Genomic DNA, 57,671 nt, shown 5'->3' on the forward strand with positions numbered 1-57,671 from the left:
ACTTCACGGCCATGGCGAATCAATAAGGGAACGCCGGCGAGAAACAACCATCCCAGCCAAGCTTGGAAGGTGAGCGCGGCAAACAGCGAATAGCAAACCACGGCGCTGGCAAGCAAAATCACATGATACTGGCGACCGCGATGTGGGCCTAACCGTACCACAAGCGTATGTTTGCCACAGGCGCGATCGTTATCAATGTCGCGTAGGTTATTGATGTTGAGCACTCCCACTGCGAGTAAGCCGCATGCGGTGGCGGGGAGGATAACTAGCGAGTCAATGTGTCCAACTTGTAAATAGTAGGTCCCAGCGACACCGAGCCAACCGAAAAACATCAACACGGAGAGATCCCCCAGCCCACGATAGCCATAGGGTTTATTGCCCACGGTGTAGGTAATGGCCGCCACAATGGCCATGACACCGAGTAGCAGAAAACTGACGATATCAGTGGGTTGTTGGCAGGCAATGGCAATTAAACTGCCACCACTGATGAGCGTGAGTAGCACGTTGAGGATGAGCGCACGCCGCATGGTAGCGATACTCACGTGTCCTGACTGAATAGCGCGCATCGGGCCTAGGCGCGCGGCGTTATCTGTCCCTTTCACCGCATCGCCATAATCATTGGCGAGGTTAGACAAGATCTGCAGTAATAACGCGGTGACCAAGGCCATGGCGCTAATCGACCAAGAAAGACGCCCTTGTGAGGCGGCGACCGCGCTGCCACATAAAATAGAGGTAATGGCAAGGGGCAAGGTCTTGGGCCGAGCGGCATCAAGCCAAATAGCCAAAGTGGATTGAGTCATACAGACACTCTCGACGAACAGACAATATCGCCATTATCGCTTAAGCGTGTAAGTGGGCAACGGGCAGGGTGGGGAAATTCGACTTCCGTTTGCGTCAGCGCAAACTTTTATGCAAAAAAGGGCAGCGTTTGCTGCCCTTGATATCGGTATGGATTAGAGAATAAAGCGGCTGAGATCTTCGTCATCCACCAACTCTTCGAGGTGGCTACGCACGTACTCGGCATCCACTGTTACGCTTTGACCGGCGCGCTCGCTGGCTTCGTACGAGACGTCTTCCATCAAACGCTCCATCAGTGTATGCAGACGACGAGCACCGATGTTTTCCGTTTTCTCGTTCACTCGCCAAGCGGCAGAGGCGAGCTCATCGATACCGCTTTCTTCAAACGCCAGATCAATCTCTTCGGTTTTCAGCAAGGCAGTATATTGCTGGGTGAGCGAGGCGTTTGGTTCAGTGAGGATACGCTTAAAGTCATGAGTTGATAGGGCTTCAAGCTCAACACGGATTGGCAGACRGCCTTGCAGCTCTGGGATCAGATCAGACGGACGTGACACTTGGAATGCGCCTGAGGCGATAAACAGGATATGATCAGTTTTGATCATGCCGTGTTTGGTCGAGACCGTACTGCCTTCCACTAACGGCAATAGATCACGTTGCACCCCTTCGCGCGATACGTCACCGCCGCTGGTGTTACCGGATTTACAAATCTTATCGATTTCATCAATAAAGACGATGCCATTGTTTTCCACCGCATGAATGGCTTGCTCTTTGATGTCATCATGATTGACCAGCTTGGCTGCTTCCTCTTCGGTCAACACCTTCATCGCGTCTTTGATTTTCATCTTGCGCTTTTTGGTGGTGTTGCCTGCCAAGTTTTGGAACATGCCTTGTAGCTGGTTGGTCATTTCTTCCATGCCGGGAGGCGACATAATCTCAACGCCCATTTGTGGAGCGGCAACGTCGACTTCTACTTCTTTATCGTCAAGTTTGCCTTCACGCAGCTTTTTGCGGAAGTTTTGACGGGTTGAAGAGTCTTCCTGACTGGCTTCATTTTGCCCCCAAGCGTCACGGGCTGGTGGCAGCAAGATATCGAGAATACGCTCTTCCGCTTGCTCTTCAGCACGGAATTTCACTTTCTCCATCGCTTGCTGTTGGGTCATGTTCATCGCCACATCCGCGAGATCGCGAATAATGGTTTCCACCTCTTTACCCACATAACCGACTTCGGTGAACTTGGTCGCTTCGACTTTTATGAAAGGCGCATTGGCAAGGCGCGCCAGACGGCGAGCAATCTCGGTTTTACCCACACCCGTCGGGCCAATCATAAGGATGTTTTTCGGCGTGACTTCCGCACGCAGATCTTCTGGCAGCTGCATACGGCGCCAGCGGTTACGCAGTGCGATCGCCACCGCACGTTTGGCTTTATCTTGGCCGATAATATGGCGGTCAAGCTCATGCACAATTTCGCGTGGAGTCATTTCAGACATGACAAATCCTGTTATTTACTCTCGAGTTCTTCGATGGTGTGATGCTGGTTGGTGAACACACAAATATCACCAGCGATCGCGAGGGCTTTTTCGGCAATTTCTCGGGCGCCTAGCTCTGTATTTTCGAGCATGGCGACAGCGGCGGCTTGCGCAAAGTTGCCACCCGAGCCAATCGCAATGAGATCACGCTCAGGCTCGACCACATCGCCGTTACCAGTGATGATCAGTGACGCGGTTTCATCCGCCACCGCCAACAAGGCTTCGAGCCGGCGTAGGGCGCGATCGGTACGCCATTCTTTGGCGAGTTCAACCGCCGCTTTGGTGAGATGGCCTTGATGCAATTCGAGCTTGCGTTCAAAGCGCTCAAATAGGGTGAAGGCATCCGCCGTACCGCCAGCAAAACCAGCTAATACTTGGCCGTTATATAAACGGCGAACTTTGCGTGCATTGCCTTTCATGACAGTGTTACCAAGGGAGACTTGGCCATCGCCAGCAATGACCACTTTACCTTCGCGGCGAACGGAGACGATTGTAGTCACGGGAACCTCTTTGTTTGTTTCTGGTGCACCAGATGGGTGATTACCTTAAGAGTTTGGGCCGCGGACGAGGGTTTTCAAGGGGAGTGGTAATATTTCCTCGCGCTGTCTTGCCACCGATGCCTTACCGGTCCGACTAAAAAACGGACCGGTAGAGCAGGACAAACGGATTATTCCCAATACCAGATGGCGCAGGGTTCGATACCCGCACGACGTAGCATGTTGCGATCTCGCTCAGCTTGGCGTTTACGTGGGTAAGGGCCGAGCACCACACGGTACCAAGCGCCTTTTTCGCCTTGGCTGACTTTGATTTGGCTTTCAAGGCCTTGAAACGCAATCATCGCTTTACGCTCACTGGCTTGTTCGCGGCTGCGGTACGCGCCACATTGCATCAGGTAAGGACGGGTTGATTGAGGAATTTCTTTCGCTTCAACCTCCACCTTTTTGCTTTCCAGCTCTTCGATGTAGCTCCATTTTTCTTTGGGCTTTTCAGGCAAGGTGCTTTTCGGCTGAGGCTTCGCCGGCGCAGTGGGTTGCTGAGGTTGCGCTGGCGCCGGCGTATCGGTTTGGCTCAAAAGGTATAAACCATAGCCAAACGCGCCCACGAGCGCGATCGCAAGCAGTGCCCATTTGAGTGGGAAACCTTTACGAGCCGGTGGTTGGCGACGGGAGTTTTTTTTGCGTGGCGCTTTGCCACGTTTGACGTAATCACGAGTTGCCACAGCAAATAATCAAATCAAGAAGCCAGTAAAGCGCTCATGTTACTGGCTTCAACCCGTGCTGACTAGTCTTACTATCGAGACGGGGGCGCGACACTCTCACGGATCACCAATTTGGCATCCAGTAAGCGAGAGCCGGCGTTCACATCTCGTCCGCGTAAGATACTGAGTAACATCAGCATTGCTTGACGACCAATGTCATAGCGAGGCTGTGATACCGTGGTAAGCGGTGGATCACAGTACTCAGCGAATTGAATGTCATCAAAGCCGACAATAGAAATATCTTGCGGCACACGCATGCCCAAGCGTTTTGCCTGCTGCATGGCACCCACTGCCATCACATCACAATGACAGAATACGGCGGTGGGGGGCTCAGGCAGGGATAACAGGCTTGTCATGGCGCGAGCTCCAGATGCAAAACTGAAATCCCCAGTCACACTGTAGGCGGGGTTAACCGTGATCCCAGCTCGGCGCAGTGCTTGCTGGTAGCCTTGGGTGCGGAACTGTGTCAGTGCCGTATGGGTTGCGCCGGTAATGTTGGCAATACGGGTATGCCCCACTTGGGTCAGGTAGTTGACTGCCTCGAATGCTGCGGTGAGGTTATCGATATGCACGGTGGGCAACTCGAGCTCTGGCGCATATTCACAGGCCATCACCAAAGGGGGAAGATTCTTTTGCTCTGGCTTGCTGACATCAAATGGGACATCCGTGCCCAAGAGCAGCATGCCGTCGGCTTGCTTGGTAAAGACTAAATTCACAAAGGAGTTTTCACGGTTTTGCTGCTGGGCGCTGTCGCCAAGCAAGACCAAGTAGCCGTGTTCCATCGCCGCTTCTTCGATACCGCGAATGATCTCACTAAAGTAGGGATCGCAGATATCCGGAATGATCGCGACAATGGTCTTAGACTCATTGCGGCGAAGATTGCGCGCGAGTGAATTGGGGGAGTAGCCAGCTTCAACCACGGCCTGTTCGACCTTCTTACGCGTGGATGCAGACACCTTTTCAGGGTTCATCAGTGCGCGTGAGACCGTGGCAGTAGATACACCGGCAATGTGGGCAACGTCCTTCATTGTCGCCATAATGACAGTCCTCTTGTTGTCTGAGTTAGTCAGATCAGTAAGTTATTCACTCCTCTGACCTGTCTAGGATGCGTCAATTTGCGAAGGTATTCTACCTAGGCTTGGCCCATATAAATACGAACAAGCTAACACTTATTGCAAAGAAATCGTGATATACGTCGCTTTAATGCAAGGGAATGTTAAGAAAGGTCTTGCGGCTCAACATCTAATGACCATCTAACTTTGCGTGACAAGGGCAATTGTTGGATGACGGGCAAGGCAACGGTGAGCCATTGTTGCATCACTTTTCGTGACGGTGCCTGGATCAGCAGTTGCCAGCGATAACGCCCTGCGCGTCGCGCCATCGGCGCAGGCATCGGCCCCATAATGTGTACCTCATCATATTGAATGGGTGAGGCGGCCAAGGTTTGTCGGACTTGCTGTAAAAATTGCTGCACGCTGTTGTCCTCATGCCCTTCGGCACGAAACAGGCTTAAGAAGGTATAAGGGGGCAGCCACGCTTGGCGACGTTCTGCCAATGCAGAGTCAGCAAACGCCTGATAACCCTTGTGGATCAGCGCTTGAATGAGACTGTGCTCAGGGTGGTGGGTTTGCAAAATCACCGTACCGGGTTTGCTGGCGCGGCCAGCTCGCCCGGCGACTTGTACCATCAACTGCGCGAGACGCTCTGGGGCACGGAAGTCATTACTGAACAAGGCGCCATCCACATCGACAAGCGCCACTAAGGTGACATTGGGAAAGTGGTGACCCTTCGCAAGCATTTGGGTGCCGAGTAGGATTTGATACTCACCTTTTTCGATGCCGGCGAGATAGCTCTCTAGGCTGCCTTTGCGTCGGGTATTGTCGCGATCGATACGGACCGTATTGTAGTCGGGAAACAGTTCGCCCAGCTGGGCTTCGAGTTGCTCGGTCCCCACGCCCACACTGATCAGCTGTGTCGAACCACAATCCCCACATTGGGGCGGCACGCGTTTTTGATGCCCGCAATGGTGGCAGCGTAACTCTTGATGCTGTTGGTGGAGGGTGTAGTAGGCATCACAGCGTTGACAACTGGCGAGCCAGCCACATTCGTGACACATCATTGCAGGCGCATAACCACGGCGGTTTAAAAACAACATCACCTGATTTCCCTGCTGAAGATGCTGACGCATTTCGGCAATTAAGGGCGCCGATAAGCCCGCCTCAAGATGGTGGCCTTTGATGTCGAGCACCCCTTGGCGGGCGGTGACTGCATTGCCCGGACGTTGGGTTAAGCGTAAGTATTGGTATTTTCCCGTTTGTGCATTGTGTAGCGTTTCCAACGACGGTGTTGCCGAACCGAGCACTACAGGTATCTTTTCCTCATGACCGCGCATTACCGCCAGATCGCGTGCATGGTAGCGAAAGCTGTCTTGCTGCTTATATGAGGGGTCGTGCTCTTCATCAATAATGATGATGCCAAGGTTCGCCATCGGGGTGAAAAGTGCTGAGCGTGTTCCAATCACAATTGCGGCTTGATTGTCGCGAGCTGCCAGCCATGCGCTAAGTCGCTCTGTATCATTGAGCCCCGAATGCATCACGGTAACCGGGACGTTAAAGCGGCGTTCGAATCGGCGGATGGTCTGTGGGGTGAGGCCAATTTCGGGCACCAATATTAACGCCTGCTCGCCACGCGCTAAAACCGGCTCTAAGACGTTTAAATACACTTCGGTTTTGCCCGAGCCGGTAATACCTTCTAAAAGCACACAGGCAAAGCCATCGCTGGCGTTGATGGTGGCAACGGCCATGGCTTGTTCATGGTTCAGTGAGGGCTTGTCTTCACTGATGGCAAAATGCCGTGCCCAAGCTTTGCCTTCAAGCGGCGGGGTGTAAGGCGCGATCCAGCCTTTGTCCACCAAGGTATTAATCACAGCGGGGGTAATGTCTTGCTCCACGAGGTCGGCATGCGGGGTAGGGCCGTGAGTGAGCAGGGTTAACACACGCGCTTGCTTTGGCGCGCGGGTAAGCCCGGTCACCGGTTGATTCTGTCCGGCTTCGGTCAATTGCCACCATTTTTGCTGCTTGAGCGCTGCGGGTCGACCTTTGCGCAGTAGCGTCGGCATCACGGCGCCCATCGCATCGCCAAGTGGATGATGATAAAAGCGACTTGCCCATTGCAACAGGTGATAGACGGCGGGAGTCCAAAGTGGCGCGTCATCCAATACCTCAGTGATCGCCTTGACTTGATGGGCGGCAACACTAGGAGTGGTGGTGATGGCAGTGACAATGCCGACCTTATGCTGGCGACCAAAAGGCACCTTCACACGTGCTCCCACCACAGGGACGTGTTCGGTGATCCGGTAATCAAAAGTTTTCGCCAGCGGGACCGGTAAGGCCACTTGTGCAAACTGTTCCATCACAACATCTTATCGGCTAACAAGACGCTCAGTGTAACGGCTTGACCCAGGTAGGCAAAGCCTTGTTGTTGGATACGAGGTGATGGGCGACTGCACAAAAAAGTTGCGAAATCGAGGTCGCTTGATTAGAATTGCGCGCCTTAGAAAATGTTTGTTAACGACGTGTGGTGCCCGGCTTAGGATCGGGAGAGCGACACGGCCTTCACTATGAGGTTATCCCTATGAAAGCTGGTATCCATCCAGAGTACAAAGCTGTCACTGCTAAGTGTTCTTGCGGTAACGAATTCGCGTTCAACACCACTCTTGGTAAAGACATCAACCTAGACGTGTGTGACAAATGTCACCCATTCTACACTGGTAAGCAACGTATCGTTGACACCGGTGGCCGTGTTGACCGCTTTAAGAAGCGTTTCGGTGCCCTTAGCAGCAAAAAATAAGCCGCTAATAGCCGAATGCGAAAAAGGGGTGCGAAAGCGCCCCTTTTTTGATCCCGTCGTCACCTTTTTCACGTCTAGAGGTCGGAGGTTAACGTTCGGGGCCGTTTTAGACTGGTGGACCTTTAGCCACTGCGTTAACATCGTTTATCTTGCTCGAATCTACCCTGTGGTTTGAGTATAGCGTTGCTGATATCAGTAGCCTTCCCAGCTGATATTGGTGCATCCCTTCACGATAATAACTAGGAACACTACATGTCGGACGATAAACGCCAGCAAGCGCTGGATTATCATGCATACCCTACTCCCGGAAAAATCTCTGTTGAATTGAGCAAGCCTGCTGACTCGGCGGCGGATCTGGCGTTGGCATACAGCCCAGGCGTTGCAGAGCCGGTCCGTGAAATCGCTCAAAACCCAGACGCTGTGTATCAATACACCGCAAAGGGCAACATGGTTGCGGTGATCTCAAACGGTACCGCCATTTTGGGATTGGGTAACTTAGGGCCAATGGCCTCAAAGCCCGTCATGGAAGGTAAAGCTTTATTGTTCAAGCGTTTTGCTGGCTTGGACTCGATCGACATTGAAGTCAAACACCGTACTATCGATGAATTCGTGGATACCGTTGCGAACATCGCGGATACCTTTGGGGGCATTAACCTTGAAGACATCAAAGCGCCGGATTGCTTTGAAATTGAAAAACAGCTGATTGAACGTTGTGAAGTGCCTGTTTTTCACGATGATCAGCACGGTACCGCGATTGTTACCGCGGCGGGTATGCTGAATGCTCTTGAGCTGCAAGGCAAAGATATTCGTGAAGCCACCATTGTGTGCCTTGGTGCTGGTGCAGCGGCTGTTGCCTGCATGGAGCTATTGATCAAATGTGGCGCGCAACGCGAAAAAATCTACATGCTGGATCGCAAAGGCGTGATCCACACCCGTCGTGACGACATCAATAAGTACAAGCAATTGTTTGCCAACAATACCGACAAACGTACCCTCGAAGATGTGATTGAGGGTGCTGATTTGTTTGTGGGTGTGTCAGGGCCAGACTTGCTCTCGCCAGAGGCACTAAAACTGATGGCCGATAAGCCGGTTGTTTTTGCCTGCTCGAACCCAGACCCTGAAATTAATCCAGAGGTCGCGCATCAAGTCCGTGATGATTTGATCATGGGAACAGGGCGCTCGGATTATCCAAACCAAGTCAACAACGTACTCTGCTTCCCGTTTATTTTCCGTGGAGCGTTGGATGTGCGTGCCAGTGAAATTAATGATGCAATGAAACTGGCGGCCGTTGAGGCGATCCGTGGTTTGGCGAAAGAGCCTGTCCCACAATCGGTATTGGACGCGGCAGGTGTTGATGCGCTGCATTTTGGCCCAGGCTACATTATTCCTAAGCCAATGGATGCACGCTTATTGCCACGCGTGGCTCGCGCGGTGGCACTTGCAGCGGTTGAAACTGGCGTCGCCCGTATCGAGATGCCAGACAACTATATGCTCGACAAGGCGTAACATGCTCGACAAGGCATAATGCGTGAGCGTTAGGAAAAACGTGCTCTCATAAAACCTGAAAAGGTTGTGCCGAGCACCGATGATGACAAAAAACCCGCCAATCGGCGGGTTTTTTTAGTATTCGCTATCGTCGAACTCGATACCTAGTTCTTTCATGATCTGACGCGCTTCAGCGGGAATGCTGTCAGGCTTGTCTTTGCGAATATCGTCATCGGTTGGCAATGGCTGGCCGGTATAAGCATGCAAAAATGCTTCACACAGCAGCTCACTGTTGGTCGCGTGACGCAGGTTATTAACCTGACGGCGTGTCCGCTCGTCAGTGAGAATTTTTAAAACTTTAAGTGGGATAGAAACGGTGATTTTTTTCACCTGCTCCTTTTTCTTACCATGCTCGGCATACGGATTAATGTAATCGCCGTTCCACTGCGCCATGTCTCACCTATCTTGATTATTGAATACCCAGAATGATGCTGCGGAGATTCTAGCTATATTAACCGCCACATGCAAAGCTGTATAGACGTCTAGAAGTGTTGACGTCTCAAAAAGTGCAGGGTAAGGTGAGGATAACAACGCTGGCTCGCGCACCACATCGCAAGGATGAACCATGACCCGAAAAAAAACTGACACCATCGCTGTAAGAACTGGCATTGGCACCGACATGCAACATCATGCGGTGGTTCCCCCTTTATATCTCTCGACCAATTATCGCTTTCCCGCGTTGGGGGATGTGCCCACCTATGACTATGCACGCGGAGGGAATCCGACCCGCGCCCAGCTAGAGCAAGCATTGACTGACTTAGAAGGCGGCGCGGGAGCCGTGGTAACCAACTGCGGGATGGCCGCGATTAATTTGGTGTTATCGCTATTGAATGCGGGTGACAAAATTGTGGCCCCGCATGACTGTTATGGTGGCACGTATCGCTTGCTTGAGTCCCGAGCCAAGCAGGGAATTTGGCAGGTTAAATTTGTCGACCAATCCGATCCAGACGCCTTGGCGAGCGCCTTGGCAGAATCACCGACGTTGGTGCTGGTGGAAACCCCATCTAACCCCCTGCTGCGCGTGGTCGATATTGCCGATATTTGCCAACAAGCGCATCAAGTCGGTGCTTGGGTGGTGGTCGACAACACTTTTTTATCTCCCGCCTTACAGCAACCACTTGCGCTAGGGGCCGACATGGTGGTGCATTCGACCACCAAATTTATTAATGGGCATTCTGATATTGTCGGTGGCGCGGTTATTGCAGCAACCAGTGAACTTGCCGAAACCTTAGCGTGGTGGGGCAACTGTATAGGAGCCACGGGCAACGCGTTTGACAGTTATATGACATTGCGAGGGTTGCGTACCTTAGGCGCACGGGTTAAACAACACCAGCAAAACACGCAAGCGGTACTCGCCTATTTGCAAACGGTTCCTGCTGTGCGCCAACTCTATTATCCGGGACTCACGACCCATCCGGGTCACGAAATTGCTGCCCGTCAGCAATCAGGCTTTGGTAGTATGCTGAGCTTGGAATTGGATACCGACAGTGACGGGGTGGCGCGCTTTATCGCAGGCCTTTCGCTATTTGCTTTAGCAGAGTCGTTAGGCGGTGTAGAAAGCTTGGTCACACACCCAGGCTCCATGACACATCGGGCGATGAGTGATGCGGCGCAAGCGGAAGCGGGTATCGCACCGACCTTGCTGCGCTTTTCAATCGGATTGGAAGATGCGGATGATCTCATCGCTGATTTGGCCCACGCTTTTGCGGCATTGGCCGCGTAACCTGAACAACGTTACGGCGCTGTTCCTTGCTTTACCCTGATATTTGGTTAGACAAAGAGAGACCTTGTCATGCATGCGCAATTGACGGAGACGTCCCCTGAAGCACAACGACAACTTCATAAATTTGGCGGCAGCAGCTTAGCGTCGCCCGCCTGCTATCGTCGGGTTGTCGATGTATTGACCGCCCACGCGGGCCGCCAAGATTTGATTGTGGTCTCCGCGGCAGGCAAAACCACCAACCAATTAATTGCTTATCTGGCTCAGCTCAACAAAGACGGTCGCCTCGCCCATGAAACGCTACAGACCTTGCGCGGCTTTCAGCAAGATTTAATTGAAAATCTTATTGATGGTGAAGACAAGCAGCGCCTTGTCGATGCCTTGTATGCTGACATCGCCACGATTGCGACCTTGGGTGAGGGCGCGCTGACTGACGCAGATAAGGCGCGTATTCAAGGGTTTGGCGAGGTATGGTCGGCCCGCTTACTGGCGAGCTTGCTCAGCCAGCACCAGCAACCCGCTGTGATGTTGGACTCACGTCTGTGTCTACGTGCAGAGCGAGCAGCGCAGCCAGAAGTTGATCGGGGAGCGTCATGGCCATTGCTGAACAACCAGTTATCCCAATATGCCCACACCCAAGTGGTGATCACGGGCTTTATGGCACAAAACCAAGCGGGAGAAACCGTGCTGCTTGGCCGCAATGGCTCCGACTACTCGGCAACCATTTTGGGCGCCTTGGCCGGGGTGAGTCGGGTGACGATTTGGAGTGACGTGGCTGGGGTGTACAGTGCCGACCCGCGTCATGTCGATAATGCCTGTTTATTACCTTTGATTCGATTGGATGAGGCGGCTGAGCTGGCACGTCTTGCTGCCCCTGTGCTCCATAGCCGCACCTTACAGCCGGTGGCGCAAAGTGCCACCGATCTTACCTTACGTTGTACCCATGCACCTGACAGTGGCTCAACCCGTATCGAACGTGTGCTCGCCACTGGGCGTGGCGCAAAGATCATTACGGCGCTAGATGATGTCTGCCTGTTGCAGTTTGATGTCGCACGCGGCCTCGACTTTCAGGCGTTTAAGCAGGAGCTAAGCCGCACCCTGACTCAGCTCAAGCTGCAACCTCTGGCTGTCGATTACCGTGATGACCAGCATCGCATTCAATTGGCATTCAGTGCAGAAGTGATCGATACCGTGATGGCACAGATTCAGGACGCGGGCTTGTCTGCGGAATTGCGTTTGCGTGAGGGCTTTAGCATGGTGGCGGCGGTGGGGGCCGGTGTGGTCAATAACCCCGTCCATTGCCACGGCTTTTACCAACAGCTGAAAGCACACCCTGTCGAGTTTATGAGTGAGTCGGCGTCTGGGCTTAGCTTGGTTGCGATTTTGCGTCAAATGCAGACCCAAGCCTTGGTGGCGGGGATGCACGATGCCCTGTTTCAGGCTCAGCGGCGCATCGGTTTGGTGTTAGTGGGAAAAGGCAACATTGGTACCCGCTGGCTCAGCCTCTTTGCCGAGCAAAAAACAGCGTTGGAGAAGCGCCATGGTAAAGGGGTCTCATTGATCTCTGTGGTGGATAGTCGCAACCAATGGCTGGATTTTGCCAGTATCGATCCTAGCCGTGTGTTAGACGGATTCGATGAAAAAAGCGAGCCCTATTTTGATGACGAGTGGCTTACCCGCCTGCTCAATCATCCCTATGACGATGTGATTGTGCTGGACGTCACTGCCAGTGCATCACTCGCGTATTTGTATCCACGTCTTGCCGAACATGGCTTTCATTTGATCTCGGCGAATAAAGAAGCGGGAGCGGCACCGGCAGAGCAATATCATGCTATTCAGCAGGCCTTTGCCAAAACCGGACGGCATTGGCTTTACAACGCGACCGTCGGGGCAGGGTTGCCGATTAACTACGCGGTGCAAGATTTACAGGAAAGTGGCGATCAGATCCTAGCCTTATCCGGCATTTTCTCTGGCACACTCTCGTGGCTATTTTTACAATTTAGCGGCGAGATTCCGTTTAGCGTGTTGCTTGAGCAGGCTTGGCAGCAAGGATTAACCGAGCCTGATCCGCGTGAAGATCTCTCCGGCGCGGATGTGGTGCGCAAGCTGGTGATATTAGCGCGTGAGGCCGGTATGGCGTTAGAGCCGGAGCAAGTGAAAGTGGAGTCGTTAGTGCCTGAGACGCTGCAAGCACTTTCTTTGGACGGTTTTTTAGATAACGCCAGCCAAATGGATGAGGTGCTGCATGAACGTTTAATGAAAGCACAACGAGACCGCTCGGTGCTACGTTATGTGGCGCGTTTAGACGGCCAAGGTAAAGCGCAAGTCAGTTTAGAAACCCTGCCGGTTGAACACCCGCTGGCGCATCTGCTGCCGTGTGACAATGTATTTGCGATTGAAAGCCAATGGTATCGCGAAAACCCATTAGTCATTCGTGGCCCTGGCGCGGGGCGTGATGTCACTGCAGGCGCGATTCAATCCGATCTTAACCGTTTGATTGGACGTCTCCACTAGCTGGCGCATTTGTATCCCACGTTTACTAGGCTGCTCAATGATGCGTTGAGCAGCCTTTTTTCTGCCACGCATCAACGGCTTTTCCACCATACTGATCTCGACGGCCTGATTCATAACGTTATGAGTTTTTTTCATTAATGTATCGTTGACATTCTCGCCGGATAACGCCAATCTTTAGACATATGGACGTCTAAACGTATAAACAAAAACACACATCATCGCACACACTATATTGGTTGCAGGGAGAGGGTATGAGCTACACGCACGCGGGCCACATTGATGCACTGAATCAGAACATTGCTGACCTAAATGGCGACATTAACGTCTCATTTGAGTTTTTTCCGCCGAGTACCCCAACCATGGAGGAGACACTTTGGAACTCCGTGCATCGCTTAAAAGCGCTCAAACCTAAATTTATGTCAGTGACCTACGGCGCCAATTCAGGCGAGCGCGATCGTACCCACGACATTGTGAAAAGCATTCATGAACAAACGGGTATCGCCGCGGCGCCACATTTGACCTGCATTGACGCCAGTGAAAACGAGCTGCGTCATATTGCCCGCGACTATTGGCAAAACGGCATACGTGACATTGTGGCGTTGCGTGGTGACTTGCCCTCGCCAGAGAAAAAGCCCGATATGTATGCGGTTGATTTGGTGCGCTTGCTCAAAGAAGAGCATGATTTTGATATTTCGGTCGCCGCTTATCCCGAAGTGCACCCAGAAGCGAAAAGCGCGCAGGCGGATTTAATTAACCTCAAGCGCAAAGTGGATGCGGGGGCCAGCCGGGCGATTACACAGTTTTTCTTCGATGTCGAAAGCTACCTGCGCTTTCGTGACCGTTGTGTGGCGACGGGCATTGATGTCGAAATTGTGCCGGGGATTTTGCCGGTCTCCAACTTTAAGCAGGCGTCGCGCTTTGCCAAGATGACTAATGTGCGCGTGCCGCAATGGATGCACAAACAATACCAAGGTCTAGAGGATGATCCTGTTACGCGTCAGATGGTTGGGGCCTCGATTGCTATCGATATGGTGCGTGTCCTGAGTCGGGAAGGGGTGAAAGATTTCCATTTCTACACCTTGAATCGTGCCGAGCTTACTTATGCCTTGTGCCATACCTTGGGCGTACGTCCACTTGCGGCGGTCTCATAAAAAAAACGCCCACAATGGGGCGTTTTGAGGTTGCGTGTTGTGTGGTTTGCAATTTATGCCGAGCAAGGTTCGCGAGGGGCTAGCATAGCCAATTCGTCGCGTACCTCTTGTGCCCAAGCCAGCCAAGCGCGGCGTTGATGAATGGTACGACGCAAGGCTAAACGCAGCAGGCGCTGCTGATTGGTGAGCGGGTTGGCTTGACCAAATTCGCGTTGCTCAATCATGGCGTAATGGTTGAGGAGTTGCTGCGATTCGGCAATTAACTGATTAACATGACCTAGCATAGGGGACGGGTCGAGCACCTCGCAGCTTAACAGGCGTGCGACATACTCATCCCGCTCGGGGGCAAGTCTTGGCTCACTGAGTAGCCAAGATTGCAACATGTCAGTGCCGATCGGCGTAATGGCATACACCTTGCGATCGGGCTTACCCATCTGTGGCTCCAAGCGGCAGCTCACCGCCCCTTTTTCTGCGAGCTTGGTAAGCTCGCGATACACTTGCTGATGGCTGGCTTTCCATACATAGCTAATGCTAGTGGAAAACGCCTTGGTAATATCGTAACCCGTGGCCTCGCAGTTGCTTAGCACCGTCAGTATTACATGGGGTAGTGACATCTCTTCTATCCACAATTAGTCGTACAACAATAGGTCGGCCCGGAATGCGATAACCTTCTTTGGGTTATTTCGCCAAACTCAAGGCCTGCTCAAGGTCGGCAATGATGTCATCAATATGCTCAATGCCGACACAAAGACGGATCATTTCTGGTGTGACGCCGGCCGCGGCCTGCTCCTGCTCGTTTAACTGACGATGAGTGGTCGAAGCAGGATGACACGCGAGCGACTTGGCATCGCCAATGTTCACCAGACGTTTAAATAAATTCAGTGCATCGTAAAAGCGCACACCCTCATCAAAGCCACCTTTCAATCCAAACGACAACAGTGACGCGGGCAATCCACCGCGGATCAGCGTTTGGGCACGCGAATAATGCGGATGCGTTTCAAGGCCGGCATAGTTCACCCACGCCACGGCGGGGTGATTGGCTAGGTAATCGGCCACGGCTTTGGCGTTCTCGCAATGGCGCTCCATACGCAGGCTCAAGGTTTCTAACCCTTGCATCAACATAAAAGCGTTCATCGGCGAGAGGGCCGCGCCACTGTTACGTAACGGCACTGTACGTGCGCGGGCAATAAACGCGGCTGGACCAAAGGTCTCACTATAAACCACGCCGTGATAGGCCGGCTCCGGTTGTGAGAATTGCGGGAAGCGGGCTTGATGTGCCACCCAGTCAAAGGTGCCGCCATCGACAATCATACCGCCAAGGGTAGTGCCATGACCGCCAATGTACTTGGTGAGTGAGTGCACCACGATATCGGCACCATGCTCAATCGGTTTGCACAGAACAGGCGTGGCCACGGTATTATCGACGACCAAGGGGACCCCATGCGCGTGAGCGACCTTGGCAAAACCGGGGATATCCGCGATATTGCCGGCAGGGTTACCAATTGACTCGCAATATACCGCTTTGGTGTTGTCATCAATCAGCGCCTCAATGGCACTGGCGTCGTCACTCGCGGCAAAACGCACCTCAATGCCTTGCTCAGGGAGCATGTGGGCAAACAAGGTATAGGTGCCACCGTAAAGCTGTGGTGTGGCGACGATGTTATCACCGGCCTTGGCGAGGGTTTGAATCGCATAGGTGATGGCCGCCGCGCCGGCACTGACGCAAAGCCCCGCAATACCGCCTTCTAGTGCCGCCACGCGTTGTTCCAACACGTCGTTGGTCGGGTTCATTATCCGTGAGTAGATATTGCCCGGTACATCAAGATTGAACAGGTCAGCACCATGTTGGGCATTATCAAACTCGTAAGCGACGGTTTGATAAATGGGCGTTGCCACCGATTTGGTGGTGGGGTCGGTCTGGTAGCCGTGATGAATCGAGAGGGTTTCGTCTTTCATGGCAATTCCTTTGCGTTGTTGGGTCGCGTCAGTGCGGCCTTCAATAGTAATAATATTATCAATGCAACAGCAAGCATTAGCTGTGGCTTTGCATAAAAAAGTCTATGGTCAGTCTTTCCTCTGCGTCGTCTTTGTGCAAAAACAAAAAAGCCGCACCCTAGGGTACGGCTCTACTATCAAGGATTAACCGGTATTGCGCAGCCCCGCGGCAATTCCCGCAATGGAAATCATCAAGGCATCGTCGAGTGACTGATCGCCTTGTTCCGATTGCCGTGTACGGTATAAAAGCTCGGCTTGCAGCATATTGAGCGGCTCGACATAAATATTACGTAAGCGAATCGCTTCAGCGCCCCACGGGTTTTGCTCCATCAGGTTATCGCTATTTTCTACTGCCAGCACAACCTGAATATCTTGGCGTAATTGCTCACGTAAGGATTCACCTAGCGGCCAGAGGCTTTCATCGACCAAGCGCTGATCATAGTACTTGGCAATGTCTAGGTTGGTTTTGGTAAACACCATTTCCAGCATGCCGAGACGGGTAGAGAAAAACGGCCATTCGCGACACATTTCTTCCAGTTGAGCTTTATGGCCTTTTGCAATAGCGTGATCGATAGCCTGTCCCGCCCCCAGCCAAGCCGGCAGCAATAAACGGTTTTGACTCCAGGCGAAAATCCAAGGAATTGCCCTTAAGCTTTCCACACCACCGTTGGGGTTACGTTTGGAAGGGCGCGATCCCAGTGGCAGTTTGCCTAACTCAAGCTCAGGCGTGGTGGAGCGGAAGTAAGGCACAAATTGCTCATGGCCGCGTACCACATCACGGTAGGCTTGGCATGAGATGTCACTTAAGGTGTCCATCAGCTGACGCCATTCCTGCTTAGGCTCCGGCGGTGGCAGCAAGTTCGCTTCCAAAATCGCGCTGGTGTATAGGTTTAAGCTGTTGACGGCAACGTCGGGTAGCCCCAACTTAAAGCGGATCATCTCGCCTTGTTCGGTCACCCGCAAACCGCCTTTTAAGCTGCGCGGAGGTTGTGAGAGCAATGCCGCATGCGCGGGTGCACCACCGCGACCTACGGTGCCACCACGACCGTGGAACAGTACCAAGTCGACGCCTTGGTCATCGCATAAATTGACTAGCGCTTCCATGGCGCGATATTGCGCCCAACCGGCGGCCATGACTCCAGCGTCTTTGGCGGAATCCGAGTAACCGATCATCACCATTTGGAAGTTCTGGGTAAAGCCTCGGTACCAATCAATGGCCAGCAGCTCACCAATCACTGCCTCGGCATTGTTCAGATCGTCCAAGGTTTCGAATAACGGGCACACGTCCATACGGAATGGACAACCGGCCTCTTGCAGCAATAGGTGGACAGCCAGCACGTCGGAAGCGGTGCGAGCCATCGAAATGACATAGGCGCCCAAGGCTTCACGCGGCTGCTCGGCAATCACTCGACAGGTGTCGAWCACCTCTTGGACGTCAGGCGACGGTGACCAATCACGTGGCAACAACGGACGCTTAGACGCCAGCTCGCGGGTTAAGAAGGCTTGCTTGTCTTGCTCGCTCCATTGGCCGTAATCGCCCATCCCCAAATAACGGGTCACTTCTGAGAGCACATCGGCATGGCGGGTACTTTCTTGGCGAATATCGAGTTTGATCAGGTGCACGCCAAAGCATTGCACGCAGCGGAGTAAGTCAAGCAATTTGCCGTCGGCAATAATGCCCATGCCACATTGATGGAGCGACTGGTAACACGCCAATAATGGTTGCCACAATTGCTGGGTGTCGGTCAGGATCCCTTGTGAGGAGGCACGTTCGCCTTTCAGTTTGGCGTCCAAATAGCTCAAAGTGTGGGTTAGCTGACTGCGCAAGGTTTTGAGGATGGCGCGATACGGTTCGTGCGCCTCGCCGGCCATCTCACGCACGGTGTCATCACACTGTGTCATCGACAGTTCACTGATCAAATCTTGCACATCGCGCAAATACAAATCCGCTGCTTTCCAGCGTGATAACAGCATCACTTCACGGGTAACCTCACTGGTAACATAAGGATTACCGTCGCGGTCGCCGCCCATCCACGAGGAAATTTGTACCGGTTTGGCATCAATGGGCAAGTTAATGTCGAGGTGGCTTTCAAGCTGCTGATCAAACTGGCGTAAAAACGCGGGCACTGCTTGCCACAGTGAATTTTCAATTACCGCAAAGCCCCACTTGGCTTCATCAAGTGGGGTAGGTCGCTCTTGGCGAATCACGTCGGTGTGCCATGCTTGTGCAATCAACTGCTCAAGACGTTTCTCCGTTTTGGCACGCTCTGCCGCCCCCAAATGTTCACTGAGCTCTAACTTCGATAAGCACTTATTAATCTGCACCAAGTTATGAATGGTGGTACGGCGTGCGATTTCGGTTGGGTGAGCGGTCAGGACTAACTCAATTTTTAAATCGGCGATCGCTTGTTGCGCGTCATTGGCATTAATCTCACCTTGGCTGACACGGCGGAGTAAATCGTCGATAGCATCCGGGCTGCACTCCAGCGCGTCGCATTGACGCGAGACGGTGTGATATTGCTCGGCGATATTAGTCAGATTCAAAAATTGGCTAAAGGCGCGGGCGACCGGAAGCAGTTGGTCAGCCGGCAAGTTTTGCAGCACGGTTTTCAGCTTAGCATGATCATCCTGATTGCCAGCGGCAGCCGATTTTGAGAGCTGACGAATTTCCTCAACTTTTTCTAAGAGTGCTGGACCATGGGCATCTTGGATGGTGTTACCCAGCAGACGGCCAAGCATACTGACATTGCTTTTTAAGGCAGAGTACTTTTCGTTCATAGCGTATCCATTCTGTAACAAAGTTACATCCTACTGTGACTGTAAAGAACCAATCTAGCGAATATTGCGCGATCGGGTCAACTTAACCGCAAATTAGCGCGAAAACTGGCCGCCGGATTTGATGCTTATCATAGAGCTACCCCAAAAGCTGAAAAAAAGTTTCAGCTTTCAGGTTTGCCATCCTCCCGAGGGCTTCTCCGCGCCCGCTATATTGCGACTTTCTCGTGAATGGCGACAGGGTGATTTGCATGATTAGATAGAATTATTGCTATATTATGAATGAATAGACATAAAAAGTGACTTTTTACGCTTCTAGGGCTTGACGTCCAAACGGGAATGCGATAAAAAATAACCATTCACTATTTATGAATAAAAATATTTTTGAGAGTTGACCATGATGCCACTCGCAGACAAACACAACGCCCTTTCTGCTCGACGACGCTAGCCTGCTTTGCGTGGCTATCGGCTACGCCCTCGATACTCTGCTGCCCCGCAGCACGCCTTAAACACCTATAAAGAGAGACACCCATGACACTTAACACCATTATTGTCGGTGCCAGTGGCTACACAGGAGCCGAGCTTGTCGCCCTTGTCCATCGCCATCCGCAATTGCACTTGGCTGGTTTATATGTCTCGGCAGGCAGTGAAGACGCCAACCGCCCCGTGAGCGCGTTGCACGGCCAATTGCGTGGTGTAGTGGATATGCCACTGATGCCGCTGTCCTCGCCACAGGATGTGGCCAAGCAAGCCGATGTGGTGTTTTTAGCCACTGCGCATGCGGTTAGTCATGAATTGGCGCCGGTTTTTCTGGCTCAAGGTTGCGTGGTGTTTGATTTGTCGGGGGCGTATCGGGTCAATCAAGCTGATTTTTATCCTACCAATTACGGCTTTTCGCATCAGTCACCGACATGGCTTGAGCAAGCCGTGTATGGCTTGGCGGAGTGGCAACAGGAAGCATTATCGGCAGCGCAGCTGGTCGCCGTGCCGGGATGTTATCCCACCGCCAGCCAGTTAGCGCTCAAACCCGTGCTGGATGCAGGCTTGTTGGATAAACAAATGTGGCCGGTGATCAATGCCACCAGTGGCGTGACGGGCGCGGGGCGCAAAGCGAGTCTGACCAACAGTTTTTGCGAAGTGAGCTTGCATGCCTACGGAGTGTTTTCTCATCGTCATCAGCCAGAGATTGCCGCACACCTTGATACGCCGGTGATTTTCACCCCGCACCTTGGCAGCTACAAACGCGGCATTCTTGCCACTATTACCGCCAAATTAGCACCAGGTGTTAGTGAGGCGGAGGTGGGGCAGGCACTCACTCACGCCTACCAAGAGGCGCCGCTGGTGCGGGTGCTCCCAGCCGGCGAGGTGGCCAAGCTACAAGCGGTGCAATACACCGGCTTTTGCGACATAGGCTATCAGGCCGCGCATGGGCATCTGATCCTCACCAGTGCGATTGATAACTTACTCAAAGGCGCGGCCAGCCAAGCCGTGCAGTGTTTAAACCTTAAGTTTGGCTTTGCCGAAACCACAGCGATTGTCTAGGAGAAACGGATGAAAACGCCATTAGTGATTAAGTTAGGCGGCGCGGCACTGAGCTGCAGCGAGACCCTCGCCAAGGTTTTCGGCGCGATGAACACCTATCGCAGTGAGGCAGAGCGTCCGCTAGTGCTGGTGCACGGTGGCGGCTACTTGGTTGATGAACTGCTGAAAAAACTCGCCCTCACCAGTGTGAAAAAACAAGGCTTACGGGTCACGCCAGTCGATCAGATTGATTATGTCACCGGTGCCTTAGCCGGGACGGCCAATAAGCTGCTACTCGCCGAAGCGCGTAAGGCGAACATTAAAAGCTGTGGTTTGAGCTTGGCCGATGGCGGCTTGTGTCAGGTCAGCCAACTGGACTCCGAGCTAGGTGCAGTGGGGGAAGCCAGTGCCGGAGATCCTAGCCTGTTGCAGGCGGTATTGGCCGCGGATTGTGTCCCCATTATTAGCTCGATTGGCATCAGTGACCAAGGTGAGCTGATGAACGTCAATGCCGACCAAGCGGCGGTAGCGGTGGCAACCACTCTCGGGGCGGAGCTGGTGTTGCTGTCGGATGTCAGCGGCGTGTTAGACGGCAAAGGGCACTTGCTGCCTTGCCTCACCGAGTTAGATGCGCAGCACTTAATGGACAAAGGCGTGATCACCGATGGCATGGTGGTCAAGGTCAACGCGGCGTTTGCCGCCGCCCGCGAACTGGGTAAACCGGTGGAGATTGCCACCTGGCGTTACCCAGAAAAACTCACTCAATTATTCGATGGCCAGCAAATCGGCACTCGGTTTAGCGCCAGTTAATAAGACGTATAACGACGCGACGAAACCGTCGACCCGTCACATCAGGATTTAAGGAGAGCAAGATGAGCAAGGTAAATAAAGTTGTACTGGCCTATTCGGGTGGATTGGATACCTCGGCCATCATTCCATGGCTAAAAGAAAATTATGACTGTGAGGTGGTGGCCTTTGTTGCCGACGTCGGTCAAGGCGAACAAGAGCTCGAAGGTATTGAGCAAAAAGCGCTCGCCTCCGGGGCATCACAGTGTTTTATCGCCGATCTGAAACACGAAATGGTGGCAGAGTATATTTACCCCAGCCTGAAAACCGGTGCGGTGTATGAGGGCAAATACCTTCTAGGTACCTCGATGGCGCGTCCGATCATTGCCAAAGCGCAGGTCGAGTGCGCCCTAGAGGTTGGAGCGGATGCACTTTGCCACGGCTGTACCGGCAAGGGGAACGATCAGGTTCGTTTTGAGAGCACCTTCTCTGCGCTGGCGCCGCAACTGAAAGTGATTGCGCCGTGGCGGGAGTGGGATCTCACCAGTCGTGAAGCCTTGCTCGATTACTTGGCCGCCCGTGATATTCCCTGCACGGCGAGCCTTGAGAAAATTTATTCACGTGATGCCAATGCTTGGCACGTCTCAACCGAAGGCGGTGTACTGGAAGACACTTGGACGGCGGCTAACCAAGATTGCTGGGTATGGACAGTGGCGCCGGAAGAGGCACCCAATACGCCCGAGTTTGTTACCTTAGGGGTGCAAAGCGGGGAAGTGGTCTCAGTCGATGGTGAGTCCATGTCGCCTTATGACGTGCTGACGCTGCTGAACGACAAAGGTGCAGCCCACGGGGTAGGACGGATTGATATTGTTGAGAACCGTTTGGTGGGAATGAAGTCCCGCGGCTGCTATGAAACCCCGGGGGGCACCATCATTATGGAAGCACTGCGCGGTGTTGAGCAATTGGTGCTCGATAAAGAGAGTTATCAGTTCCGTGAGGAGCTCGGTTTAAAAGCGTCTCACCTGATTTATGATGGGCGTTGGTTTACCCCGCTTTGCCAGTCTATTCTTGCCGCGGCCAATTCTCTTGCCGCGCCGGTAACGGGCGAGGTGGTGATCAAACTCTATAAAGGCCAAGCGACAGTGGTCCAAAAGCGTTCAACCAATAGTTTGTACTCGGAAGACTTTGCCACCTTTGGTGATGATGATGTCTACGATCACAGCCATGCCGAAGGCTTTATCCGTTTGTATTCGCTGTCGAGCCGGATTCGGACACTGAACAAACAAAAACAATCCTAATTAAAAAAGCATCGTGAGCAGTAAGGAGAGACAGCATGGCATTATGGGGCGGACGCTTTAGTCAAGCAGCAGACAAACGGTTTCAAGCGTTTAATGATTCACTGCGCTTTGACTATCGCCTAGCAGAGCAAGACATTGTGGGCTCCATTGCTTGGTCCAAAGCCTTGCGTTCAGTGGGCGTGCTGAGTGATGACGAGCAACAGCAATTAGAGCTCGCGCTCAATGAGCTCAAACTGTCGGTGATGGAAAACCCTGAGCAGATCTTAAACTCAGAGGCTGAAGACATTCATAGCTGGGTTGAGCAGCAACTGATCGACAAAGTCGGGGATTTGGGCAAAAAGCTGCACACCGGACGCTCGCGTAACGATCAGGTCGCTACGGATCTCAAGCTCTGGTGTCGCCAACAAGGCCAGCAAATCTTGCTGTCTCTCGACAAGCTTCAGCAGCAGCTGGTGGATGTGGCCAGCCAACACCATGATACCGTGCTGCCCGGCTATACCCACTTGCAGCGTGCGCAGCCAGTGACCTTTGCCCATTGGTGTTTGGCCTATCTGGAGATGTTTGAGCGCGATACCACCCGCTTACAAGACGCGCTTAATCGTCTGGATACCTGCCCGTTAGGCTCCGGTGCGCTGGCGGGTACCGCGTACCCGATTGACCGCGATGCCTTGGCACAACAACTGGGCTTCGAGCGGGCCACCCGTAATAGCCTTGACTCAGTCTCGGACCGTGATCATGTGATGGAAATGCTGTCTGCGGCGTCAATTTCGATGCTGCATTTATCACGGATGGCAGAAGATATGATCTTCTATAACTCGGGCGAGTCTGGGTTTATCGAGCTGGCCGATACGGTGACATCAGGCTCATCGCTGATGCCACAAAAGAAAAATCCCGATGCGCTAGAGCTTATCCGCGGCAAAACCGGCCGCGTGTATGGCACCTTGTCGGCGATGATGATGACGGTCAAAGCCTTGCCACTGGCTTATAACAAGGATATGCAAGAAGACAAGGAAGGGCTCTTCGATGCGATGGATACGTGGCACGATTGCTTAGATATGGCCGCGTTGTGTTTTGAAGGTATCACCATTCACAAAGACAAAACCTTGCAGGCGGCGCAGCAAGGGCATGCCAATGCCACCGAGCTCGCGGATTACTTGGTGAGCAAAGGGATCCCGTTCCGTGAAGCGCACCATATTGTGGGCGTGGCGGTGGTGTCTGCCATTGAGCAAGGTTGTGCATTGGAAGCACTGCCGCTTGCCACTTTGCAACAATTCTCACCGGTCATTGAAGGCGATGTGTATGCCATGCTCACGATTGAATCCTGCTTGGCTCAACGTCGTGCACTCGGTGGGGTCGCGCCCGAGCAGGTTAGCTTTGCTATTCAAGAAGCACAAAAGCGTTTGGATAAGCGCTTTACCCCTAAAGTCACGGTGCGCTCGGCAAGGCTCACCGACCTCGATACCATCGAAGGCATGGTGGTGTATTGGGCGAAGTTGGGGGAGAACTTACCCCGAGACCGCCATGAATTGGTGCGCAATATTGGCCTGTTTGCGGTCTCCGAGCATCAAGGGGATTTGACCGGCTGCGGCTCGCTGTATATTTACGACTCAGGGCTGGCAGAAATTCGCTCTTTAGGGGTCGAAGCAGGCTGGCAGCGCCAAGGTCACGGTACCGCGTTGATGATGCACTTGATTAAAAAAGCCAAGCAAATGGCGATCGAACAAGTCTTTGTCCTCACCCGGGTGCCCGAGTTTTTCACCCAATTAGGCTTTACCCCTGTGTCGAAATCGCAACTGCCTGAGAAAGTGATGAAAGATTGTGAAATCTGTCCGCGCTTTCACGCTTGTGACGAAGTGGCTCTGACCTATAACATTGCTGGGCCGGCGACAATCTCAACCTTCTCTGCATTGGAGTAGGGTGACACTGTCTATCGCGTGACGGCGTCCGTGTCGTTATTGCGTCTCCCTAAGGCTGCGAGTGGATTAAGTCGCAGCCTTTTTACCTGCCTTTGTCATAAAAACTTCATCAAATTGAGTGGCTTACAAACTGTTACATTGTACGGTTTGTCACAGAAGCGTCACGCGCAATGACCATCATGCCCGCGTTTTCTCGTTAATGATGGAGATTTTGTGGTGAAAACAACCGTGACGGCCGCAGTGGCCTCAGCCTTATTAGCGGCAACTGCACAGGCGGCAGTGCCTCAACAAAACGATGTATGGTACCAAGACGCACAAGCCGCCTTAGCGGCCGCTAAAGCGAACCCACCAATTACGGGCAAAGCCAAAAACGTGATCCTCTTTGTCGGTGATGGCATGAGTGTGGGGACAATCACAGCGGCGCGGATTTATCAGGGCCAGAAGCAAGGACAAACCGGTGAGGAAAACCGCCTTGGCATGGAAAGCCTGCCGCATGTTGCACTAGCAAAAACCTATAACACTGACATGCAAACGCCAGACTCGGCTGGGACCGCGACGGCGATGGTCACTGGGGTGAAAACCAAAGCCGGGGTTATTAGTGTTGACGATAATGTCCAGCGTGGTTTTTGCAGTACCGCCAAAGGTAACGAAGCGAAAACTTTATTTGAAATGGCGGGCGAGAAGGGCAAAGCGCTGGGTTTAATCTCAACCGCTCGTTTAACCCACGCCACCCCGGCCACCACCTACGCGCACAGTGCGGATCGCAATTGGGAAAACGATAGCAAGTTACCCAACATTGCCAAAAACCAAGGCTGTACCGATATCGCCAGCCAGTTTGTCGACTTTGATGCTGGTGAGGGATTTCAGGTGGCTTTCGGTGGCGGACGGCGCGAATTTATTCCTGCCGATAGCGTCGATCCTGAGGGCAAAAAGGGCAAGCGTAAAGATGGACGCAACCTGATTGAGGCATGGCAAACCCGTCACCCTGATGGTCAATACATTTTCGATAAATCCGGGTTTGATGCCATCGATCCGGCGACCACCTCACGCGTGTTTGGTTTGTTTGAAAGCAGCCACATGAAATACGAAGCAGATCGCCGTGAAAGCCAAGATGAGCCGTCATTGGCGGACATGACCAGCAAGGCGATCGATATGCTCAGCCGCAACAAAGACGGCTATGTGATGATGGTGGAAGCCGGACGTATCGACCATGCTCACCATGCGGGCAACGCCGCGCGAGCGTTAGAAGATACGTTGGCTTACGACGATGCCATTAAAGTGGCCCTAGCGAAAACCAACCCAGAAGATACCCTGATCATTGTCACCGCCGACCATGCCCACACTATGGTGATGAACGGCTATGCGGAGCGGGGCAATCCGATTCTCGGTTTGTCACGTCAAAAAGGGCGCTTGAATCAGGATGATTTTGGTAAAACCTATACCACCATCACCTATGGCAACGGCCCGGGTGCGGTCAAAGGTGAGCGTGAAAACTTGCAAGAAGGGCAGGTGCGTGCGCTGGATTACAAACAGCAATCCTTGATTAAGCTCGGTTCGGAAACCCACTCCGGTGAAGATGTGGCCATCATGGCTCGTGGGCCGATGGCGTGGTTATTCCAAGGTGCCGTGGAGCAAAACTACATTTTCCATGTGATTAACGAAGCCACGGATCTGGCCGATTAATCGTCTGGTATGTCTGACGACCCGCGCTCTGGCGCGGGTTTTTTATTGCGCCGAAACGGATAAATCAATAAATGAAGCATGAGCAACGCGCTGGCACTGCCAGCGGCGAACAGTAACGCGATCGATTCAACTTGCCGTGGCGTGTCGGCATAGCCCCACCACCAAAGTGGCCAAAGTAGCGCGCACATGGCGGCCAGTTGTTTCATACAACGGGTACAGCGTCCCAGTTTTTGTTGCCAAATCGCGGACTGACAGTATTTGCAAGCCATGCGTTTCTCTTGGTCGGTAATGGCGATAGCTTATTGTGGCGCAGTGGGCCGCCGGATACAAAAAGCCCTCCGCGAAGGAGGGCAAAAAGGTAAGCAAGTGCTTGGGGAAGCAACAGGTAGTGCCTGTAAAGCGCCGAAAATCGGCGAAAAGGGCAGTGGATTAGCAGCCTGGGCCACAGTCCATGCAGTGTTTGATCATTTCAGGGCCGAGTTTGAGCTTGGCATTCACATCCCGCAGCGCGGTACGTACCCCTTCTTCAATCACTGGGTGATAGAAGGGCATATCCAACATTTGCGAAATGGTCATTTGATTTTGATGTGCCCATGCTAACAAGTGGGCCAAGTGCTCAGCGTTCGGACCAATCATTTCAGCGCCAAGAAAGCGGCCAGTGCCTTGCTCGGCATAAACGTGTAACAAGCCTTTGTTACGCAGCATCACCCGTGAGCGGCCTTGGTTTTCAAACGACACCACGCCGGTTTCAAAGCAGCCGCAGGGACCGAGACGGTCGGTAATTGCTTTGTAGCTTTCGCCCACCATCGCAATTTGCGGGTCGGAGAAGACCGCAGAGAGTTTGCTGCGGCGCAATCCGGCACGGATATCTTTACCGCGGCCTGCGTTGTCACCGGCAATGCGCGCTTGGTCAGCCGATTCGTGCAGCAACGGAATTTGGTTACTGGCATCACCGGCAATAAAAATGTGTGGTGCCGTGGTTTGCAGGGTGTAACTATCGGCAACCGGCACCCCGCGGGCATCCACTTTGATGCTGGTCGCGTCAAGGTTTAGCTTGTCGACATTGGGGCGACGACCGGTAGCGGCAACCACATAGTCGACCCAGCGCAGTTGGCTTTCGCCGTTTTTGTCGTGGTAACGGATTTGCACCTTATCGCCTTCACGCACCATCTCTTCCACCTTGGCATCGGCGTCGAGATAAAACTCCTCACTGAAGGTGCGATTGGCATACGCCATGATGTCTGGATCGGTGAGCGGGCCCACTTGGCCGCCGACGCCAAACATAATCATCTCGACCCCGAGGCGATGCAGCGCTTGTCCTAGCTCTAGGCCAATTACACCCGGGCCAAATACCGCAACCGAGTCAGGTAGATCGTCCCACTCAAAAATATCATCATTGACCACTAAACGATCGCCAAGGTGATCCCAAGCGGACGGCCAGCTTGGACGCGAGCCTGTGGCGATCACGATGCGATCAGCATGGATGGTGGTGTGATCATCAACCATTAAGGTGTGATCATCCACAAAGCGCGCATAGCCGTCGATTTTGTCTTGAGCGGGAATGTCATCGACACTTTCCAGTACAAAGCCGACAAAACGGTCACGCTCGCGTTTCACCCGATCCATCACCTCACGGCCATTAATTTCCGTGGTGCCGCCGGGATACACACCGAAGCCGGGCGCTTTGTCGATATGATGTGCTGCTTCAGCCGCCGCAATTAACAGTTTGGAAGGCATGCAGCCAACCCGCGCGCACGTGGTGCCATAGGGGCCGCCTTCAATCATCACCACGTTATCCGTATGCGCTTTGGCTGCGCGATAAGCACCTAGCCCGGCGGTTCCGCCACCAATCACAGCCACATCAACCGTTAATGTTTTCATTGCTTTCTCCTGGGAAAATAACGGGCGGCAAGGAGGCCGCCCAAACAGCGGATTACTGATTTAGATAGGTGTCGAGCTCTTCACTGCCACCGATATGACGGCCACCGATAAACACTTGTGGCACGGTGGCGCGACCGCTCACTGCACGCAAAGAAACCGTGGTGGCGTCTTTGCCAAGAATAATTTCTTCAAACTGAAGGCCTGCGTCGATCAGGGCTTGTTTGGCCTTGGCACAGAATGGACAGCCTGGTTTGCTAAACACGGTGATCGAATCTTGCAGTTTGTGCTCAGGAGCGATGTAGCCCAGCATGGTGTCGGCATCAGACACTTTGAACGGGTCGCCCGGCTCGTTGGGTTCGATAAACATTTTCTCGACCACGCCGTTTTTCACCAGCATGCTGTAACGCCATGAGCGTTTGCCAAAGCCAAGATCGTTTTTGTCGACCAGCATTCCCATACCATCAGTGAACTCGCCGTTGCCGTCAGGCAGGACATGAATGTTGTCAGCGTCTTGGTCGGCTTTCCAGGCGTTCATCACAAAGGTGTCGTTGACGGACACACAGACAATGTCATCAACGCCGTACTGTTGGAACACCGGATATAGCTCGTTATAGCGCGGCAGGTGCGAGGATGAGCAGGTCGGTGTAAACGCACCCGGCAGGCTGAATACAATCACGGTTTTATTGGCAAAAATGTCATCGGTGGTAACGTCTTTCCATTGGTCGCCTTCGCGAGTACGGAAGGTAACTTGTGGTACTGGTTGGCCTTCTTTTGATGCAAACATGGTTTCCCCTTTTGATTTGGTCGTTAACTGTCAACGGCATGTGTCTGACTCGCCGTGTCTTGATGGATGTAGTATCGCGAAAGAAGATTGATAGCTCTAATCGCTTGATGCTATGGTTTTGATAGTTTTCTCCTATAGAAGAGACAGCAATGAATATTCGTGATTTGGAATACTTGGTGGCGCTGGCCGAACACCGCCACTTTCGCAAAGCGGCCGAAGCGTGTTTTGTTAGCCAACCCACCTTGAGCGGACAGATTCGTAAGCTGGAAGATGAGCTGGGCGTGAGTTTGTTAGAACGCACCAGTCGTCGTGTGTTGTTCACGGATGCGGGTATGAGGTTAGTACAGCAGGCACGTAACGTGTTGCGAGAAGTCACAATTTTGACCGAATTGGCCAGTGAACAAGGGGAAAGTATGACGGGCCCCCTACATATTGGCCTGATCCCGACCGTCGGCCCTTATCTGTTGCCGAAGATCATTCCCATGTTGCGCGACCGTTTTCCAGAATTAGAGCTGTTTATTCACGAGGGTCAGACCCAGCAGTTGGTACAGCAATTGGAAGAAGGCAAACTCGATTGCATCATTTTGGCTTCTGTGGAAGAAACCCAGCATTTGAAAGAACTGCCATTGTATGAAGAGCCAATGTTATTGGCGGTCAGTGAGGCGCATAAGCTTGCAGGATGTGCTGAGGTGGCGTTAGATGTCCTGCAAGGAGAGACCTTGTTAATGCTGGGTGATGGTCATTGTTTACGTGACCAAGCGATGGGATTTTGTTTTAAAGTGGGCGCGCGCGAGGATCAGCGTTTTCGTGCCACCAGTTTAGAAACACTCCGCAATATGGTCGCGGCGGGCAGTGGTATCACCTTACTCCCTCGCTTATCCGTCCCTGCACAGCGACGTGATGGCGTGGCCTATATTCCCACCACGTCGCCAACCCCGACACGGCAGATCACCTTAGATTATCGCCCCGGTTCACCATTGCGAGGGCGCTATGAACAATTGGCTGAAGTGATCCGTGAGCATATGGTCGCGGTCATGGACACGCCGTTAAGTGCTGAACCTACCGCATTAAACGCAGGATAAAAAGAACCCCCAATACTGGATATCCAACATTGGGGGTCAGTTCAATCGTCACGGATACTATCGTTTAAAACAACGATTCGGTCTCCGTTTCATAAATGGTGCCGCTAGGCTGGGATGAGACATATTCGGTTGGCTCTGTCCCTTTAATAAAGTACTCGAACATCGAGGTGTGGTCGGTTTTGCGGGTGAGCAAACCGGTTTCACGATCAATGCGTACCTTCACGATACCCGGTGGCACCACCTTGCTTTGTTCTGGCACATCCGCGAGGGCTTTTTGCATAAAGTCTATCCATGCGGGCCCAGCGGTTTTGGCACCAGACTCGGCCCCACGAATCGGTTGCTGCTCGTCATTCAAGTTGCTGTTGCGGGTTGTGCGCCCTAATTCACGTGAGTGGTCATCAAAGCCCACCCATACCGTGGTGACGATACCCGGGCCATAACCTGTGTACCAAGTGTCTTTAGAGTCGTTGGTGGTCCCGGTTTTACCGCCGATATCCCGTCGTTTCAGCGCTTGCGCGCGCCAGCCGGTGCCATTCCAACCGGTGCCATAGCGCCAGTCGCCGCCGCCCCAAATATTGCTCTGCATCATTTCGCGCACCAAGAACGCATTTTGCTCGTCAATAACTTGTTTGGCGGGCTGTGGCGATTCTTCGCTGTTATCGGTCAGCAAATTCTGCTCGTTGAAGGGGTCTGCTTTCTCCATCGGCTTTTCGCAGTCATCGCAAATCACCGATGGGTTAGCACGATAAATTTCTTCACCGAAGGGCGTTTCTACCCGATCGATGATGAAAGGCTCCATAAAGTAGCCACCATTGGCAAACACGCTAAACCCTTGTGCCATTTCAACCGGCGTTAAGCTGCCTGCGCCGAGTGCAATGGCTTCGGCGCGAGGGAGATCATCACGTTTAAAGCCAAAGCGAGTCAGATAATCTAAGGTATCGTCCAAGCCAACACGACGGAGGACACGCACAGCCATCACGTTTTTCGATTGTGCCAGTCCAAGGCGAGCACGCAGTGGCCCTTCATAACGTGGTGGCGAGTTTTTCGGACGCCATGCCACGCCTTGACTGCGATCCCAGCGGTTGATGGGCGCGTCATTAATCAAGGTGGCAAGGGTCATGCCTTCATGGATGGCCGCCGAATAGATAAAGGGTTTGATGCTCGAACCCACTTGGCGCACCGATTGGGTGGCACGATTAAATTTGCTATGCACAAAGTTAAAGCCACCCACTAAGGCTTTGATCGCCCCTGTGGTGGGGGACATGGATACTAAGGCGGTATTGGCGTTGGGCACTTGTGCCAAGTGCCATTGATCGTCAACGCGACGAATCCACACCTGCTCACCGCTTTGTAAAATATCACTGGCGTGTTTGGGCGCGGGGCCTTGACGGTTATCGGTAATGTAAGGGCGCGCCCAGTCCATCCCCGCCCAATCGAGTGTAATTTCTTGGCCATTAGGACCAACCACTAAGGCGGATTGGTCACTCACTTCGGTCACGATGGCAGGTTCAAGTGGGCCATAGCTAGGCTGCTTGGCAAGATAATCGACAATACGCTGATGTTGCCAACGGTCGCTTGCGGCTTGCCATAAGGTGGCGACTGGACCGCGGAAGCCGTGGCGACGATCGTAAGCAAGGATGTTATCCATCGCCGCATCATTGGCCGCGCGTTGCATATCGGAGTCCACACTGGTGTATATGCGAATGCCCGATGTGTAAGCATCGTCGCCAAAGTGTTCTACCGCCCATGCACGCGCCATTTCTGCGACATAAGGTGCATCGAGCTCAATTTCAGCACCGTGGTAACGCGCGACAATCGGCTCGTTTTTCGCTTGGCTATACTCGGCCTGCGAAATGTAGCCTTCTTTGAGCATGCGAGCCAGCACCACGTTACGGCGCTCAGTAGCACGAGACAGGGAGTACAATGGATTCATGGTGGATGGCGCTTTAGGGAGGCCGACAATCACCGCCATTTCACTTAAGGTCAGCTCGTCTAGTGTCTTACCAAAGTACACTTGTGCGGCGGCACCAACGCCATAGGCGCGGTAGCCGAGAAAAACCTTGTTAAAGTACAGCTCAAGGATTTCGTCTTTATTCAACAATTGCTCGATATGCACGGCGATAAAAATCTCTTTTATCTTGCGCATGATCCGCTTTTCGTTGGAAAGGAAGAAATTTCGCGCTAACTGTTGGGTGATAGTACTGGCCCCTTGCTTCGCACTGCCTGACATGGCTACTACCACGGCGGCGCGAACGATACCAATCGGGTCGATCCCCGGGTGTTGATAGAAGCGACTGTCTTCAGTGGCGATCAGCGCATCAATCATTTGCGGAGGGATGTCTTCCAGTTTAACGGGAATGCGTCGCTTCTCACCAAATTGGGAGATCAGCTTGCCGTCAGCACTGTAAACCTGCATTGGGGTTTGTAGCTCGACATCTTTCAGTGTCGCCACATCGGGGAGGTCGGGTTTTACGTACAGGTAAAACCCGAAAATTGTAGTGACTCCCAGCACTGTGCAAACCAGTGCAAAGATAAGCAGACGCTTTATGAACTTCACCTGAGATTTCCCGTTCTGTTGCAATTGAGCCGTTCAATAACCATACGTCAGTAGTATAAAGGCACCAGCAATAAAAATAACCCGCCGTGAAGGGCAGTTTTCTAAATGCTGACCTCACGCTGACGTTGGGAGCCTAACACGAAATGGTTCGAAATTCGGCAGTTTTAGGTATCGATATTGGCCGAGATACCATTCACGCCATTGCGGTTCGTGCACATCGACAAGGCATTCAGGTCGCAGGGCATCATGAGGTGCACTATCGCGCGACTGACGATCTTTTGACCCCGATGACCGAGATAAAAAAGCGATTACTCGCGTGTTTACCTTGGTATCAGCGCTTGCGCGTTCCTGTGGTGGTAGGCGTGGATGAAGATGCGGTGATCACCAAGCAAATTACGGCACCGCTTATTGACGATGAGATTGAGCAAGAAGCCTTGATTGGCCAAAAGCTGAGTGCTGCCCTCAACATGGATACCGCTACCTTGTATTACGACTTTGAGGTCATGAGCGGTATTTCCGTTCTGCCGGGACAAGCCTGTTATCAAGTCGTGGCGTGTCGGCGTCATGCTCTCACTCCAGCCCTAGACGCGCTCAAGCATGTCGGTTTATCGCCCTCGGTGGCAGACATTAACAGCCAAGCGTTAGTCGGGGTCTATCAAGCGATTCGACCTGTTGCGCAGGCTAACCACTGGCCGCTGTGGCTGCATTATCACGGTGGCTTGATCACCGCGATTCGTCTTTATCCGGATGGTCAGGTTTACCAGCATCGCAGCCGTTTGGGGGAGGGAGAGCGCTACGAACACCGCGAAGAGCCCGCTAACACCTTAGTGCAGCAGCATGTTGATCAGGCTTGCCATCGTGCACGTGAGCACAATCGACTCTTGCCCCTGAGCACCGTTTGGATAAGCGGCGTCTGGCCTACCACACTCGCGTCTGAGCATCTGGCCATCACACGCTTAAATCCAGTGGCGATGTTGGRTCAAACTGCCCCCACCATCAGTGACGAGGCCAGTATTGCGTTGGGATTAGCGCTGCGTGGAGGGTACTCATGCGTATAAATCTACTCCCTTGGCGAGAAAAAGCGCGCCGCGCTCAGCGTTACACCTTTATGGTTCACACTGGTTTGGTGGTGCTGGGCGTGGTACTGGTGGTTAGTGCCGTGAACGCGGTCCAGCAGCACTGGCTGACTGAGCAACAGGCACGTAATCAACGCTTAACCGCCGGGGTGAACGATTTTCGTGCCACCTTACAGGCTTTTAAGCGCGAAGATAAAAAGCGTGCTGCGCTGCAATCGCGCTTACAACTGGTCAACGCATTACAACAACAGCGCAATAATGTCACCGCATTACTGAATTTCATTCCAACCGTAATGCCTGAAGGGGCGTATTTGAGTCGTTTGGCGCAGCAAAAGGGGCGTGTCACGGTCGAAGGTTGGGTCACATCCAATGCGGAGATGGCAAGTCTATTGGCAGCGTTAGAGCAAAGTGCGTTAGCTACCGACGTTGATATTGACACTGTGATCACAGAGTCCGGTTCGCAACGCGCCAACAAACGTTTTACGTTAAGCTTTCGCTTGACCGACTACGTCACACCGCAGCTACCGAAGCCCAAAGGAGTGCAGTCATGATCGCACCCTCTGAGTGGGATTGGCAAAAACTCCCCAGTGCGCCACTCGCCACCCGCGCTATCGTTTGGGCGGTGGGCGCGATCGCACTATTGATTCTCGCAGCCTTGATGATTTTGTTGCCCAACCAAGAGGCGCTGGAGGCAGCGACCCAGCGCGAAACACAACTCAAAGCCGAGTATCGGTTGTTGGCCAATCGCGTGGCGGCTCTGCCCGATGTGGAGGCACAAATGCGCGCGTTAAATCAGCAATATGCCACTTTGATTGCCCAATTGCCGGAAGAAGAAGAGCTTTCGGGATTACTCGCTGGGGTCAATGAAGTTGGGATCCGTCATCAGTTGCGCTTCAAAACATTGAAATGGCAACCAAGAAAGCATGGCAGCTGGCTCGATGCTATTCCGATGACGGTTGTTCTGAGCGGTGATTATGCCTCTATCGGTGCATTCAGCGCGGATATTGCTGCCATGACGCGCTTGGTGTCGCTGCAAGATTTTGTTTTAACCCGTACTGAAACCGATGACATTCATGCGCCCTTGCTGCTGTCTGTGTCTGCGACCACATATCGTTATACCGGTGAACGCATTACCACCGACAAGGAGGCCTTACAGTGAAGCGTCTTTTGGTGTTGTTATTTGGGTTGAGTTTGGTCGGCTGTGATAGATACCACAGTGATATCGAACGTTTTATGCAACAAACCCAAGCCAGTGCGCAAGTCATGGCGACCCGCATTCCCCCTCCGCCAAGTTACCAATCGATAGCCTTTGTCGCTGATCAGCGGGATCCCTTTGTGCTGCCAGCCATCAATACAGGTGGACAGGCTTCAACGGGTGACTGTTGGCAGCCCAATTTACAACGGCCTTTAGAGCCGCTTGAGCAATTTCCACTGGCAAGCCTTGCCATGAAAGGCAGCTTAACCAAAGGCGCACAGCAACAAGCCTTAATTGCACGTCCTGATGGCACCATCACTCAAGTCAGTGAAGGTGCGCATTTAGGCGAGAACCGTGGCCGTGTAGTGGCCGTGAATGCACACCAGGTCGCCATTGAAGAAGCCCTGCCGGATGGCTTGGGGTGTTGGCAGCTTCGCACTGTTACCTTGTCGATGGAATCAACTTTGCCGTAGTTAGGATACCAATATGATGATACGCCCTTACCTTTCCCGCACGTTCTCGCAAAGCGTTCGCCCAGTCTGGCTCATACTGCTGGTACTGATGTTCAGCCTGGGTTCAGTGCAGGTTGCCGCAAAGAGTATGCTGACTGATATCGCAGTGAAGCGTCTAGATAATGGTGATGCTCAGGTCTCGCTGACGTTTTCTGATGCCGCGGTAACGGCTGACTTTCGTCAACCCATCCCTCAGCAAGTTACGCTACGCTTGCCGAATGTACAGCTAAAACAGGCATTACTTGCGGTTCTCGATACTCGCAGCCGTCAGACCCCAGTGACTGAGATTGAGACCTTTCAGGCCCCTGAGAGTGCTCGCATTGTACTGCGTGCTGAGCAGGCCGTGGATTTTGATTATCAGCAGCAAGGAAAGGTGTTGACCATCCGCGTCTCTGCGGCAAAAAAAGCGCCTTCTGCGACGGCCTTAGCGCAAAAAGGGGCGGCGATCTCGATTAACTTCCAAGACATTCCGGTCCGTACCGTGTTGCAGCTGATTGCTGCACAGAATGATTTTAACCTTGTGACCTCGGACTCGGTACAAGGCAACATCACCATGCGCATTGATGGTGTGCCTTGGCAAGATGTATTGGATGTGATTTTGCGTGTGAAAGGACTGGATAAGCGCCAACGGGGACAAGTGATGCTCGTTGCTCCGAGCGCTGAGCTGATGGCACAAGAAAAGCAAGCACTCGAAATGCGTCAGCAGGCCGATGCCTTACTGCCTCTGACCTCAGAAGTACTCACGGTGAACTATGCCAAAGCCAGTGATATCGCCGCCCTGATCAAAGGTCAAGGCGAAGGGGTCAGCTTACTGTCTCCTCGCGGGGCGGTGTCGCTGGATGAGCGCACCAATGCGTTGATCATTAAAGATAATCAAAAGAATTTAGCCCGTATTCGCACCTTGGTCCGCCACTTGGATGTGCCGGTGAAGCAAGTTGAAATTGAAGCGCGGATTGTCACGGTTGAAGAGGGGTCTGTCGATGAGCTGGGAGTGCGCTGGGGGATTTTAAATCGCAACGGTTCAACCAGYATCGGCTCTTCGATAGAAAGCAACCTGATGTGGGACCGTAACATGTACAATTCCGATGACGAGGCATTAACCGGATCGGGCAATGATTCTCTGCCGGTGGACAATTTTTTGAATGTGAACTTGGCCGCCTCCAACCCTGCCGCGTCAAGTCTGGCACTACAAGTGGCTAAATTGGGCAGTGATTTATTGCTGGATCTCGAGTTATCGGCGCTGGAAAGTGAAAACAAAGCAGAAATTGTATCGAGCCCGCGCTTAATCACCACCAATAAAAAAGCGGCATATATCGAGCAGGGGACAGAGTTACCTTATCTCGAAGCCTCTTCCAGCGGTGCTGTGGCGGTGTCGTTTAAAAAAGCAGTACTTAGCCTTACCGTGACGCCCCAAATTACCCCAGAGAATGAGTTAGTGCTGGATTTGAAAGTCACCCAAGATATGCCAGAGAAGTCGGTGGTGGCAGGTAAAGGGGAGGCCATGTCGATCAGTACCAAGCGCATTAATACGCAGGTATTGGCGCGGAATGGTGAAACGGTGGTGCTGGGAGGGATCTTCCAACACACCATGATTAACAAAGAAACCAAGGTGCCATTACTCGGGGATATTCCGCTGTTTGGAAATCTGTTCAAACACCGTCTGAAAGATCATGCAAAACGCGAGCTTCTGATCTTTGTGACCCCTAAAATCGTCACAGGGTAGGTTAGGTGTTGCCAAAGGGGCCACTGTCCTGAGATAATTTTTAGTCTGATCACGAATTATCTGTGAGGAATTGGCGCCTCGGGCTTTTCTACATCAAGCCTGCGGGCGGTGTTGTTTTATTTAACCGCGCGTAAAATTGCTTAAAATGGCTGAAAAACGAAATATCTTTTTGGTAGGCCCTATGGGGGCTGGTAAAAGCACAATTGGTCGTCATCTCGCTCAACAACTTCACATGGAATTTTATGATTCTGACTCAGTGATTGAAGATCGAACTGGGGCAGACATTGCATGGGTGTTCGACGTTGAGGGAGAAGAAGGTTTTCGTCAACGTGAAGAGAACGTGATTAACGACCTGACTGAGAAGCAAGGTATCGTGCTAGCGACCGGCGGCGGCTCTATCATGAGTAAAGAAAGCCGTAACCGTCTCTCTGCTCGTGGTGTAGTGGTGTACTTAGAAACCACTATCGAGAAGCAGCTGGCGCGTACACAACGCGATAAAAAACGTCCTTTGCTTCAAACCGATCAACCCCGTGAAGTGTTGGAATCACTCGCGCAAGAGCGCAACCCACTTTATGAAGAAATTGCTGATTATGTGGTGCGTACTGATGATCAAAGCGCCAAAGTGGTCGCGAATCAAATCATCGAGTTGTTAGAGCAGCACTAATCCCAGACACAGGACCCGACCATGGAACGGATAGATGTTCAGTTAGGGGCGCGTAGCTACCCTATCTCTATCGGCGAAGGGCTGCTGGCAGATGCCAGCTTGTTTGAAAACGTACGTTCGCGTCGGGTTGCTGTGATAAGCAACGAGACAGTGATGCCATTATATGGCGAGAAGCTGGTCTCGACGCTTAAGCAGGCAGGGGCACAAGATGTCGCCTGCCTTAGCTTACCCGACGGTGAAGCGTACAAATCGCTAGAAACCTTCAATACTATCAACACCTTCCTACTTGAAAACAACTACAATCGCGATGTGGTGCTGGTGGCACTGGGTGGCGGTGTGATTGGTGATATCGTTGGCTTTGCCAGCGCTTGTTATCAACGCGGGGTAGATTTTATTCAAGTTCCTACCACCTTATTGGCGCAGGTTGACTCGTCGGTTGGCSGGAAAACGGCCATCAATCATCCCTTGGGTAAAAATATGATTGGTGCGTTTTACCAGCCCAAAGCGGTGGTGATTGACACTCAAGTACTCAGCACCCTCCCAGATCGAGAGTTTGCGGCGGGAATGGCAGAGGTAATCAAATACGGCATTATCGCCGACGCGCCTTTCTTTGACTGGCTCGATAGCGAAATGGCGGCGTTGACCGCTTTGTCACCCGACGCGTTAAGTTATGCGATTCGGCGCTGCTGTCAAATCAAGGCTGATGTGGTCGCGCAAGATGAAACCGAAGCCGGTGTACGTGCTCTGCTTAATCTGGGCCACACCTTTGGTCATGCGATTGAAGCGGAGATGGGCTATGGCAACTGGTTACATGGTGAAGCGGTTGCAACGGGCACTGTGCTTGCTGCCCACACGGCACAGCGTCATGGTTTGCTGGACGAACAAAGTGTGTCCCGCATCACTGCCTTGCTCGAAAAAGCGCAGCTTCCCGTGCACGTCCCTGCCCAGATGAACTACGATGCTTTTATTAAGCACATGATGCGTGATAAAAAAGTGCTTTCAGGACAGTTGCGTTTGGTACTGCCAACAGCGATCGGCCAAGCGCAAGTGGTTGCAGATGTTCCACATCAGCTTTTAGCAGATGTGATTGATGCCGGTTAACCATTGAATGCATGACAAACACCTTTGATACCTTGGCCTTGGAGCTGGAAAGCCAAACCCAGCTCTTATCACGCCTGCAGTTTCTTACCCGCTTTAGCTCTAACCTTATCCAGGTCACCGGTCCGACTGGCGCGGGTAAAACCTGGCTCAGTGAGCGCTATATGGAGCAATGGGCCGACGCGTCGGTCCACTCCTTATTGGTGTGTCACACGGCACAAAATGATGCACAACGCCGTGCTATTTTGCTTCGTCAAATTGTCAAAGATGGCGTATTTAATGAGGCCGACCCGCTAGTCGATAGCCTGACGATGATGCTAGGCGACAGTGGGTGCGATGCATTAATTGTCATTGATGATGCCCACCGTCTTAGCCCGAATTTATTGTCTGAACTTTGGGCACTGGTTTTACAGGCACAAAACCAAGATCATTGGCGCATCAATGTGGTGCTTTTTGCGTTGCCCGGAAAGTTGAACAAGTGGCTTCGTCAGGTGTCATATGGCCAAGGCCAAAAGCCGTTAGAGTTAGAAGTCTCGCCCTTAAATGAGGGGGAGGAAGAAATGTTTATCGATGTGTTGGCGGTGACCCGACGCATTGATGCGACCAAGAAAAAACAATGGCTGGCCAAGTTGGCCAATCAAACCCTCTATCCGGGCATGATCATGGGCAAGGACAATCAGGAGACAGGCACAGTGAGTGACGAGAAGAAAAAGCCCTCGCGTAATAAACCCTTTACCATGCTGGTATTGGCCGTAGTGCTCATGGTCGTGGGTGCTGGTGTGATTTGGTGGTACTTCCCGAGCCAAAGTGATGATCAGTCCTCGGGCATGGTATTGCCAGAAGGGTTAAAGAATCTTGATGACTTACTCCGCGAACAGCAGGGCGAGCCAGAGAGCGCCGTGACTGCTGGCCAAAGCACCGAGAAAGGCATGGACCAAAACCCAGCCAGTACTTCAAACCGCACCAGCCAGTCAGGCTCGGTGACTGAAGATACAGTCTCATTGCCAGAAGAGGTTAATGGCGAAGGCTTGACGGTTGGCCGCGGAGATGAAGGCAAACGCGTTGTCGTGCCTGATGACGTGGTCGATGCCATGATTGAAGAGCAGGATGCGGGTGGTGATGGTACTGAGGCCGTTGACGAACCCTTGATCCCTGAGCTGGCACAAACACTGCCCACACCGGCGGCACCAGACAGCCGTCCAGAGCCTGCTGCTCCTCGCCAAACAGCGCAACCGGAAGCTGCATCTCAGCCAGCGTCCGCGAACCAGACCTTGCCGTTAGATGCCCAAGCTCTACTGGCGGTGCCTGCACAGCGCTATGCGTTACAGCTGGCCGCCTTACAATCCCGCCAAGATGCGGTTGATCTGATTGCGAACTATCAACTGGAGGGGCGTGTTCAGGTTTATCAAACTCGCCGTAATGGTGGCACTTGGTACATGGTATTGCTGGGCGATTATGAGAGTGTCACCGCGGCGCGTCGCGCAGAACTCACTCTGGCCGACAATGTCCGTGCGCTGCAGCCATTCGTGAAATCATTTAGCCAAATTCACCGTGAAATCAATCGTGCAAATGGGCAGTAAAATCCGCTGATTGATGAAACAAAATAAGGTACAATCCGCCCCCTTTCATATCGCGGAGAATGACAAGGGGCAATGAAAAAGCATCGCGCGTTTCTAAAGTGGGCTGGCGGGAAGTATTCGCTGGTCGATGACATTCGCCGTCATCTTCCCGAAGGGGACACGCTGATCGAGCCTTTTGTCGGCGCAGGGTCGGTGTTTTTAAACACCGACTACGACCGCTATATCTTGGCTGATATTAATCCCGACTTGATTAATCTCTATAACATTATCAAACAAACCCCAGCACGGTTTGTCGATGATGCACGCGCCTTTTTCTGTCAAGACTACAATCAAAAAGCGCAATATTTGCAAGTGCGGGAAGACTTTAATGCCACGCAAGATCCGTATCTTCGCTCGCTCTATTTCTTGTACATGAATCGCCACGGCTTCAATGGCCTGTGCCGTTACAACAAAAAAGGTGGATTTAATGTTCCCTTTGGGTCTTACAAGAAACCGTACTTCCCTGAAAAAGAGCTGTTCTTTTTTGCCGAAAAAGCACAACGGGCAGAGTTTGTGTGTGAAGGGTATGCGGAAAGTTTTGCCCGCGCGAAGCTGGGCGACGTGGTGTATTGCGATCCTCCTTATGCGCCTTTAACCGCGACAGCGAATTTTACCACTTATGCCACCAACGGCTTTACGCTGGATGATCAAGCGTTATTGGCCGAGCATGCAGAGCAGGCAGCGATGGCGGGTGGGATCCCGGTTCTTATTTCAAACCACGACACCCCTTATACCCGCCGTTTATATCGTGGTGCGACCTTCAACGTAGTACGAGTCAAACGTACCATTAGCCGTAATGGGAATGGGCGTAATAAAGTGGATGAGCTGTTGGCACTGTTTGCGCCTCAACCCTAGCTGGAAAGCGGCATTAGGTAATCATGCCGACAATGGCAAGCAAGGTCGCGACAAATACACCAATCATCACCACGCCTATCACGATGTACGCAGCGGGCGAGTCTTGAGCAAAATCGCGTTGACGGTTTTGCTCGGACTGCACACCAAAAAGCGCGGCAATCACACTTTTGATGACGTCCCAAGCGCCTAATTTTGTTGTCATGATGCCTCCTTTTTTTGTCGCTCTTATCCAACCCTAGTTGGCGGTATGTATTTTGTCAGCTGTTCAGGTAGAAAAGCGGGATCGAATAAGACAGCGCGAGCGAGATCGGGTAGAATTGCGGCGACTTTTTGGCAAGTGAGGCGACAACTATGACGGATTTTTTGATCGCGCCATCGATTTTATCAGCAGATTTTGCGCGTTTGGGCGAGGATGTAGAAAAGGTACTCGCCGCGGGTGCAGATGTGATCCACTTTGATGTAATGGATAACCATTACGTGCCTAATCTCACCTTTGGCGCGCCGATTTGTCAGGCGCTGCGCGATTACGGCATTACCGCCCCGATTGACGTGCACCTCATGGTTAAGCCGGTTGACCGCATTATTCCCGACTTCGCCAAAGCTGGCGCCGATATGATAACCTTCCATGCTGAAGCCAGTGACCATATCGATCGCACCTTACAATTGATTAAAGATCACGGCATGAAAGCCGGGCTGGTATTTAATCCCGCCACACCACTGCATTATCTTGATTACGTGATGGACAAACTCGACATGATTTTGTTGATGTCCGTGAATCCCGGTTTTGGTGGCCAATCTTTTATTCCAAGCACCTTGGATAAACTGCGTGACGTGCGCGCACGTATTGATGCCAGCGGTCGAGACATCCGACTGGAAATTGATGGCGGTGTGAAAGCTGACAATATCGCCGAGATTGCCCAAGCAGGGGCAGATATGTTTGTTGCCGGTTCTGCGATTTTTGGGCAACCCGACTATAAAGCGGCCATTGATGAGATGCGCACCGCGCTTGCAACTGTAGATAGGTAAGTAGTATGAGCCTTCGTTATATTGCCTTCGACCTCGATGGTACCTTGGTCGACAGCGTACCGGACTTAACTCAAGCGTTACAGATGATGCTGGCCGACTTGGACATGCCCACCGTGACGGTGGAACAAGTTACAGGTTGGATTGGTAACGGTGCCGATATTATGATCCGTCGTGCGCTGTCGCGTCGTCATGATTTTGCCACTGACTTGGATGCCGATTTGGTCGCCCGTGCCCGCGAGCGTTTTAACTTCCACTACGACAATAACGGCCATGAAAAAACCGTGCTATATCCGGGCGTGAAAGACACCTTGGTCGCGCTGCATCAGCAAGGTTATCAACTGGGTGTCGTGACAAACAAACCCGTGGCATTTGTGCCCGCCATCCTAGAAGATTTAGGATTAGCAGCCTTGTTTACGGATGTGTTGGGAGGCGATAGCTTACCGACCAACAAGCCAAACCCAGAAGGGTTGCACCATTTGCGAGACAAGCATGGCTTAACCAATGCACAAATGTTGATGGTCGGTGATTCAAAAAATGACATTTTGGCAGCCCAGAATGCAGGCATCGCTTCTGTCGGGTTAACCTATGGCTACAACTACGGTGAACCGATTAGCGATAGCCGTCCTGACTATGTGCTGGATTCATTCAGTGAGCTACAAGCCGTGGTCGCCAGCCACCAAGCATAACGATTATATAGCAACATAACTACCGCCCGGTTGGGCAACGCGTAAAGGAACCTAATCATCATGAGTCAATCTTCAAAACCCATTGTACTGAGTGGTGTGCAGCCCTCGGGTGAACTAAGTATCGGTAACTATCTRGGCGCGCTGCGTCAGTGGGAACAGATGCAAGATGATTATGACTGCCAATACTGTGTGGTGGATTTGCATGCGATTACCGTTCATCAAGATGCGGATGCGTTACGCGAAGCAACCTTGGATGCGTTGGCGTTGTGCTTGGCGGTGGGCGTGAGCCCTGAGAAAAGTAACTTGTTTGTACAATCGCACGTGCCAGAGCATGCGCAATTGGGCTGGGTATTGAACTGTTACACCCAAATGGGTGAGCTGAACCGCATGACCCAGTTTAAAGACAAATCGCAGCGTCATGCTGAGAATATCAACGCCGGTCTATTTGGGTATCCAGTGCTGATGGCGGCAGATATTTTGCTATATCAAACCAATCAAGTGCCTGTAGGTAATGATCAGAAGCAGCACCTAGAGCTTGCCCGTGATATTGCCACGCGCTTTAACAATCGTTACGGTGATGTCTTTACCATGCCTGAGCCTTACATTCCTGATGTGAATGCACGGGTGATGAGCCTGCAAGATCCAACCAAGAAAATGTCGAAGTCGGATGATAACCGTAATAACGTGATTGGTTTGCTCGAAGATCCCAAAGCCATTGCCAAGAAAATCAAACGTGCGGTTACCGACTCGGAAGAGCCACCGCGTGTCCATTTTGATATCGAGCAAAAGCCAGGTGTCTCTAACTTGCTTGGTTTGCTGTCCGGGGCGACCGGTGAGTCAATTGCCGCACTAGAAAAAGCCTACGAAGGCAAAATGTATGGCCATCTGAAAAAGGATACTGCTGAAGCGGTGGTGGCGATGCTCGAACCTCTCCAAGCGCGTTATCATGAGTACCGCGCTGATCGCGCGCTGCTCGACAGTGTGATGCAAAAAGGTGCTGAGCACGCATCGGCACGCGCACAGCAAACCTTGCGTAAAGTGTATGACGCAGTGGGTTTTGTTCCACGCGTGTAGCACACGAATATGACGGAATAAAAAAGCAGCGGCATAGACCGCTGCTTTTTTGATCAGACCGGAACCCAACTCTCACTTCTTATAAGTCCATCAATAGTAACTGTTTCTGATGCGAGCCAAATCACGCCATTCTGTGTATCCATCGTTAATAATGCGCGCGAAATTCGAGTAATCACTCAAACTACGTGAAGGAACAGGTATGAAAAAGCCACTGATGTGGTCGCCGCTAGCATTGATGATGGCGGGACTCGCCATGCCCGCGGCCGCCAAAGCCACCCTCGAGCAAACCTACCAGTGCGGCATGACGCCCACCACGCCCATTTATGCGATCCAAGGTGACGGTGATCGCAGCCCATTGGTCCCAGCGGACAAATACAGCTCCGATAAAACCTATGCGGTACAAGGTGTCGTCACTGCGGTGACCCAAGGCCTTTATAAAGGGGTTTGGATTCAAGATCCTCAAGGGGATGGCAATCGCGCCACGTCCGATGGCTTGTTTGTGTACTTGCGGGACGCTGATACCCTCAATTTGCAGCCCGGTGACACCTTATGTGCCAGTGGTAAGGTCAAAGAGTATTATGGTCATACGCAATTGGGTGTGACCGATAATCAAGTCGCTAAGGGCCCGTATTATGGTCCGTTGGCTCCGACTGCCATTCGTGTGGATCACGGTGAGTCGTTAAAGGATGCACTTGAGCGTTACGAAGGCATGTATGTGACCATGGACGCGGACAGTGAACTGGTGATCACCCGTAATTTTGGCTTTGACTACGACGCGTTTCGCAACAATATGGTGTTAACGCACCGCACCCCTTTATTTAAACCCACGCAACTTTATCCAGCGTTAACCGACGAAGCGAAAGCGCTTGCGGCGAACAATGCGGCGAATCAGCTTTATATCGAAAGTGATCAAAAAGCCAAAGACGGACAAATTCCCTATTTTCCGGGACTCGACGCTGAGCAAGGCTATTTGCGTATTGGCGATCGTATTGAGCATTTGTCTGGCGTGATGGGCTTTAGCTACGATCAGTACCGTTTAGTGGCGACCAACACCATTACCGCCGGTGACATTGTGCACCGTCACGATCGTCAAGATGCACCCGCGACGGTACCGAATACCGACATTAAAGTGGCAAGCTTTAACGTACTCAACTATTTCACCAGTGCCAGCGCCATTGGTGGTCCCTTAAATGTCACCTGTAAAGATCGCGACCATGCGGACGCCAAGCGTGGTTGCAACCGAGGTGCTAAAACCGCCGCTGAGTTTGAGCTCCAACGTACCAAGATTGTCAATGCCCTCCGCGCGATGGATGCTGATATCGTTGGCTTGATGGAGCTTGAAAACAATGGGTTTGAAGCTGGAAGCGCCATTGCCGATTTGGTGACCCACCTCAACGCAGAGTTTGCGGATCCTGCAGACCATTATCAGTTTGTTGAACCTAGCGATGCGGTGAAAAATCAAGGCGCGTTTTTTGGCTCTGATGCGATCATGGTCGGCATGATTTACCGCCCTGCAAAAGTCTCGTTAGCCGGTGACGCACAAGCGGTTGCTATGCCCGAGCAGCATATAAGTGGTGAAAACCCTGAGGGCGAAACGCGTGAGCTTAATAAGTATCAACGCGACAGCTTGCTGCAAGCGTTTAGCATTAATGGCGAGCCGTTACATATTGTGGTTAACCACTTTAAGTCGAAAGGATCAGGCTGTTATGAAGATTGGATCGCGGGTGAATTCGAGACGGATACAGCAGATTTACAAGGACATTGTAATGCCTTCCGTGTCTCCGCGGCAGTGACATTACGCGATCGTCTGCAGCAGCTGGATGGAGACGTATTGATCCTTGGCGATCTCAATGCGTACGTGAAAGAAGATCCGGTCCGTGTATTAACCGACTACCAACGTCAGCCTAACCAGCGCGATATCATGACAGCCGCAGGAACGGAAATTCGCGGTGTTCCTATGCATCCGACCGCACAAGCGGTAGAGAAAGGCCTAGGCTATATCAACCTCGCCACGGCGCGATTGGGTGATAAAGCCTATTCCTACTCGTACTCGGGTGAATTGGGGAGTCTCGACCATGCCATCGCCAGCGTTAGCTTGGCGGAAAAAGTCGTCGGTGTGGAAGACTGGCACATTAACTCGGTTGAAAGTACCTTGTTTGAATACAGTCGTCAGTACACTGGGGATTTGGTGAAATCGACCAATCCGTTCTCTTCGTCAGATCACGACCCTGTGATTGTGTCTTTGGCGTATCCGGATCCGGTTGTGCCTGTATCGGTTACCATCAATAACCGCAGTATTTTGCCGATTATTCCGATGCTGAATGGACAAAAAAGTCCTGATCACGCTTGGATGAAATGGCGCTCACAACGCACCTTTGATACGCAAAGCCCATTGGTAAAAGGGCTGAAACTTGATAAAGATGATCGTATCGAGGTCACTGTGAAAGCGCTGGGTTTGATCCCCGTCCATTGTGGCAGTGCGCCGGCGAGTCAGCCTATGTCGGTCCGTTACACCGGCTTCCGCTGCCAACTACGTTAATTGAATCACTGCGGGCAGTGGCAACACCGCCCGCGGATGACGCTTGTCAGGCACTGTGTTAGCATCATTCCGGTTTTCAATCGGATGGCGCAGCACAGTGCTTCTTATCATCGATAATTACGACTCCTTTACCTATAACCTCTATCAGTACTTTTGCCAACTGGGCGTGGACGTGTGTGTCAAACGCAATGACGAGTTGGCGATCGCAGACATTGAGGCGATGGAGCCCTCCCATTTAGTGATCTCTCCTGGTCCTTGTACGCCGAATGAGGCGGGGATTTCTCTCGAGGTCATTCGCCATTTTGCCGGACAGATACCGATTTTAGGCGTATGTCTTGGCCATCAGTCCATTGCACAGGTCTTTGGTGCGTCGGTGATCCGCGCCAATGCGGTGATGCACGGTAAGACGTCTTTGGTCGAACATGATCATCAAGGGGTATTTAACCGCTTACCCAGTCCGTTCACCGTCACACGGTATCACTCGTTGGTGGTTGACCCGCAAACCCTGTCTGATTGTTTGACCGTGACAGCGACCACCACTGAGCCCGATGGTCGTCAAATCATTATGGGCTTGAAGCACCGAACCCTGCCAATTGAGGGGGTACAATTCCATCCGGAGAGCATTTTGACTGAACACGGCCATGACTTACTGGCGAATTTCTTACAGCAATAGTTACAAAAAATAGCGATCTTTATCACTATTCTCACATTTCGTTTTTTCTGACGTGATTATCAGTGGCTGCAACCTTATGCAGCCATCACCGTCATCCCGCACCACTCATGCCTTACAGGCATCTCAGCCTTGCTGATTAGGCGCTTCTTTCGCCTCACACTTTGTGCATAACTATATCTCTAATCTGCATGGTATTTGTTATTCTGCTGAAAAGAAAAAATAATCTGCTATTGCCGCGGTTAAAAGAATGTAAATACTATGCGTCATGGAAAAAACACAGAAGGATTGAGTGATGACGATGGACAAAAAAGTAGAACGTAAACTCTTTGATGAAGTGATGGTACCTTGCTACAACCCGATGCCCATGATCCCAGATCACGGCAAAGGCTCCCGCATTTGGGACCAAGAAGGGCAAGAGTATGTCGACTTTGCGGGTGGGATTGCGGTGAGCTGTTTGGGCCATTGTCATCCCGTCATGGTGGATGCGTTGACTGAGCAAGCTCAAAAGCTTTGGCACTTAAGCAACGTCATGACGAATGCACCCGCATTGCGTCTCGCAAAGCGCCTCACTGAGCTGTCATTTGCGGATCGTGTTTTCTACGCAAACTCTGGCGCCGAAGCGAACGAAGCAGCACTAAAGTTGGCACGCCGCTGGGCAAAAGAAGAACACGGAGAGCATAAAAGCGAAATCATTGCGTTTAGCAAAGGTTTCCATGGTCGCACCTTCTTCACGGTCACCGTGGGCGGTCAACCGGCTTATTCTGACGGTTTTGGTCCTAAGCCGGGAGATATTACCCACCTGCCATACAATGACTTAGCCGCGCTGGCTGATCATATCTCTGATCGCACTTGTGCGGTGATGATGGAGCCACTGCAAGGTGAAGGCGGTATTATTCCTCCAGAGCCGGGTTTCTTGGAAGGTGTACGTGAACTGTGTGACAAACACAATGCCTTGCTGATCTTCGATGAAGTGCAAACCGGTAACGGCCGTACGGGCACCTTCTATGCGTATCAACAATCGGGCGTCGCTCCCGATATCTTAGCCACCGCTAAATCACTGGGTGGGGGGATCCCGATTGGTGCCATGTTGACCACCGAAGCCCTGGCGGCACACATGAAACCGGGGACGCATGGCTCAACCTATGGCGGTAACCCCTTAGCATGTGCGGTCGCAGAAGCGGTGGTGGACGAAGTGACCAAACCTGAGGTCCTTGACGGTGTTATTGAGCGCGAACAGTGGTTCCGCGATGGCCTAGAAGCGATCAACGATAAATACGGCATCTTCAGTGAAGTGCGCGGTAAAGGTTTGTTGCTTGGCGCGGCACTCAACAAAGCATGGGAAGGGCGTGCGCGTGACATCTTAGTGGCGGCAGGTGAGGAAGGCTTGCTGGTGCTGGTCGCGGGCCCGAATGTGGTGCGTTTCACCCCATCATTGGTGATTACCAAAGCGGATATTGAAGAAGGTATGGCGCGCCTTGATCGTGCTATTGCGAAGGTCGTTGCTGCATAAGGCGGCCTTTACACTCGGAGGGATTTGAGATGTTAGTTATTCGGCCTATCCGTGCGTCAGATTTTGATGCACTGATGTTGTGTGCGGAAGAGTCCGGTCATGGATTTACCTCATTGCCGGTTGATGCCGATTTGCTACAAGGACGTATCAACAATTCGCTAGAAAGCTTTGCCAAGCACGTCACTAGCCCTGGCATGGAAGGCTACCTGATGGTAGCCGAAGATACCGAAACGGGCGAGGTTGCAGGTACCACAGGGATCGAGGCGGCAATCGGCCTCGATAACCCCTTTTATAGTTATCACTTAACCAAAGTGGTGCATTCATCGCGCAAGCTCAATGTCCATAACATTGTTGAAGTGCTGACGTTTGGCAATAACTACACCGGAGCAACGGAAATTTGCACCCTGTTTTTGCGTCCTGAGTTTCGGGGTGGCCTCAACGGTAAACTGCTTTCCAAATGTCGCTTCTTGATGCTCGCCGAGTTTCCTGAGCGCTTTGCGGATGTGGTGTTTGCCGAAATGCGTGGCGTGTCTGATGATGATGGCAATTCGCCTTTCTGGCAGTGGCTTAAGGACAACTTCTTTTCGATTGACTTTACTTTGGCCGATTACCTAACCGGTATCGGTGCGAAAGGGTTTATTGCCGACTTAATGCCTAAGTTGCCGATTTACGTCAGTCTGTTGAGTGAAGAAGCGCGTGCCGTGATTGGACAAGTGCACCCGAAAACACGGCCGGCACTGCGTCTGTTGGAGAAAGAAGGCTTTTCGTGTCGAGGATATGTCGACATCTTTGATGCCGGTCCAACGGTCGAGTGTTTGCGCCACAATATCGAATCGGTCCGCCATTCATTTAATGCGACTGCTAGCGTGCGTGAGCACAGCAGTGCTCAGCACTACTTAATTTCGAATACCGATTTTGCGGGCTTCCGCGCGACTGTGGCGAAAGCGGCACTTGATCCGGAAACCAATCACGTTGTGATTGCGCCAGAGGTTGCCGAAGCGCTGCAAGTTAAAGACGGCGATCGACTCCGTTTGATCGCGATGGAGGAGTAAGGATGACACATCAAACCGCAGGCCATTTGATCAATGGTGAATGGACGCCGGGTGAAGGCGACGTCATGACTTCGCTAAACCCTTTTGATAGCCGTTGTATTTGGCAAGGCAATGAAGCCACGAAACCGCAGGTTGAACAAGCGGTAAGCGCGGCACGACAAGCCTTTCTTACTTGGCGGAATACCGATTTTGCCGAGCGCCAAGCCTTGGTAGAACGCTTCGCTGAAATTGTGAAAGCCAATACCGACGATCTGGCGCGTACCATCGCTGAAGAAACTGGCAAGCCGTTTTGGGAAACCAAAACCGAAGTGGGCGCCATGGTGGGTAAAATTGCCATTTCGCTGCGCGCTTACCATGAACGTACAGGATCGCGGGAAAAAGACGTCAATGGTACGCAAGCTGTACTGCGTCATCGTCCCCTTGGTGTGATGGCAGTGTTTGGGCCGTATAATTTCCCCGGTCACTTGCCTAATGGCCATATTGTCCCGGCACTATTGGCCGGAAACAGTGTGGTTTTCAAGCCGTCCGAACTGACGCCTAAAGTGGCTGAACAAACCCTTGGCTACTGGTTAGAAGCCGGTCTACCTGCTGGGCTGATTAACTTGGTGCAAGGGGGCCGTGATACCGGCGAAGCGCTAGCACAAGCTCGAGGTATTGATGGCCTTCTATTTACCGGGAGTGCCAACACCGGACACATCCTCCATCGCCAGTTTGCCGGCCAACCGGACAAAATGCTGGCATTGGAAATGGGGGGCAATAATCCACTGGTTATCAGTGATAAACACAGTGGTGTGGATGCCACGGTTTATACCATTATTCAATCGGCTTACCTCAGTGCCGGTCAGCGTTGTACCTGTGCACGTCGTCTACTTCTTCCTGAAGGGGAGGCGGGTGACAAGATCTTGGCGCGCTTAGCGGCGTGGACTAAAACGATCCGTGTAGGCGGACAGTTCGATGATCCGGCGCCCTTTATGGGCGCACAGATCTCGGTGGCGGCAGCTGAAGGGATCTTAGCCACTCAGCAAAAACTGATCGATCTCGGTGGCAAGCCAGTCGTGGCGTGTGAACATCGCCATGATGCCGTGATCTCGCCGGGGATCATTGATGTTAGCGGGATCGCCGAGTTAAACGATGAAGAATACTTCGGTCCTTTATTGCAGGTGCAGCGTTACACCGATATGGCTGATGCATTGACGAAAGCGAATGATACCCGCTATGGCTTATCGGCAGGCCTTATCAGTGACGACGATGGTGAATGGCAATACTTCCTTGACCATATTCGCGCCGGTATTGTAAACCGTAACCGTCAATTAACCGGTGCCAGTGGGGATGCCCCATTTGGTGGTCCGGGCGCGTCGGGTAACCTACGTCCTAGTGCTTATTATGCCGCCGATTATTGTGCCTACCCTATGGCATCGATGGAAGGCGAGCAGGTCACCTTGCCCGAGAGCTTTGCGCCGGGGATCACGCCTCTTGATTAAGGAGAACAACATGGATAGTTGCCAAGCGTTATTTGACAGACTGTGGCAAGACTACACCCAGCGTCTTTGCCCTTCTGCGCAGAAAGTGCATGGGTTGCTCGAAGAAGGCCAACCCCTGATCAATGATCACATTGCACTGCGCACCTTTGCACTGCCTAATGTAGGGCTGGACAAGCTTGCCCGTCCTTTTATTGCCTTGGGCTATGAGCCGAAAGGTGAGTACACCTTTGAAGCGAAGAAGCTCAACGCACGTCACTACGAGCATCCCGATCCCTTGATGCCGAAAGTGTTTATTAGCGAATTGATGGTAGGCCAATGCTCAACAAGATTGCAATCCATCGTGCGCGACTTAGTGGCGAACGTGGATGATGATGCGCTGAAAGGGAGCGATTTTCTTCATCAAGGACGTTTGTGGGAGTTGGATTGGCAAACCTACAAGACGTTAGCGGATGAAAGTGAATATGCAGCTTGGGTGGCAGCGCATGGCTATGGGGCGAACCACTTTACTGTCAGTGTGAATCAGCTGAATAACCATGATAACTGTCAAGCGGTCAACGATACCTTGCGCCAAAATGGGTTTACCATWAATGAATCTGGCGGGGAGGTCAAAGGGGATGCATCAGTCTTTTTGGAGCAATCCTCGACGATGGCTGATCGCGTGCCGGTGCAGTTTAGCGATGCACGCCATGATATTCCGGGTGGTTTCTACGAGTTTGCGAAACGGTATCCGCTTCCGGACGGTGAACTTTATCAAGGTTTYGTCGCCGCCTCGGCTGATAAAATCTTTGAAAGTACGCATCAATAGTGGCGAGAGAAGAAAAGGAGAGCGATGCTCTCCTTTTTTGGTTGGCGGTGTTTAGCGACTTTCAATATCGAGCCAGAATTTATCGTCAATTGCCTGAGTCTCATTACTCAGATGTGGGTTGTCGACCCGAATAAACGTGCGCTCACCAATATTGGCTTTCTCAAAGGTCTCTTTTACCAGAGGGGCATTCTCAAAAAATTCGATGAAGGATCCGTCTTGATAGGCGGCCGCAAAGGCATCGTTGAGCATGGTCGCTACCTCTGGGTTTTGGGGCGATACAAACAAGAACATTGGGAAGCGGTAGATCAGCATTAAGTGCGGATCAACCAACAGATTTGTATATTGAGGTCGCTCTGCCAGCTCGCTAAAAGGTTCGATAAGCGCACGCGGGAAGAGGTCGGCCCGTCCGGTATCGACGCCTTTAAAGATATTCTCAAAGCTTGAGATTTCTCGAACCCGAAATCCCGCCGACTGCAAGACCTTCACATCCGCCCAGCCTTGCCCTTGGATCATGGTCAGACTATTGAGCCCTGCTTGGTCACTGATTTGTGCAAGCTTGGGTTCGGTGGCTTGATTGGTAATGAACAAGCGATGGCCTAATAGACCCCGAAAGACTGGATAACGGATGGGAAGTAACTCTGACTCAAGGGTACGGTCGGCCCCGAGCCAATCTACCGTCAGTCGTCCTTGTTTTAGCATTTCCACTTTACGAGACTGAGAGCCAATTTGACCTTGAAAGGCTTGTAAAGTGACAGACTCACCTGATTTTTCCGCTAAAAACTCAATCAAGTCGATAGCGTATAAATCGAGGGCAGAGCCAGCCCGTGGTTCTGGATGGACAATGGTGATATTCGCCGCAGCAGTTGAAGAAACCGCCGCGAGTAGCAATGCAGCAAGGGTTTGACGTAAGCTTCTCATAAACGACATCCTGTTAATCAGTTGTTAGATTGGTCGTTTTTGAAGTGTAGAACTTGGTTAATGAGTTTTCAGTCAATAAAAATAAAAAAACCGACGCAAAAACGCCGGTTTTGTCGCAACACGCGAGGATTAGCGTGTGCCGTAAACCACAATGGTTTTACCGTGAGCTGAGATAAGGTTCTGCTCTTCCAGCATTTTAAGGATACGCCCAACCGTCTCTCGCGAACAGCCAACAATCTGACCAATCTCTTGACGTGTGATCTTGATTTGCATGCCGTCAGGGTGAGTCATGGCGTCAGGTTGCTTCGCCAAGTTCAGTAGGGTTTGCGCAATGCGGCCGGTCACGTCCAGGAAGGCAAGGTCTCCCACTTTCTGGCTGGTCACTTGCAGGCGACGCGCCATCTGAGAGGATAGACGCATCAAAATGTCTGGGTTAACTTGGATCAGCTGGCGGAATTTCTTGAATGAAATTTCTGCCACTTCGCAAGGTGATTTCGCACGTACCCATGCGGTGCGCTCTTGGTCCTCTTCGAACAGACCAAGTTCGCCGATGAAGTCACCTTGGTTAAGGTAAGACAGGATCATCTCCTTGCCTTCTTCATCTTTGATTAGTACGGCCACAGAACCTTTCACGATGTAGTACAAGGTCTCCGCCTTTTCCCCTGCATGGATCAGAGTACTTTTGGACGGGTACTTGTGAATATGACAATGTGAAAGGAACCACTCGAGTGTAGGGTCTGTTTGAGGTTTTCCTGGAACCATATAACTTATTTCCTCTGCATGTGTTGCCCGGCAACGACGTCCTGTCTTTGTCTGAATGGAAACCCATCAGTCCAATGCACAGAATACGAGGTCTTGGCGCAGGCTACAAGCTCACTGTATGTTAACAAGAGTGTATCTTTTTTCTATCTGGATTTCTTGATTTTGATCTAAGCCAACCGCCTAAAAATTCGGCAAAAATGTGGCTAAGATCACGACCTGAGAAGTAATACACGTTAAGTGCGCTACGGCGGTTAACCTATCTTGCCTTTCTCAATCAACTGTTGGATCAAGGGGCGAATAATCAGCTCCATTGCAAATCCCATTTTACCGCCGGGCACGACCAGCGTGTTGTGCCGAGACATAAACGCGCCACTGATCATTTGCAGTAAGTAAGGAAAATCGACGTTCTTCATACCACGAAAGCGGATCACGACAAAGCTTTCGTCGAGTGACGGGATCCCTTTTGCATTCAGCGGGTTGGATGTGTCTACGGTCGGGACACGTTGGAAGTTAATATGCGTGCGAGAAAACTGCGGCGTAATGTAGTGCAAATAATCATCCATGGAGCGCACGATCGAGTCCGTGACGGCCTCGCGGGAATGGCCTCGGTCGCGCGTATCGCGGACAAACTTTTGAATCCACTCCAAGTTAACGATAGGCACCATGCCGATCAGTAAATCAACATGCTGGGCGACATTGACGTCACCATCCACCACCCCGCCATGCAAGCCTTCATAAAATAATACGTCGGTATTTTCAGGCAGATCTTGCCAGGGAGTGAAGGTGCCCGGCATTTGGTTATAAGGCACGGCTTCATCAAAGGTGTGTAGATAACGACGGTATTTACCTGTGCCTTGTTCGCCATATTCTTTAAAAAATTGCTCAAGGCGTGGGAAGTCGTTGGCCGTGGGGCCAAAGTAGCTAATATGACGACCTTGTTCACGGGCTTTACGGATCTCAACATCCATTTCTGGCCGCGTGAAGCGGTGAAAGCTATCGCCCTCTAACCAAGAGGCTTTGATGTTCATCATATTGAACATCTTACGAAACGCTTCGGAGGTCGTGGTTGTGCCTGCGCCGGATGAACCGGTCACAGCGATGATTGGGTGTTTAGCCGACATGACGAGCCCTGTCATTGATCAGTCTGAATTTACACCGCAGCCCACAAGGGGAGGCGGTGTTACGGTCTGAGATCGCGCTGACGACGAATATCCACTGTCTCATGCAGCTCAGAGTATACAATCACGGCGTCGCCGGATTTTAATTGTTCACGCACTTGTTCAACTTTCTCAGCAAAGCTGACTTCCTGCTCACCGTAATCTGTCCCTTCCCTCAACACAAAGTGTTCAATTAAATTGGTCAAGGTCTCGGCTGGCACAGATTGCCATGGAACCATCATACTACATCACCTTTTGCTGACATCGGGATGGCACGGACGCCATCTCCATGCTTAGGTTGTGAATTAGCTCCCATTTTACCGAATTATGCGTGTAGGTGCAGTGTGTCTATGTCGATTTAGTCACAATTTATCGTGACGATTGGGGCATCAGGTGTCGAGTTGCTCAGCTATCCACGCGGGCACTGCCTCTTCCAACCATAAACGCGGTGCACGCCAATGGCCAGTGACAAACCCAACATGTCCGCCATGGTCAGTGAGTTGATAGCGTATATTGGCCGGTAATGGCGTGGTTGGGATCACCGCATCAGTCATAAAAGGATCGTCTTTGGCATGAATGATGGTCAAAGGGGCGCGGATCGCAGGCAACACGGATAAGCCACTGCATTGCTGGTAGTAATGATGTGCGTCCTCAAACCCATGCAGTGGTGCGGTGACGGTTTGATCAAACTCGAATAAGGTCGAAATACGGGGCTGCTCGCCTGCTTGCCAGCGACCCACTTGGGCGTGTCGCGTGAGCTTATCTGACAGGGTTTGTCGCATCGAGCGAAGTAGGTACGCTTGGTAGACACGTGAGAACCCTTGCTGAATGCGTAACGAGCAGGCGGCAAGGTCTAAGGGGGGTGACACTGCGCAGCCACTGGAGACAATCGGATCGTCCGCATACTCTGCCAAATAGCGCACCAGCATGTTGCCGCCTAGCGATACGCCCACGGCATGAATAGGATGCTGAGGATAACGCATGCGTAATGTGGTCAAAAAATAGCGCGCATCCTGTGTCTCGCCTGAGTGATAAGTGCGCGGGACGCGGTTTAAGCGGCCACTGCAACTACGAAAGTGCATCACCACACCGCACCAGCCTTGGCGCTGAAAAGCAGCCAGTAATCCATTCGCGTACGGGCTATGAAAACTGCCAGCGAGGCCATGAAAAAGCACCACTATCGGTTGGCCGGGCTGAGGCGTCTGTGTCCAAGCGAGATCGACGAAATCACCATCCGGTAAATCCAGCTGTTGCCACAAAGGAGAGATCACGGGTTGCCGCCGCATCAGCCGTGGCATGATGGTTTGTAGATGAGGATTACGGGCGCTGGGAATCGGTTCAAAAGGCGTCATCAGCGTCTCCTTGATCATCTTCTTTAACCACACCGGCGCGCAGAGTGGGATAGAGCGATTTGGCCGAGGGCGAGAGTTGACGGCAATAATACGCCAACGGCGAGGGCGACTCGGTCAGCCATGTTTGTTGATTCAAGGCGTGGATGAGGTCTTGTTGTTGGAACTTCTCGAGGCTGAGCTCGAAATTCAGCATTTTTTTATATTGTCCCGCGCCAACGCGCGGTTTGATATCGCGACGTAGGTTGCGGTAGGCAATCAGCAAATGCTCAGAGCGGCTGAGCGATTGTTTAAGTTGGCTGAGGCTCTCTGGGGCAAGGCCATAGCCATGGCTTTCTAGCCAAGCCAGCAACAAGGCAAGGTTGACGTTGCCCTGATGCTGATCTTGCAATTTAAGACACGCCTGTTTGACGTCTTGCTTGCCATAGTGTTGCAAACAAAACTGCCACAGGTCGGCTGCATTCGCTTGGCCGGGAATTAGGCTTGATTGAATGCCGCCTCCATGGCTTCCAGTTCTTCCTGTCGCTCCATCCATTCTTGCTCTACCTCTTCCAGCGCTGATTTGGCATCAGCCTGGCGTTGTAATTGTTGCGCGAGTTGGGCTTTTTGGTCTGCGCCATAAATTGTTGGGTCGGCCAGTTTGGTCTCTGCATCGGCAATAATGGCAGAGAGCTGTTCGATTTTTGTGTCTAGGCTGTCAATTTTTTTACGAAGTGGCGCGGTTTTTTGGCGAAGTTCGGCCTCGCGACGCTTTTGTGCCTTACGATCGACCTGACGTTGCTGGGGGGCGGCTTTGTCATCGGCGTTTTGTTTTTTACTTTCCGCGCGGTCGGCACGCTGTTGCTCGCCAAGCCAGCGATGGTAGTCGTGTAAGTCACCGTCAAAGGGTTGCACCGCGCCGTTGTCGACAAGATAAAGATCGTCGGTGGTCGCGCGCAGCAGAAAGCGATCATGGCTTACGATCACCATCGCCCCTTCAAACGATTGTAGGGCAAGCGTCAAGGCTTGGCGCATATCTAAATCAAGGTGGTTAGTCGGTTCGTCAAGCAGCAGCAGGTTAGGCTTTTGCCACACCAATAACGCTAATACCAAGCGTGCCTTCTCGCCTCCCGAAAAGGGACCAATGGTCTCAAGCGCTTTATCACCCTGAAAGCCAAAGCGCCCTAAGAAGTCACGTAGCGTTTGCTCGGCTGTGGTGGGCGCAAGGCGATTCATATGTTGCAGTGGGGTTTCGTCAATGCGCAAGGTATCGAGTTGA

51 protein-coding genes (2 of these 51 cut by a window edge) are annotated in these 57,671 nt (G+C 52.2%); 29 read left to right on the plus strand and 22 right to left on the minus strand.

Annotated features, from left to right (window positions below; all coding sequences use genetic code 11):
• From BZJ18_RS01715 to priA, 6 genes are all read right to left on the minus strand, one after another.
• Positions 1–800 carry the 5' portion of a 1,4-dihydroxy-2-naphthoate polyprenyltransferase gene (locus tag BZJ18_RS01715; protein ID WP_069590837.1) on the minus strand. 106 nt of this gene lie to the left of the window's left edge, so only the first 800 of its 906 coding nucleotides appear in the window; the start codon lies at positions 798–800; its stop codon lies beyond the left edge, outside the window.
• Positions 801–953: 153 nt separating this feature from the next.
• Positions 954–2,285 carry an HslU--HslV peptidase ATPase subunit gene (hslU, locus tag BZJ18_RS01720; RefSeq protein ID WP_077455094.1) on the minus strand — a complete coding sequence of 444 codons (1,332 nt, stop codon included), beginning with the start codon at positions 2,283–2,285 and terminating at the stop codon, positions 954–956.
• An 11-nt stretch (positions 2,286–2,296) separates the two neighbouring features.
• Positions 2,297–2,824: an ATP-dependent protease subunit HslV gene (gene hslV, locus BZJ18_RS01725; RefSeq protein ID WP_069590834.1), complete on the minus strand. Its 528-nt coding sequence runs from the start codon at positions 2,822–2,824 to the stop codon at positions 2,297–2,299.
• 167 nt (positions 2,825–2,991) lie between these two features.
• Positions 2,992–3,543, minus strand: coding sequence for an SPOR domain-containing protein (locus BZJ18_RS01730; protein ID WP_077455095.1), 552 nt, complete (start codon positions 3,541–3,543; stop codon positions 2,992–2,994).
• A gap of 71 nt (positions 3,544–3,614) precedes the next feature.
• Positions 3,615–4,652, minus strand: a complete 1,038-nt coding sequence (cytR, locus tag BZJ18_RS01735) for a DNA-binding transcriptional regulator CytR (RefSeq protein WP_256369730.1) — start codon at positions 4,650–4,652, stop codon at positions 3,615–3,617.
• Positions 4,653–4,798: 146 nt separating this feature from the next.
• Entirely contained in the window at positions 4,799–6,997 is a 2,199-nt protein-coding gene (priA, locus tag BZJ18_RS01740; RefSeq protein WP_077455096.1) for a primosomal protein N', read from the minus strand.
• Between the two features lie 218 nt (positions 6,998–7,215).
• Here priA and rpmE point away from each other — a divergent pair, with 218 nt between their 5' ends.
• Both rpmE and BZJ18_RS01750 read left to right on the plus strand, forming a co-directional pair.
• Positions 7,216–7,431 carry a 50S ribosomal protein L31 gene (gene rpmE / locus BZJ18_RS01745; RefSeq protein ID WP_069590826.1) on the plus strand — a complete coding sequence of 72 codons (216 nt, stop codon included), beginning with the start codon at positions 7,216–7,218 and terminating at the stop codon, positions 7,429–7,431.
• A gap of 252 nt (positions 7,432–7,683) precedes the next feature.
• Entirely contained in the window at positions 7,684–8,937 is a 1,254-nt protein-coding gene (locus BZJ18_RS01750; RefSeq protein WP_077455097.1) for a malic enzyme-like NAD(P)-binding protein, read from the plus strand.
• Positions 8,938–9,051: 114 nt separating this feature from the next.
• Here BZJ18_RS01750 and metJ read toward each other — a convergent pair whose 3' ends face one another.
• Positions 9,052–9,369, minus strand: a complete 318-nt coding sequence (gene metJ, locus BZJ18_RS01755) for a met regulon transcriptional regulator MetJ (protein WP_069589843.1) — start codon at positions 9,367–9,369, stop codon at positions 9,052–9,054.
• 172 nt (positions 9,370–9,541) lie between these two features.
• On the opposite strand from metJ, the gene metB reads away from it, so the two are divergent.
• From metB to metF, 3 genes are all read left to right on the plus strand, one after another.
• Positions 9,542–10,699 (plus strand): cystathionine gamma-synthase, encoded by a 1,158-nt coding sequence (gene metB, locus BZJ18_RS01760; RefSeq protein WP_077455098.1) that lies wholly within the window; start codon positions 9,542–9,544, stop codon positions 10,697–10,699.
• 69 nt (positions 10,700–10,768) lie between these two features.
• Positions 10,769–13,210 carry a bifunctional aspartate kinase/homoserine dehydrogenase II gene (locus tag BZJ18_RS01765; RefSeq protein WP_077455099.1) on the plus strand — a complete coding sequence of 814 codons (2,442 nt, stop codon included), beginning with the start codon at positions 10,769–10,771 and terminating at the stop codon, positions 13,208–13,210.
• Positions 13,211–13,461: 251 nt separating this feature from the next.
• Positions 13,462–14,361, plus strand: a complete 900-nt coding sequence (gene metF, locus BZJ18_RS01770) for a methylenetetrahydrofolate reductase (protein WP_077455100.1) — start codon at positions 13,462–13,464, stop codon at positions 14,359–14,361.
• A gap of 53 nt (positions 14,362–14,414) precedes the next feature.
• Here the strand turns inward: metF and BZJ18_RS01775 are convergent, their stop codons facing one another.
• From BZJ18_RS01775 to ppc, 3 genes are all read right to left on the minus strand, one after another.
• Positions 14,415–14,975, minus strand: a complete 561-nt coding sequence (locus tag BZJ18_RS01775; RefSeq protein ID WP_077455101.1) for a PadR family transcriptional regulator — start codon at positions 14,973–14,975, stop codon at positions 14,415–14,417.
• 64 nt (positions 14,976–15,039) lie between these two features.
• Positions 15,040–16,317, minus strand: coding sequence for an O-acetylhomoserine aminocarboxypropyltransferase/cysteine synthase family protein (locus tag BZJ18_RS01780; RefSeq protein WP_077455102.1), 1,278 nt, complete (start codon positions 16,315–16,317; stop codon positions 15,040–15,042).
• Between the two features lie 183 nt (positions 16,318–16,500).
• Entirely contained in the window at positions 16,501–19,134 is a 2,634-nt protein-coding gene (ppc, locus tag BZJ18_RS01785) for a phosphoenolpyruvate carboxylase (RefSeq protein ID WP_077455103.1), read from the minus strand.
• Positions 19,135–19,662: 528 nt separating this feature from the next.
• Here ppc and argC point away from each other — a divergent pair.
• The 5 genes from argC to BZJ18_RS01810 all read left to right on the plus strand — a co-directional run bounded on the left by argC (position 19,663) and on the right by BZJ18_RS01810 (position 26,335).
• Positions 19,663–20,673 carry an N-acetyl-gamma-glutamyl-phosphate reductase gene (gene argC, locus BZJ18_RS01790; RefSeq protein ID WP_077455104.1) on the plus strand — a complete coding sequence of 337 codons (1,011 nt, stop codon included), beginning with the start codon at positions 19,663–19,665 and terminating at the stop codon, positions 20,671–20,673.
• A gap of 9 nt (positions 20,674–20,682) precedes the next feature.
• The gene (argB, locus tag BZJ18_RS01795) at positions 20,683–21,462 is read left to right on the plus strand and encodes an acetylglutamate kinase (protein WP_077455105.1); all 780 of its coding nucleotides are present in this window, start codon (positions 20,683–20,685) and stop codon (positions 21,460–21,462) included.
• Between the two features lie 62 nt (positions 21,463–21,524).
• Positions 21,525–22,736, plus strand: coding sequence for an argininosuccinate synthase (locus BZJ18_RS01800; RefSeq protein WP_069589858.1), 1,212 nt, complete (start codon positions 21,525–21,527; stop codon positions 22,734–22,736).
• Between the two features lie 35 nt (positions 22,737–22,771).
• A complete protein-coding gene (gene argH / locus BZJ18_RS01805; protein WP_077455106.1) occupies positions 22,772–24,652 on the plus strand; it encodes an argininosuccinate lyase in 1,881 nt (626 codons plus the stop codon).
• 213 nt (positions 24,653–24,865) lie between these two features.
• On the plus strand, positions 24,866–26,335 hold the full coding sequence (locus BZJ18_RS01810; protein WP_077455107.1) for an alkaline phosphatase: 1,470 nt from the start codon (positions 24,866–24,868) through the stop codon (positions 26,333–26,335).
• Here BZJ18_RS01810 and BZJ18_RS01815 read toward each other — a convergent pair.
• From BZJ18_RS01815 to BZJ18_RS01825, 3 genes are all read right to left on the minus strand, one after another.
• The gene (locus tag BZJ18_RS01815; protein WP_077455108.1) at positions 26,332–26,604 is read right to left on the minus strand and encodes a DUF3624 domain-containing protein; all 273 of its coding nucleotides are present in this window, start codon (positions 26,602–26,604) and stop codon (positions 26,332–26,334) included. The two genes, BZJ18_RS01810 and BZJ18_RS01815, sit on opposite strands and share 4 nt — an antisense overlap.
• 160 nt (positions 26,605–26,764) lie before the next feature.
• A complete protein-coding gene (locus BZJ18_RS01820; RefSeq protein WP_077455109.1) occupies positions 26,765–28,216 on the minus strand; it encodes a dihydrolipoyl dehydrogenase in 1,452 nt (483 codons plus the stop codon).
• Positions 28,217–28,268: 52 nt separating this feature from the next.
• Positions 28,269–29,000 (minus strand): glutathione peroxidase, encoded by a 732-nt coding sequence (locus BZJ18_RS01825; protein ID WP_077455110.1) that lies wholly within the window; start codon positions 28,998–29,000, stop codon positions 28,269–28,271.
• A gap of 149 nt (positions 29,001–29,149) precedes the next feature.
• Between BZJ18_RS01825 and oxyR the strand changes: the two genes are divergently transcribed.
• On the plus strand, positions 29,150–30,082 hold the full coding sequence (gene oxyR, locus BZJ18_RS01830) for a DNA-binding transcriptional regulator OxyR (RefSeq protein WP_069589866.1): 933 nt from the start codon (positions 29,150–29,152) through the stop codon (positions 30,080–30,082).
• A gap of 64 nt (positions 30,083–30,146) precedes the next feature.
• On the opposite strand, the gene BZJ18_RS01835 is transcribed toward oxyR, so the two are convergent.
• Complete coding sequence (locus BZJ18_RS01835; RefSeq protein ID WP_077455111.1) at positions 30,147–32,639, minus strand: penicillin-binding protein 1A; 2,493 nt, start codon at positions 32,637–32,639, stop codon at positions 30,147–30,149.
• Between the two features lie 143 nt (positions 32,640–32,782).
• Here BZJ18_RS01835 and pilM point away from each other — a divergent pair, with 143 nt between their 5' ends.
• From pilM to dam, 9 genes are all read left to right on the plus strand, one after another.
• On the plus strand, positions 32,783–33,697 hold the full coding sequence (gene pilM / locus BZJ18_RS01840) for a pilus assembly protein PilM (protein WP_077455112.1): 915 nt from the start codon (positions 32,783–32,785) through the stop codon (positions 33,695–33,697).
• Positions 33,688–34,266: a PilN domain-containing protein gene (locus tag BZJ18_RS01845; protein WP_077455113.1), complete on the plus strand. Its 579-nt coding sequence runs from the start codon at positions 33,688–33,690 to the stop codon at positions 34,264–34,266. Before pilM ends, BZJ18_RS01845 begins: the two co-directional genes overlap by 10 nt.
• Entirely contained in the window at positions 34,263–34,874 is a 612-nt protein-coding gene (locus BZJ18_RS01850; protein WP_077455114.1) for a type 4a pilus biogenesis protein PilO, read from the plus strand. Before BZJ18_RS01845 ends, BZJ18_RS01850 begins: the two co-directional genes overlap by 4 nt.
• Positions 34,871–35,383 (plus strand): pilus assembly protein PilP, encoded by a 513-nt coding sequence (locus BZJ18_RS01855; protein WP_077455115.1) that lies wholly within the window; start codon positions 34,871–34,873, stop codon positions 35,381–35,383. The genes BZJ18_RS01850 and BZJ18_RS01855 overlap by 4 nt, the downstream gene beginning before the upstream one ends.
• A gap of 16 nt (positions 35,384–35,399) precedes the next feature.
• The gene (locus tag BZJ18_RS01860; RefSeq protein WP_108743102.1) at positions 35,400–37,145 is read left to right on the plus strand and encodes a type IV pilus secretin PilQ; all 1,746 of its coding nucleotides are present in this window, start codon (positions 35,400–35,402) and stop codon (positions 37,143–37,145) included.
• Between the two features lie 145 nt (positions 37,146–37,290).
• Positions 37,291–37,809, plus strand: coding sequence for a shikimate kinase AroK (gene aroK, locus BZJ18_RS01865; RefSeq protein ID WP_069589875.1), 519 nt, complete (start codon positions 37,291–37,293; stop codon positions 37,807–37,809).
• A gap of 21 nt (positions 37,810–37,830) precedes the next feature.
• Positions 37,831–38,910: a 3-dehydroquinate synthase gene (gene aroB, locus BZJ18_RS01870; protein WP_077455116.1), complete on the plus strand. Its 1,080-nt coding sequence runs from the start codon at positions 37,831–37,833 to the stop codon at positions 38,908–38,910.
• An 11-nt stretch (positions 38,911–38,921) separates the two neighbouring features.
• Positions 38,922–40,487: an AAA family ATPase gene (locus tag BZJ18_RS01875; RefSeq protein WP_077455117.1), complete on the plus strand. Its 1,566-nt coding sequence runs from the start codon at positions 38,922–38,924 to the stop codon at positions 40,485–40,487.
• Positions 40,488–40,559: 72 nt separating this feature from the next.
• Positions 40,560–41,381, plus strand: a complete 822-nt coding sequence (gene dam, locus BZJ18_RS01880; RefSeq protein ID WP_069589882.1) for an adenine-specific DNA-methyltransferase — start codon at positions 40,560–40,562, stop codon at positions 41,379–41,381.
• 13 nt (positions 41,382–41,394) lie between these two features.
• Here dam and BZJ18_RS01885 read toward each other — a convergent pair whose 3' ends face one another.
• On the minus strand, positions 41,395–41,583 hold the full coding sequence (locus BZJ18_RS01885) for a DUF2970 domain-containing protein (RefSeq protein WP_077455118.1): 189 nt from the start codon (positions 41,581–41,583) through the stop codon (positions 41,395–41,397).
• 149 nt (positions 41,584–41,732) lie between these two features.
• Between BZJ18_RS01885 and rpe the strand changes: the two genes are divergently transcribed.
• The 9 genes from rpe to BZJ18_RS01930 all read left to right on the plus strand — a co-directional run bounded on the left by rpe (position 41,733) and on the right by BZJ18_RS01930 (position 52,227).
• On the plus strand, positions 41,733–42,407 hold the full coding sequence (rpe, locus tag BZJ18_RS01890) for a ribulose-phosphate 3-epimerase (RefSeq protein ID WP_077455119.1): 675 nt from the start codon (positions 41,733–41,735) through the stop codon (positions 42,405–42,407).
• 5 nt (positions 42,408–42,412) lie between these two features.
• Positions 42,413–43,093, plus strand: coding sequence for a phosphoglycolate phosphatase (locus tag BZJ18_RS01895; RefSeq protein WP_077455120.1), 681 nt, complete (start codon positions 42,413–42,415; stop codon positions 43,091–43,093).
• A 60-nt stretch (positions 43,094–43,153) separates the two neighbouring features.
• Positions 43,154–44,167 carry a tryptophan--tRNA ligase gene (gene trpS / locus BZJ18_RS01900; RefSeq protein ID WP_101494755.1) on the plus strand — a complete coding sequence of 338 codons (1,014 nt, stop codon included), beginning with the start codon at positions 43,154–43,156 and terminating at the stop codon, positions 44,165–44,167.
• Positions 44,168–44,366: 199 nt separating this feature from the next.
• Positions 44,367–46,706, plus strand: coding sequence for an ExeM/NucH family extracellular endonuclease (locus BZJ18_RS01905; RefSeq protein ID WP_077455122.1), 2,340 nt, complete (start codon positions 44,367–44,369; stop codon positions 46,704–46,706).
• Between the two features lie 97 nt (positions 46,707–46,803).
• On the plus strand, positions 46,804–47,379 hold the full coding sequence (locus tag BZJ18_RS01910; RefSeq protein ID WP_077455123.1) for an anthranilate synthase component II: 576 nt from the start codon (positions 46,804–46,806) through the stop codon (positions 47,377–47,379).
• 292 nt (positions 47,380–47,671) lie between these two features.
• Positions 47,672–48,889: an aspartate aminotransferase family protein gene (locus BZJ18_RS01915; RefSeq protein ID WP_077455124.1), complete on the plus strand. Its 1,218-nt coding sequence runs from the start codon at positions 47,672–47,674 to the stop codon at positions 48,887–48,889.
• Between the two features lie 29 nt (positions 48,890–48,918).
• Positions 48,919–49,941, plus strand: coding sequence for an arginine N-succinyltransferase (gene astA, locus BZJ18_RS01920; protein ID WP_077455125.1), 1,023 nt, complete (start codon positions 48,919–48,921; stop codon positions 49,939–49,941).
• Positions 49,942–49,943: 2 nt separating this feature from the next.
• Entirely contained in the window at positions 49,944–51,422 is a 1,479-nt protein-coding gene (gene astD / locus BZJ18_RS01925) for a succinylglutamate-semialdehyde dehydrogenase (protein ID WP_077455126.1), read from the plus strand.
• A gap of 10 nt (positions 51,423–51,432) precedes the next feature.
• Complete coding sequence (locus BZJ18_RS01930) at positions 51,433–52,227, plus strand: DUF1338 domain-containing protein (RefSeq protein WP_077455127.1); 795 nt, start codon at positions 51,433–51,435, stop codon at positions 52,225–52,227.
• A 51-nt stretch (positions 52,228–52,278) separates the two neighbouring features.
• On the opposite strand, the gene BZJ18_RS01935 is transcribed toward BZJ18_RS01930, so the two are convergent.
• From BZJ18_RS01935 to BZJ18_RS01965, 7 genes are all read right to left on the minus strand, one after another.
• A complete protein-coding gene (locus BZJ18_RS01935; protein WP_077455128.1) occupies positions 52,279–53,145 on the minus strand; it encodes a hypothetical protein in 867 nt (288 codons plus the stop codon).
• A 129-nt stretch (positions 53,146–53,274) separates the two neighbouring features.
• On the minus strand, positions 53,275–53,907 hold the full coding sequence (gene crp, locus BZJ18_RS01940) for a cAMP-activated global transcriptional regulator CRP (RefSeq protein WP_002535199.1): 633 nt from the start codon (positions 53,905–53,907) through the stop codon (positions 53,275–53,277).
• A gap of 251 nt (positions 53,908–54,158) precedes the next feature.
• Complete coding sequence (locus tag BZJ18_RS01945; protein WP_069589567.1) at positions 54,159–55,028, minus strand: phosphoribulokinase; 870 nt, start codon at positions 55,026–55,028, stop codon at positions 54,159–54,161.
• A 59-nt stretch (positions 55,029–55,087) separates the two neighbouring features.
• Positions 55,088–55,306, minus strand: coding sequence for a YheU family protein (locus BZJ18_RS01950; protein WP_069589565.1), 219 nt, complete (start codon positions 55,304–55,306; stop codon positions 55,088–55,090).
• 147 nt (positions 55,307–55,453) lie between these two features.
• Positions 55,454–56,416, minus strand: a complete 963-nt coding sequence (locus BZJ18_RS01955; RefSeq protein ID WP_077455129.1) for a hydrolase — start codon at positions 56,414–56,416, stop codon at positions 55,454–55,456.
• Positions 56,403–56,948, minus strand: coding sequence for a TIGR02444 family protein (locus tag BZJ18_RS01960; RefSeq protein WP_077455130.1), 546 nt, complete (start codon positions 56,946–56,948; stop codon positions 56,403–56,405). The genes BZJ18_RS01955 and BZJ18_RS01960 overlap by 14 nt, the downstream gene beginning before the upstream one ends.
• Positions 56,891–57,671: the 3' end of an ABC transporter ATP-binding protein gene (locus BZJ18_RS01965; protein ID WP_077455131.1), read on the minus strand. It continues 1,148 nt past the right edge of the window; the window shows 781 of its 1,929 coding nt (coding positions 1,149–1,929); its start codon lies off the right edge, out of view — the gene reads right to left on this strand; the stop codon is at positions 56,891–56,893. Before BZJ18_RS01965 ends, BZJ18_RS01960 begins: the two co-directional genes overlap by 58 nt.

Source organism: Salinivibrio sp. IB872, assembly GCF_001995345.1.
Lineage (GTDB): Bacteria > Pseudomonadota > Gammaproteobacteria > Enterobacterales > Vibrionaceae > Salinivibrio > Salinivibrio proteolyticus.

Bases quoted from the DNA above. Each gene is read 5' to 3' on its own strand.
- rpmE (WP_069590826.1), top strand. From the start codon at position 7,216: ATGAAAGCTGGTATCCATCCAGAGTACAAAGCTGTCACTGCTAAGTGT.
- BZJ18_RS01750 (WP_077455097.1), top strand. From the start codon at position 7,684: ATGTCGGACGATAAACGCCAGCAAGCGCTGGATTATCATGCATACCCT.
- metJ (WP_069589843.1), bottom strand. From the start codon at position 9,369: ATGGCGCAGTGGAACGGCGATTACATTAATCCGTATGCCGAGCATGGT.
- metB (WP_077455098.1), top strand. From the start codon at position 9,542: ATGACCCGAAAAAAAACTGACACCATCGCTGTAAGAACTGGCATTGGC.
- BZJ18_RS01765 (WP_077455099.1), top strand. From the start codon at position 10,769: ATGCATGCGCAATTGACGGAGACGTCCCCTGAAGCACAACGACAACTT.
- metF (WP_077455100.1), top strand. From the start codon at position 13,462: ATGAGCTACACGCACGCGGGCCACATTGATGCACTGAATCAGAACATT.
- BZJ18_RS01775 (WP_077455101.1), bottom strand. From the start codon at position 14,975: ATGTCACTACCCCATGTAATACTGACGGTGCTAAGCAACTGCGAGGCC.
- BZJ18_RS01780 (WP_077455102.1), bottom strand. From the start codon at position 16,317: ATGAAAGACGAAACCCTCTCGATTCATCACGGCTACCAGACCGACCCC.
- argC (WP_077455104.1), top strand. From the start codon at position 19,663: ATGACACTTAACACCATTATTGTCGGTGCCAGTGGCTACACAGGAGCC.
- argB (WP_077455105.1), top strand. From the start codon at position 20,683: ATGAAAACGCCATTAGTGATTAAGTTAGGCGGCGCGGCACTGAGCTGC.
- BZJ18_RS01800 (WP_069589858.1), top strand. From the start codon at position 21,525: ATGAGCAAGGTAAATAAAGTTGTACTGGCCTATTCGGGTGGATTGGAT.
- argH (WP_077455106.1), top strand. From the start codon at position 22,772: ATGGCATTATGGGGCGGACGCTTTAGTCAAGCAGCAGACAAACGGTTT.
- BZJ18_RS01815 (WP_077455108.1), bottom strand. From the start codon at position 26,604: ATGGCTTGCAAATACTGTCAGTCCGCGATTTGGCAACAAAAACTGGGA.
- BZJ18_RS01820 (WP_077455109.1), bottom strand. From the start codon at position 28,216: ATGAAAACATTAACGGTTGATGTGGCTGTGATTGGTGGCGGAACCGCC.
- BZJ18_RS01825 (WP_077455110.1), bottom strand. From the start codon at position 29,000: ATGTTTGCATCAAAAGAAGGCCAACCAGTACCACAAGTTACCTTCCGT.
- oxyR (WP_069589866.1), top strand. From the start codon at position 29,150: ATGAATATTCGTGATTTGGAATACTTGGTGGCGCTGGCCGAACACCGC.
- BZJ18_RS01845 (WP_077455113.1), top strand. From the start codon at position 33,688: ATGCGTATAAATCTACTCCCTTGGCGAGAAAAAGCGCGCCGCGCTCAG.
- BZJ18_RS01850 (WP_077455114.1), top strand. From the start codon at position 34,263: ATGATCGCACCCTCTGAGTGGGATTGGCAAAAACTCCCCAGTGCGCCA.
- aroK (WP_069589875.1), top strand. From the start codon at position 37,291: ATGGCTGAAAAACGAAATATCTTTTTGGTAGGCCCTATGGGGGCTGGT.
- BZJ18_RS01875 (WP_077455117.1), top strand. From the start codon at position 38,922: ATGACAAACACCTTTGATACCTTGGCCTTGGAGCTGGAAAGCCAAACC.
- dam (WP_069589882.1), top strand. From the start codon at position 40,560: ATGAAAAAGCATCGCGCGTTTCTAAAGTGGGCTGGCGGGAAGTATTCG.
- BZJ18_RS01885 (WP_077455118.1), bottom strand. From the start codon at position 41,583: ATGACAACAAAATTAGGCGCTTGGGACGTCATCAAAAGTGTGATTGCC.
- rpe (WP_077455119.1), top strand. From the start codon at position 41,733: ATGACGGATTTTTTGATCGCGCCATCGATTTTATCAGCAGATTTTGCG.
- BZJ18_RS01895 (WP_077455120.1), top strand. From the start codon at position 42,413: ATGAGCCTTCGTTATATTGCCTTCGACCTCGATGGTACCTTGGTCGAC.
- BZJ18_RS01905 (WP_077455122.1), top strand. From the start codon at position 44,367: ATGAAAAAGCCACTGATGTGGTCGCCGCTAGCATTGATGATGGCGGGA.
- BZJ18_RS01915 (WP_077455124.1), top strand. From the start codon at position 47,672: ATGACGATGGACAAAAAAGTAGAACGTAAACTCTTTGATGAAGTGATG.
- astA (WP_077455125.1), top strand. From the start codon at position 48,919: ATGTTAGTTATTCGGCCTATCCGTGCGTCAGATTTTGATGCACTGATG.
- astD (WP_077455126.1), top strand. From the start codon at position 49,944: ATGACACATCAAACCGCAGGCCATTTGATCAATGGTGAATGGACGCCG.
- BZJ18_RS01935 (WP_077455128.1), bottom strand. From the start codon at position 53,145: ATGAGAAGCTTACGTCAAACCCTTGCTGCATTGCTACTCGCGGCGGTT.
- crp (WP_002535199.1), bottom strand. From the start codon at position 53,907: ATGGTTCCAGGAAAACCTCAAACAGACCCTACACTCGAGTGGTTCCTT.
- BZJ18_RS01945 (WP_069589567.1), bottom strand. From the start codon at position 55,028: ATGTCGGCTAAACACCCAATCATCGCTGTGACCGGTTCATCCGGCGCA.
- BZJ18_RS01950 (WP_069589565.1), bottom strand. From the start codon at position 55,306: ATGATGGTTCCATGGCAATCTGTGCCAGCCGAGACCTTGACCAATTTA.
- BZJ18_RS01955 (WP_077455129.1), bottom strand. From the start codon at position 56,416: ATGACGCCTTTTGAACCGATTCCCAGCGCCCGTAATCCTCATCTACAA.
- BZJ18_RS01960 (WP_077455130.1), bottom strand. From the start codon at position 56,948: ATGGATGGAGCGACAGGAAGAACTGGAAGCCATGGAGGCGGCATTCAA.